The 57,671-nt window shown below is 43.4% G+C and carries 51 protein-coding genes and 4 tRNA genes (1 of these 55 running past the window's edge); 31 read left to right on the top strand and 24 right to left on the bottom strand.

Features of this window, described 5'->3' with window-relative positions; all coding sequences use genetic code 11:
* The first annotated feature begins 111 nt into the window (after positions 1-111).
* Both ybaK and ACT3S4_RS11000 read left to right on the top strand, forming a co-directional pair.
* Positions 112-600, top strand: coding sequence for a Cys-tRNA(Pro) deacylase (gene ybaK, locus ACT3S4_RS10995; RefSeq protein ID WP_055123626.1), 489 nt, complete (start codon positions 112-114; stop codon positions 598-600).
* A gap of 107 nt (positions 601-707) precedes the next feature.
* Positions 708-1,082 carry a 5-carboxymethyl-2-hydroxymuconate Delta-isomerase gene (locus tag ACT3S4_RS11000; RefSeq protein WP_198330907.1) on the top strand — a complete coding sequence of 125 codons (375 nt, stop codon included), beginning with the start codon at positions 708-710 and terminating at the stop codon, positions 1,080-1,082.
* 37 nt (positions 1,083-1,119) lie between these two features.
* Here the strand turns inward: ACT3S4_RS11000 and ACT3S4_RS11005 are convergent, their stop codons facing one another.
* Together ACT3S4_RS11005 and ACT3S4_RS11010 are read right to left on the bottom strand one after the other, a co-directional pair.
* Positions 1,120-1,602: a hypothetical protein gene (locus ACT3S4_RS11005; RefSeq protein WP_198330906.1), complete on the bottom strand. Its 483-nt coding sequence runs from the start codon at positions 1,600-1,602 to the stop codon at positions 1,120-1,122.
* 191 nt (positions 1,603-1,793) lie between these two features.
* Positions 1,794-3,614, bottom strand: a complete 1,821-nt coding sequence (locus ACT3S4_RS11010; RefSeq protein WP_444761057.1) for an acyl-CoA dehydrogenase C-terminal domain-containing protein — start codon at positions 3,612-3,614, stop codon at positions 1,794-1,796.
* A gap of 398 nt (positions 3,615-4,012) precedes the next feature.
* Between ACT3S4_RS11010 and ACT3S4_RS11015 the strand changes: the two genes are divergently transcribed.
* Positions 4,013-5,140 (top strand): FUSC family protein, encoded by a 1,128-nt coding sequence (locus ACT3S4_RS11015; RefSeq protein WP_444761058.1) that lies wholly within the window; start codon positions 4,013-4,015, stop codon positions 5,138-5,140.
* A 95-nt stretch (positions 5,141-5,235) separates the two neighbouring features.
* On the opposite strand, the gene aroE is transcribed toward ACT3S4_RS11015, so the two are convergent.
* Complete coding sequence (aroE, locus tag ACT3S4_RS11020) at positions 5,236-6,096, bottom strand: shikimate dehydrogenase (RefSeq protein WP_198330903.1); 861 nt, start codon at positions 6,094-6,096, stop codon at positions 5,236-5,238.
* A 444-nt stretch (positions 6,097-6,540) separates the two neighbouring features.
* Here aroE and ACT3S4_RS11025 point away from each other — a divergent pair, with 444 nt between their 5' ends.
* On the top strand, positions 6,541-7,209 hold the full coding sequence (locus tag ACT3S4_RS11025) for a hypothetical protein (RefSeq protein ID WP_444761059.1): 669 nt from the start codon (positions 6,541-6,543) through the stop codon (positions 7,207-7,209).
* Positions 7,210-7,212: 3 nt separating this feature from the next.
* Positions 7,213-8,172 carry an aminotransferase class IV gene (locus ACT3S4_RS11030; protein WP_372814512.1) on the top strand — a complete coding sequence of 320 codons (960 nt, stop codon included), beginning with the start codon at positions 7,213-7,215 and terminating at the stop codon, positions 8,170-8,172.
* A gap of 6 nt (positions 8,173-8,178) precedes the next feature.
* Here the strand turns inward: ACT3S4_RS11030 and ACT3S4_RS11035 are convergent, their stop codons facing one another.
* Positions 8,179-8,376, bottom strand: a complete 198-nt coding sequence (locus ACT3S4_RS11035) for a DpnD/PcfM family protein (protein ID WP_227685483.1) — start codon at positions 8,374-8,376, stop codon at positions 8,179-8,181.
* A gap of 155 nt (positions 8,377-8,531) precedes the next feature.
* On the opposite strand from ACT3S4_RS11035, the gene ACT3S4_RS11040 reads away from it, so the two are divergent.
* Positions 8,532-9,098: a hypothetical protein gene (locus ACT3S4_RS11040; RefSeq protein WP_087813851.1), complete on the top strand. Its 567-nt coding sequence runs from the start codon at positions 8,532-8,534 to the stop codon at positions 9,096-9,098.
* Between the two features lie 58 nt (positions 9,099-9,156).
* Entirely contained in the window at positions 9,157-9,651 is a 495-nt protein-coding gene (locus ACT3S4_RS11045) for a hypothetical protein (RefSeq protein ID WP_087813850.1), read from the top strand.
* Here ACT3S4_RS11045 and ACT3S4_RS11050 read toward each other — a convergent pair.
* Positions 9,648-10,412: a DpnI domain-containing protein gene (locus ACT3S4_RS11050; RefSeq protein ID WP_444761060.1), complete on the bottom strand. Its 765-nt coding sequence runs from the start codon at positions 10,410-10,412 to the stop codon at positions 9,648-9,650. The genes ACT3S4_RS11045 and ACT3S4_RS11050 overlap by 4 nt on opposite strands.
* A 167-nt stretch (positions 10,413-10,579) precedes the next feature.
* Between ACT3S4_RS11050 and mltG the strand changes: the two genes are divergently transcribed.
* Together mltG and tmk are read left to right on the top strand one after the other, a co-directional pair.
* Complete coding sequence (gene mltG / locus ACT3S4_RS11055) at positions 10,580-11,872, top strand: endolytic transglycosylase MltG (RefSeq protein WP_087813848.1); 1,293 nt, start codon at positions 10,580-10,582, stop codon at positions 11,870-11,872.
* Positions 11,873-11,979: 107 nt separating this feature from the next.
* Positions 11,980-12,705: a dTMP kinase gene (gene tmk / locus ACT3S4_RS11060; protein ID WP_087813847.1), complete on the top strand. Its 726-nt coding sequence runs from the start codon at positions 11,980-11,982 to the stop codon at positions 12,703-12,705.
* Between the two features lie 150 nt (positions 12,706-12,855).
* Here the strand turns inward: tmk and ACT3S4_RS11065 are convergent, their stop codons facing one another.
* Positions 12,856-15,228, bottom strand: coding sequence for a cation:proton antiporter (locus ACT3S4_RS11065; protein ID WP_372814514.1), 2,373 nt, complete (start codon positions 15,226-15,228; stop codon positions 12,856-12,858).
* Positions 15,229-16,200: 972 nt separating this feature from the next.
* Between ACT3S4_RS11065 and ACT3S4_RS11070 the strand changes: the two genes are divergently transcribed.
* From ACT3S4_RS11070 to ACT3S4_RS11100, 7 genes are all read left to right on the top strand, one after another.
* Positions 16,201-17,565, top strand: a complete 1,365-nt coding sequence (locus tag ACT3S4_RS11070) for a Do family serine endopeptidase (RefSeq protein WP_444761084.1) — start codon at positions 16,201-16,203, stop codon at positions 17,563-17,565.
* Positions 17,566-17,866: 301 nt separating this feature from the next.
* Positions 17,867-19,075, top strand: coding sequence for a hypothetical protein (locus ACT3S4_RS11075; RefSeq protein WP_444761061.1), 1,209 nt, complete (start codon positions 17,867-17,869; stop codon positions 19,073-19,075).
* A 438-nt stretch (positions 19,076-19,513) separates the two neighbouring features.
* Entirely contained in the window at positions 19,514-20,419 is a 906-nt protein-coding gene (dapA, locus tag ACT3S4_RS11080) for a 4-hydroxy-tetrahydrodipicolinate synthase (protein WP_444761062.1), read from the top strand.
* 35 nt (positions 20,420-20,454) lie between these two features.
* The gene (locus ACT3S4_RS11085; protein ID WP_238035624.1) at positions 20,455-20,769 is read left to right on the top strand and encodes a hypothetical protein; all 315 of its coding nucleotides are present in this window, start codon (positions 20,455-20,457) and stop codon (positions 20,767-20,769) included.
* Between the two features lie 130 nt (positions 20,770-20,899).
* Positions 20,900-21,613 (top strand): phosphoribosylaminoimidazolesuccinocarboxamide synthase, encoded by a 714-nt coding sequence (gene purC, locus ACT3S4_RS11090; RefSeq protein ID WP_045443231.1) that lies wholly within the window; start codon positions 20,900-20,902, stop codon positions 21,611-21,613.
* 165 nt (positions 21,614-21,778) lie between these two features.
* Entirely contained in the window at positions 21,779-22,432 is a 654-nt protein-coding gene (locus tag ACT3S4_RS11095; RefSeq protein ID WP_444761063.1) for a DNA-3-methyladenine glycosylase, read from the top strand.
* 53 nt (positions 22,433-22,485) lie between these two features.
* Complete coding sequence (locus tag ACT3S4_RS11100; RefSeq protein ID WP_087815870.1) at positions 22,486-22,797, top strand: NGG1p interacting factor NIF3; 312 nt, start codon at positions 22,486-22,488, stop codon at positions 22,795-22,797.
* Between the two features lie 9 nt (positions 22,798-22,806).
* Here the strand turns inward: ACT3S4_RS11100 and ACT3S4_RS11105 are convergent, their stop codons facing one another.
* The 3 genes from ACT3S4_RS11105 to ACT3S4_RS11115 all read right to left on the bottom strand — a co-directional run bounded on the left by ACT3S4_RS11105 (position 22,807) and on the right by ACT3S4_RS11115 (position 25,098).
* Positions 22,807-23,178, bottom strand: coding sequence for a hypothetical protein (locus ACT3S4_RS11105; RefSeq protein WP_087815872.1), 372 nt, complete (start codon positions 23,176-23,178; stop codon positions 22,807-22,809).
* A 295-nt stretch (positions 23,179-23,473) separates the two neighbouring features.
* A complete protein-coding gene (locus ACT3S4_RS11110) occupies positions 23,474-24,136 on the bottom strand; it encodes a hypothetical protein (protein WP_087815873.1) in 663 nt (220 codons plus the stop codon).
* A gap of 758 nt (positions 24,137-24,894) precedes the next feature.
* The gene (locus tag ACT3S4_RS11115; protein WP_045443240.1) at positions 24,895-25,098 is read right to left on the bottom strand and encodes a CsbD family protein; all 204 of its coding nucleotides are present in this window, start codon (positions 25,096-25,098) and stop codon (positions 24,895-24,897) included.
* A gap of 504 nt (positions 25,099-25,602) precedes the next feature.
* Here ACT3S4_RS11115 and ACT3S4_RS11120 point away from each other — a divergent pair.
* A complete protein-coding gene (locus ACT3S4_RS11120) occupies positions 25,603-26,292 on the top strand; it encodes a TetR/AcrR family transcriptional regulator (RefSeq protein ID WP_444761064.1) in 690 nt (229 codons plus the stop codon).
* Positions 26,293-26,429: 137 nt separating this feature from the next.
* Entirely contained in the window at positions 26,430-28,643 is a 2,214-nt protein-coding gene (locus tag ACT3S4_RS11125; protein ID WP_444761065.1) for a molybdopterin oxidoreductase family protein, read from the top strand.
* Between the two features lie 98 nt (positions 28,644-28,741).
* Here ACT3S4_RS11125 and ACT3S4_RS11130 read toward each other — a convergent pair whose 3' ends face one another.
* Both ACT3S4_RS11130 and ygfZ read right to left on the bottom strand, forming a co-directional pair.
* Positions 28,742-30,067: a D-amino acid dehydrogenase gene (locus ACT3S4_RS11130; RefSeq protein ID WP_444761066.1), complete on the bottom strand. Its 1,326-nt coding sequence runs from the start codon at positions 30,065-30,067 to the stop codon at positions 28,742-28,744.
* Positions 30,068-30,141: 74 nt separating this feature from the next.
* Positions 30,142-30,915, bottom strand: a complete 774-nt coding sequence (gene ygfZ, locus ACT3S4_RS11135; RefSeq protein WP_444761067.1) for a CAF17-like 4Fe-4S cluster assembly/insertion protein YgfZ — start codon at positions 30,913-30,915, stop codon at positions 30,142-30,144.
* A gap of 325 nt (positions 30,916-31,240) precedes the next feature.
* Here ygfZ and ACT3S4_RS11140 point away from each other — a divergent pair, with 325 nt between their 5' ends.
* From ACT3S4_RS11140 to ACT3S4_RS11150, 3 genes are all read left to right on the top strand, one after another.
* Complete coding sequence (locus ACT3S4_RS11140; RefSeq protein WP_055123598.1) at positions 31,241-31,594, top strand: zinc ribbon domain-containing protein YjdM; 354 nt, start codon at positions 31,241-31,243, stop codon at positions 31,592-31,594.
* A 111-nt stretch (positions 31,595-31,705) separates the two neighbouring features.
* Entirely contained in the window at positions 31,706-33,007 is a 1,302-nt protein-coding gene (gene hemL / locus ACT3S4_RS11145) for a glutamate-1-semialdehyde 2,1-aminomutase (RefSeq protein ID WP_444761068.1), read from the top strand.
* A gap of 265 nt (positions 33,008-33,272) precedes the next feature.
* The gene (locus ACT3S4_RS11150) at positions 33,273-35,021 is read left to right on the top strand and encodes an AMP-binding protein (RefSeq protein WP_444761069.1); all 1,749 of its coding nucleotides are present in this window, start codon (positions 33,273-33,275) and stop codon (positions 35,019-35,021) included.
* Between the two features lie 19 nt (positions 35,022-35,040).
* On the opposite strand, the gene ACT3S4_RS11155 is transcribed toward ACT3S4_RS11150, so the two are convergent.
* Positions 35,041-35,379: a DUF962 domain-containing protein gene (locus tag ACT3S4_RS11155; protein WP_227676045.1), complete on the bottom strand. Its 339-nt coding sequence runs from the start codon at positions 35,377-35,379 to the stop codon at positions 35,041-35,043.
* A gap of 472 nt (positions 35,380-35,851) precedes the next feature.
* On the opposite strand from ACT3S4_RS11155, the gene ppx reads away from it, so the two are divergent.
* The 3 genes from ppx to tilS all read left to right on the top strand — a co-directional run bounded on the left by ppx (position 35,852) and on the right by tilS (position 40,225).
* Positions 35,852-37,378: an exopolyphosphatase gene (ppx, locus tag ACT3S4_RS11160; RefSeq protein WP_087814735.1), complete on the top strand. Its 1,527-nt coding sequence runs from the start codon at positions 35,852-35,854 to the stop codon at positions 37,376-37,378.
* Between the two features lie 226 nt (positions 37,379-37,604).
* Positions 37,605-38,408, top strand: coding sequence for an acetyl-CoA carboxylase carboxyltransferase subunit alpha (locus tag ACT3S4_RS11165; RefSeq protein WP_055123593.1), 804 nt, complete (start codon positions 37,605-37,607; stop codon positions 38,406-38,408).
* 230 nt (positions 38,409-38,638) lie between these two features.
* Positions 38,639-40,225 (top strand): tRNA lysidine(34) synthetase TilS, encoded by a 1,587-nt coding sequence (gene tilS, locus ACT3S4_RS11170; RefSeq protein WP_444761070.1) that lies wholly within the window; start codon positions 38,639-38,641, stop codon positions 40,223-40,225.
* Between the two features lie 140 nt (positions 40,226-40,365).
* On the opposite strand, the gene ACT3S4_RS11175 is transcribed toward tilS, so the two are convergent.
* Positions 40,366-40,878, bottom strand: coding sequence for a GNAT family N-acetyltransferase (locus ACT3S4_RS11175; protein ID WP_444761071.1), 513 nt, complete (start codon positions 40,876-40,878; stop codon positions 40,366-40,368).
* A gap of 218 nt (positions 40,879-41,096) precedes the next feature.
* Here ACT3S4_RS11175 and proC point away from each other — a divergent pair, with 218 nt between their 5' ends.
* Entirely contained in the window at positions 41,097-41,930 is an 834-nt protein-coding gene (gene proC / locus ACT3S4_RS11180) for a pyrroline-5-carboxylate reductase (RefSeq protein ID WP_087814729.1), read from the top strand.
* Between the two features lie 139 nt (positions 41,931-42,069).
* Entirely contained in the window at positions 42,070-42,639 is a 570-nt protein-coding gene (locus ACT3S4_RS11185) for a YggT family protein (RefSeq protein WP_060490268.1), read from the top strand.
* A gap of 102 nt (positions 42,640-42,741) precedes the next feature.
* On the opposite strand, the gene ACT3S4_RS11190 is transcribed toward ACT3S4_RS11185, so the two are convergent.
* Entirely contained in the window at positions 42,742-43,548 is an 807-nt protein-coding gene (locus ACT3S4_RS11190) for a hydroxymethylpyrimidine/phosphomethylpyrimidine kinase (protein WP_087814727.1), read from the bottom strand.
* 356 nt (positions 43,549-43,904) lie between these two features.
* On the opposite strand from ACT3S4_RS11190, the gene ACT3S4_RS11195 reads away from it, so the two are divergent.
* The 3 genes from ACT3S4_RS11195 to ACT3S4_RS11205 all read left to right on the top strand — a co-directional run bounded on the left by ACT3S4_RS11195 (position 43,905) and on the right by ACT3S4_RS11205 (position 45,159).
* Positions 43,905-43,994 (top strand) — tRNA-Ser (locus tag ACT3S4_RS11195).
* Positions 43,995-44,181: 187 nt separating this feature from the next.
* A tRNA-Arg gene (locus ACT3S4_RS11200) sits at positions 44,182-44,258 on the top strand.
* 241 nt (positions 44,259-44,499) lie between these two features.
* The gene (locus tag ACT3S4_RS11205; protein ID WP_444761072.1) at positions 44,500-45,159 is read left to right on the top strand and encodes an RDD family protein; all 660 of its coding nucleotides are present in this window, start codon (positions 44,500-44,502) and stop codon (positions 45,157-45,159) included.
* Between the two features lie 62 nt (positions 45,160-45,221).
* On the opposite strand, the gene ACT3S4_RS11210 is transcribed toward ACT3S4_RS11205, so the two are convergent.
* From ACT3S4_RS11210 to ACT3S4_RS11255, 10 genes are all read right to left on the bottom strand, one after another.
* Positions 45,222-46,202, bottom strand: coding sequence for a calcium/sodium antiporter (locus ACT3S4_RS11210; RefSeq protein WP_444761073.1), 981 nt, complete (start codon positions 46,200-46,202; stop codon positions 45,222-45,224).
* Between the two features lie 293 nt (positions 46,203-46,495).
* Complete coding sequence (panD, locus tag ACT3S4_RS11215) at positions 46,496-46,876, bottom strand: aspartate 1-decarboxylase (RefSeq protein WP_045443274.1); 381 nt, start codon at positions 46,874-46,876, stop codon at positions 46,496-46,498.
* Positions 46,877-46,976: 100 nt separating this feature from the next.
* Positions 46,977-47,558, bottom strand: coding sequence for an aminoacyl-tRNA hydrolase (pth, locus tag ACT3S4_RS11220; RefSeq protein ID WP_045443276.1), 582 nt, complete (start codon positions 47,556-47,558; stop codon positions 46,977-46,979).
* Between the two features lie 196 nt (positions 47,559-47,754).
* Positions 47,755-48,429, bottom strand: a complete 675-nt coding sequence (locus ACT3S4_RS11225) for a 50S ribosomal protein L25/general stress protein Ctc (RefSeq protein ID WP_045443278.1) — start codon at positions 48,427-48,429, stop codon at positions 47,755-47,757.
* A 422-nt stretch (positions 48,430-48,851) separates the two neighbouring features.
* Positions 48,852-49,799, bottom strand: a complete 948-nt coding sequence (locus tag ACT3S4_RS11230) for a ribose-phosphate pyrophosphokinase (RefSeq protein ID WP_045452669.1) — start codon at positions 49,797-49,799, stop codon at positions 48,852-48,854.
* A gap of 110 nt (positions 49,800-49,909) precedes the next feature.
* A tRNA-Gln gene (locus tag ACT3S4_RS11235) sits at positions 49,910-49,985 on the bottom strand.
* A 243-nt stretch (positions 49,986-50,228) separates the two neighbouring features.
* Positions 50,229-50,304 (bottom strand) — tRNA-Gln (locus tag ACT3S4_RS11240).
* Positions 50,305-50,471: 167 nt separating this feature from the next.
* Positions 50,472-51,434 carry a 4-(cytidine 5'-diphospho)-2-C-methyl-D-erythritol kinase gene (gene ispE, locus ACT3S4_RS11245; RefSeq protein ID WP_444761074.1) on the bottom strand — a complete coding sequence of 321 codons (963 nt, stop codon included), beginning with the start codon at positions 51,432-51,434 and terminating at the stop codon, positions 50,472-50,474.
* Positions 51,435-51,666: 232 nt separating this feature from the next.
* Positions 51,667-52,299, bottom strand: a complete 633-nt coding sequence (gene lolB, locus ACT3S4_RS11250) for a lipoprotein insertase outer membrane protein LolB (protein WP_444761075.1) — start codon at positions 52,297-52,299, stop codon at positions 51,667-51,669.
* Between the two features lie 156 nt (positions 52,300-52,455).
* Complete coding sequence (locus ACT3S4_RS11255) at positions 52,456-54,405, bottom strand: tetratricopeptide repeat protein (protein WP_444761076.1); 1,950 nt, start codon at positions 54,403-54,405, stop codon at positions 52,456-52,458.
* Positions 54,406-54,956: 551 nt separating this feature from the next.
* Here ACT3S4_RS11255 and hemA point away from each other — a divergent pair.
* Positions 54,957-56,312: a glutamyl-tRNA reductase gene (hemA, locus tag ACT3S4_RS11260; protein WP_444761077.1), complete on the top strand. Its 1,356-nt coding sequence runs from the start codon at positions 54,957-54,959 to the stop codon at positions 56,310-56,312.
* Positions 56,313-56,979: 667 nt separating this feature from the next.
* A protein-coding gene (locus ACT3S4_RS11265; RefSeq protein WP_193216837.1) for an aminotransferase class V-fold PLP-dependent enzyme crosses the window boundary here: on the top strand, positions 56,980-57,671 show its 5' portion. Its footprint extends 442 nt past the window's final position; 692 of the gene's 1,134 nt are visible here — the first part of the coding sequence; the start codon lies at positions 56,980-56,982; its stop codon lies beyond the right edge, outside the window.

Genomic DNA, 57,671 nt, shown 5'->3' on the forward strand with positions numbered 1-57,671 from the left:
TTGAAAGTTAATGTATTTAGCGCAATAATAGTTCGGCGACAACCAAGAGTCACTATAGAGTAATTATGTTTAAATCTACCTTTTAATATCATTGATATAAGCTGAAATATTATGACACCAGCGATTAATCTTGCCAAACAACGCGCTCTGAACTATCAATTACACGACTATGTCCATGACAGTAATGCCGCCTCTTTTGGCTTAGAGGCGGCAGAAAAGCTAGGCGTGGATGTGTCACAAGTGTTCAAAACCTTGGTGGTGTCGACAGAGACTGGTGCGCTTGCCGTTGCTATCTTACCCGTGGATAAAACGTTAAACTTTAAAAAAATGGCTAAGGCGCTATCTTCGAATAAATTGCTGACCTGCAAAAAAGTGCAAATGGCGGATCCTAAGCAGGTAGAGCGTAGTACGGGCTATGTGCTAGGCGGCGTCAGCCCATTGGGACAAAAAAAGCGCTTGCCGACTATTATAGACAGCTCGGCTGCAGAGCAGACAACGATTTATGTCAGCGGTGGTCGCCGTGGTTTAGAAATTGAGCTGCCACCAGCACAATTAGCTGAGACCCTTGCTGCTTGCTTTAGTACTATTATTGATGACTAAAAAGTTACTGATGACTAAAAATCGTTGCCGCTAACGGGCTGTTTAATCAAGTCTGAAACGATGGCTAATATTTTATCCCCTCACTCATATTTTATAAGGACATATTCATGCCACATCTAACCATTCAAATGACGCCCAATGTCAGTATTGCTCATGAAGAATCATTGCTTAAAGCGTTAAATAAAGCATTATGGGACAGTGGGCACTTTGGCACGCCGACTGATATTAAAGCACGGATCGTGCCCATTGAGACATTTTTGGTAGGCGTTGAAGATGATGAGCAGGCGTATGGCTTTATTTATGCGCATCTAAAACTAATGACTGGTCGTGACATGGTTATTCGTAATCAGCTAGCAGGGCTGCTGGTGACGACGATAGAGCAGGCGATAGGCGCAGAGCAATCAGGGCGAGCAGCCTTACAGATATGTGTGGAAGTTGAAGAAATTAGCACGGTGTATCATAAAAAAATGCTGGGTAGCTAAAATGCTGATATCGTCCGAAACGACGATTCATCAATCGCTATAAGTACTCACATAGCGATTTACTGGCATATGTAGGTAATATCATTACCTCAACCTTATAACCAGCCGTTTTACCTTCAGTCGCCATCAAATTTCGGGCAATACGTAAGCGATATTCTCCGGTTGCGGGTAGGCAGCCTTGATACACGATACCGCCTTTGCTGCCATCTTGCGTACCGTTTGGCATATGTAATACGCCGACATTGGCTGTCTCAGGCGTATCAGTAAGTGGTGCAATATTAACAACGGCATATTGCCAGCTGGTGGCATCAAAGCGATACCAGCGCTCATCTTCATTGGGGCTTAATTTGCCAGTGACCGAACTACTGATCGCGCCTTTGGCAAATTTAATAGGAATGTCAGGGTTTTTAGCCAGCTCCGTAGCACTAGTTGCGCTAAAACTAATCAGTGCCGTACTGAGCAGTAGCACTCGTATAAATGATGAGGCTAAGGAAGTTTTTTGATGATCACTGGATAACATGATTGGCTCCTAAAATGGCCGTTTATCTATAATGAGTTACTCGTTAACCGTCATCTATGATGTACATTTATTATCGATAGGCTTTAATGAGAACGTCTGTACTTTTAGTTAAGCATAAAAAAGCGCCTACATGCTAGGCGCTTTTCTTATTAATTACTGCTTAATTGTGATGCTATCTTAGTCTAAAAAACTTAGTCTAGAAAAGCAAAGTTCTCAATCTTCATTGCTGTCATGCTGTCGCTTGGTGCAACCATGGCTTCGGCATGCCCCGAGGTACGTGGTAACAACTTATCAAAGTAGAATTCAGCCGTTTGGATCTTAGCTTTGTAGAATTCTGGGGATTCAGTACCACCAGTTTCAAGCTTGTCATAAGCGACTGCTGCCATACGCGCCCAATGATAACCCATCATGACATAGCCTGAGTACATCAAGAAATCGTCTGATGCAGCAGAGATGATTTCACGATCTTTACGCGCCATTAGCATCAAGCGGACAGTCAATGTATTCCACTCAGCACATAGCTTGGTGAGCGCCCAAACGAATTTACGCATGTCTTTATCAAGCGCATACTCGCCACACCATTTCATGATGCTTGAAGTGTAATCACGGATGATTTTGCCTTTAGACTGCAAGATCACTTTACGACCGAGTAAATCCAATGCTTGAATACCAGTTGTACCTTCGTACATGGTGGCGATACGAGCATCACGAGCGATTAGCTCCATGCCCCATTCTTTGATATAGCCGTGACCGCCATAGACTTGCTGACCGTGTTTAGCCGCTTCGATACCTAGCTCAGTTAAGAAGCCTTTTAGGATTGGTGTGTAGAAACCCAATTTGTCATCCCATTTTTCAAACTCTTCATCATCACCATTGATGATACCCTGTGCCATTTTATCGGCATAGCGCGCAGAATGATAAATCATCGAGCGACCGCCTTCGGCAAAGGCTTTTTGGGTCAATAGCATACGACGTACGTCAGCATGGTTGATGATGGCATCAGCAACTTTTTCAGGCTCTTTCGTGCCTGATAAGGTGCGCATAGAACGGCGATCTTTTGCATACGGCAGCGCGTTTTGGAATGACAATTCAGTATGCGCCAAACCTTGGATACCAGTGCCAATACGGGCTGTGTTCATAAAAGTGAACATGGCTTTTAGACCTTTGTTCGGCTCACCAATTAAGTAACCAACGGCATCATCAAAGTTTAGGACACAAGTAGCCGATGAGCTAATGCCCATTTTGTGTTCGATCGATCCACAAGTCACGCCATTACGCTCGCCAATTTCACCTTCAATAGTTGGCAAGAATTTCGGTACGATAAATAATGAGATACCGCGTGTGCCTTCTGGTGCATTTGGCAAACGAGCTAAAACAATATGAACGATGTTTTCCGTTAAATCATGCTCACCACTTGAGATGAAAATCTTAGTACCGCTAAGCTTATAAGAGCCGTCATCTTGTGGAATGGCTTTAGACTTAACTTGACCCAAATCCGTACCACATTGTGGTTCAGTCAAGCACATGGTACCAGCCCAAGAGCCTTCGACCAATTTATGCAGGTAGGTTTCTTTTTGCTCATCGGTACCATATTGCATAATGGTATTGATACAGCCAGTTGATAGACCAGGATACATTGCCCATGGCCAGTTCGCCGTACCGATCATTTCAGCTTTAATTAAGTTCAATGAGGTCGGTAAATTCATACCGCCGTACTCTTCAGGGTAAGAAATACCTTGCCAGCCGCCTTCTACAAATTGATCATAAGCTTCTTTAAAGCCTTTAGGGGTTGTGACAACACCATTCTCAAAATGACAACCTTCAGCATCTGCTGGCTGGTATAAAGGCGCTAAGACATTTTCAGCAAAATCTGCCATCCCTTGAAGAATCATATCAACGGTTTCAGGATCGGCATTTTCGCCATTATCCAAATCTTTATAATGAGTTTGAAAGTCGAAAACATCATTTATTAAAAACTTGATATCACGTAAAGGTGCTTTGTAAGTTAACATAGTCGCTCTCTTTAGTTATTCGCTATCATAAATGGCTAGCTCAGTAGTTGAGCCACGTTTCATGTAAAAGGGTGTTTAATTATTTGGGGTAAGAATAGACGATATCACGGCTCGTCATTCAGATTTATCAAAAACAGCTCATCCATTTTGATTGCCGTTAAGGCATCCTTGATAAAAAACAGCTGTCGCGGCGTTACTGTCAGTATAAATCTTCTATAGCGACAAATATATAACTAATAACTAATATTCATAATTAATATTTTAAATCAAAACATTAATTTATGGGTTGATGGGTTCGGTTTTTATTAGTGTCTGTGGTTAAGTACCTATTTATGATAGATGTAACCGTATCAGGAAAACATTTTTTAACTGCATTTACGATATAAGGAAAGCCAATTATGAGCGCATCCAAGCGCGAGGCAACGCGAGCATCTTGGCTGACAGCGTTATTTGCTCGCATAAAGGCTTTAATTGATGGGGAGCTGGCGCATCTGCTGACAGTGAACCGTAGTAAGAGACCGTGGCATATGCCGATTATCGCGGCGATAGCCATCAGTTTCCCTGTGTTTGTGGGCGCTTATTTTGATGCTTTATCGTCAGGTATCAAAGCGTCTTTGGGGGCGATGGTTATTTTGAACATACCTTTAGTGGGCAAGCTGCCGTATCGATTGGTGACGGTGATGGCTTGGGGTTTTGCCATGTCGCTGTGCTTTGCGCTCGATCTAATTGCTCAGCAAGTCCCGCTATTAAAGCTGCCAATATTTACGCTAATGGCGTTTGGTATTGTGATTTTTGGACGTTATTATCGTCAGCCACCGCCAGCGGGACTGTTTGTGATGATGGCAGGTGCTATTGCGCTATTTATACCGCTGCCTTTGGAAGACATCTTACGTGCAACTGGACTGGTGATGCTTGGCAGTGGCTTTGCTTTAGTGATGGCATTGCTGTATTCGTTGTTTTTATTAGCAACGCGCCCAGCGACGCCGACGCCTACTTATAGCTACGAGCCAGATACCATTACTGAAAGTTTGATTGTCGCCAGTTTTGTCAGTTTAGCCTTGCTCATCGCCGTCACTTTACAGCTGTCCAACCCCTATTGGGCAGCAGTTAGCTGCTTTTTGATTATCCAAGGTATTCATTTGCGTACCATGTGGATTAAGCAAATACATCGTTTACTTGGTACAGTATTGGGCGTGGTTTTGGCGAGTTGGATGTTGTCTTGGGGATTGTCAATATGGGGTGTCGCACTGGCGATACTGACGATGATGCTTTGTATCGAGACGTTGGTGGATCGACATTATGGTTTGGCAGTCATATTTATCACGCCGCTGACGATATTTATTGCAGAATACGGCAGTGGCCTACCGTTTTCTGAGTCCGCCTATCAAGAAGTGATTCGCACGCGCCTTTTTGATACCGTGATTGGCTGCTTGGTGGGTTTGAGCGGCGGACTAGTGATGCATTCAACCAACTTACGCATACCGCTACGGCGTATCGAAAACTGGCTACTGGCGCGCTTTGGCTAATTGATGAATGTCAAACCACCAGTACGTTTGAAATCAAGTATTAAAAAAAGTCGCATGAGCTGAGTTCATGCGACTTTTTTTATGTCAATTTTCGATTAACGACTGTGTAGCGTTTCAGTCGCTTGCACAACATCGATCGTATGACCTGTCCAACGCTCAAAACTTAGCGCTGCTTGCCCGATGAGCATGCCATAGCCGTCCGAGGTCTGTGCGCCACGCGCAGAAAAATGCTGCAAAAACGGCAGCGGGCGTCCATACATCATGTCATAAGCGTAGTCACCGTTTAGCGTGTCGCTTAGTGGTAGCGTATCTGCTGATAAACCAATAGAAGTCGCATTGATGATAATATCAAACTGTCCATTTAATTCAGTCGTGCGACAAGTTTCAATTTGCTGCTCATGAATAGCAGCGCTTGCCGCGCTAAGCTCAGTGACTAACGCTGTTGCCTTGCTCAGCGTGCGATTGGCAATCGTAAGATGTGTGATACCAGCTTCAATCAATGGCAATATCACCCCACGTGCTGCGCCGCCTGCACCAATGAGTGCCACGCGAGCACCATTCAATGGCCAACCCAAACTTACGATGTGATTGACCAGTCCTTGTCCGTCGGTATTATCGCCATACAATGCCTTGGTGATCGGCACGCCATTTTTCACCAGCGCTTTATTTAGTAACAGCGTATTGACTGCGCCTGCAACTTCGGCATGCTCTGATAAACCACCGCGCGCCACGCAGCAGTCATAAGCGATTTGTTTAAAAGGTACAGTCACGTTGGCTCCAACGCCACCACCCTGAAAAAACGCCTCAAGCACCGCGGTAAAACTGGCTACATCATCGGGGCAATATTGGCGTTGATAGCTAATCTCAATGCCCGTCTGCGCTGCAAATAACGTATGAATTTCAGGGGATTTGCTGTGGGCAATGGGATTGCCGATAACGATAAAATGCTGGGTCATAATAGGTCTGCTTGCGATAAGAGGCAAAAATTAATCAGTAGAAGGGCATCGATATACAATCATCATAAGGGATAACGCGATATTTGACAAATCGGTGGTCTAACGAGTAAACACTTGAATAGGTAGGTTTTTTGACAGATTATATCTTTAACAAATCTGTACTGTCTGAGAGCGTTATCCGTAACGTAAAGGGTGGTCAAGTGTTAAGCAGTTGGGTAAACTAGAGAGTATGAAAATTTTATATTGATATTTTGGCAGTTGCATAACCATCAGTAACTGAACTGTCAAAAATTAAGCCATAAGAAACTAACATAACAAACTGAGTCATACAATACCAAGTATAAGAACCCTTGTTTATAAAATATAATGTCCATTATCAGCGGCCTATCTGCCTGCTCGTTAATACTATTTTGAGAATCATCTAAAAGTGTGAGTAAATTGCCCATGTGGAATAATAGCCTACAGACCCTCTTGGTCGGTACGATAATGGCAGTCGGTGTGTCGCTCAGTGGTTGTGATAGCAGTAAAGACGACGCCCAAAACCAAGATGCCGATATGAGCGAGCAAACCGTCGCTGACGATGCGCTAGTACAGGACAATGCTACGCCGAACGCCGATTTAGACGGCGCTACTGCTCAGCAAGGTACACAAGTGAAATATGACGTTGCAGGATGGGGCACTAAAAATGTAGCGTCACTGACCGTCGATAATTTAGATGAGATCAAAGCGACTTTTGGTAAGGTCATGAGCACTGACGAGAACAGCCTCGACTATGCCAGTAATCCAGCCGCCAAATATCGTTTTATGGATACCGATGCGCCGTATTTGGATCTGATTGATTCTGAAAAATATCTCGAACTGGGCTGGTACTTTGCCAATCCTACTGACTCTGATAAAGAAAAAGAGATAAGTCAAAACCATGCCGAAAAAGCGCATAAGCTTGCCCGCCAACTGATGGGTGAGGAGGGCGGACAACTGATTTCTGATATGCTTAATGGTCAAATTATCAAAAATAAAGTCATCGGTGGTCAAAAAATAGAACTGGCAAAATGTGAGTTCTACAGTTGTATGTTGGTCATCAATAAATCTGCTGCCCAAACAGATAAGAAGTAAGCTGTGCTCGCTATCATGCCGCTCAATAATTGGCTATGCATACATCCATCAAGTGCTACGACGGATATCTCAGACACAGTATCGCTAGACAATCGTGGGTTGGCATATGGCGATGGATTTTTTACCACGATGGGGGTCATCGATGGGCAGATACTGTGGTTGGCTTATCATCAGCAGCGCCTTGTTTCCCATGCTGAAGCTTTACAACTTGAATTAGACAGTCATTCTGTCATGGCTTTATTGCAGACGCATGCCGAGCAACTACAACAAGGCATGCTGAAACTGATGGTGACTCGCGCCGTGCAAGATGTCCGTGGTTATGGCTATGTGCCAACCACGTCTGGTAGCGCTTGTGAGATTTGGCTAAAATCCTCTGCGATGACCGTTACTACAACTGAGCAATTACGCTTGCCTGATGGGTGCTTAATCCCGATGCAGCCTATCAGTTCTGCCATTTGCCTATCTTCGCAACTTGCCTGCTTACCGCCACCATTAGCAGGACTCAAAAGCCTCAATCGTCTCGACAATGTGCTGGCAAGTGGTGAGTTACAAGTCATCAAAGCCCAAGTATCGGAAGACAATATCAAACCAAGCATCAGTGAGGGGCTGCTACAAGATATGAGTGGTCGTTGGGTTGAAGGTACGATGAGCAATGTATTTTATCAATTATCAGAGCAGCAATCCTCAAAACCCGCAAGCCATTTAGAAATCAATAAAAATGATCCGAATTATTTAGATCAAGGTCAATGGTATACACCTTCGATGGCGAAATCTGGCGTCGCTGGCGTGATGCGGCAAGTCATTATTGATGCTTTGTCTGGTACGGAGCAGCCCGTCATTGTCAGGTCTTTGCAAGAGGAAGATCTACCGCATTTAAGCAAGCTATTCTTTTGCAATGCACTGCGAGGCATTATGCCAATGAGCCGTTTGACTTTATTATCTGGTGAAGTGGTGAGATTTTAAGCGATTCTAATCGTATTTAAAAATATTAAACTTGGTATCAATAAAGTCATCTGCGTACAAAATAACTTCCTCGTTTCGATACATATCTCGCACTTTTGATAGTGCTTCTTGCTCGTTCTCTGCGTTAACTTCTACGATGTTACTTAGCGTTTCAACAATTTCTATCTGAAAAACTATCTTCAATTTCTTATCTATTTTTATCATCACTATTTCCAATATACCCTTATTAAAATTTCTTTAGCATTCATATCCGCTAAGTTAACAAAGGCGCTTAAAAAGAAGTGATCGTCTTTTGTGACAAAGCCTTGTGCGATAAGGAAAATCGATCAATGATAGTGTTTTGATAAGGAGAGATATCCATGGACTACGTCTACGAAGATGAACGAATACCTTTACAAATCCGTCGACTATTAATTTTTGATGAGATTTGCAAATTAGCAAAAAAACAACCTGATGAAATTATTCATTTATCAAGATTCACTGAATTATCGCTCGGTGTTATGTATTTGAAAGACTTTAAAAAGTTTATTGCGTTTGGCGGTGTGTTTGAGTACGCAGAAACAAAAGAAGAAGTTATCGAGCAACGTATTAGAGTTTTCCCTAACGACGAACCAGTAAAACGTGCGCTGACAGTCAACTTAAAACAGTTTACTCAGCCCGCGCGCACAGCTATACAGCTAGTCTGGTATTGGAATAACTATGTTAAAAATAGAATGCATGCTTACGTCGATTATCGAGAAGAGCACTTTTTTAAAATCAATGATGAAATTGATGGAGAGTATCCACCGCATAAGTTTCATGGCCGTTTAGTTGCAACGGCACGTTTACCTTTATGGGACGATAGAGAGGATTTAATTGCAGACGTGTACCGTGATAATGAGGGAAAACCAAGGCCTGAGCGATTCAATGAGAAACGTTTAATATAATTTAAAATACGTAGAAATCAATCGTATCTGATTAAAGATTATTTAGCAGGAGATAAAAATGCGTACTACCTATGAAGAAAAACGAATTCCGCTACAAATCCGCCGATTAATGCTATTTAATGAGATATGTCATAAAGCAAAAAAATATCCTGATGAAGTCGTTCACTTAGCCGGTTATTCGAAGATAGCATTCAATATTGTTTATTCTAAGAAAGATAAAAAGTATACAGCATTTGGTGGGGTATTTAAGTATGCGCATATACGCCAAGAAGTCATAGAACAAGGCGTGGATAAAATACCTCATGATGAACCTGTCATGTGTGCGCTCACAGTAGAAAGTCAAGCTTTTACCAAGGCTTCTCGTACGCCACTAGGATTATTAATAGGCTGGAATAAGCACGTAAGAAATAAGTCTTCTAAATGTATTAGGGATAATATGGACACCTTTTTTAAAGTAAATGATGAGTTGGAGATGGATTATCCTCCGCACAAGTTTTATCAAAGATTGGTGGCAAGCGCCTATTTGCCACTTTGGGATGATAATCAAACTTAATATAGTTTTTGATATTGCCCACGACCAGTAAATTCAATAATACCTCTATCGCGTAATACTTGTAATTGCTGACGAATTTTATCTTTAATGTGATTATTTTCAGGATGTTTACGCTGTAATTTATCAGCAAAAGCATAAACTTGATTGAGAGAAAAGCTGTCTTCTAGTCTATCGATACATTGCCAAACATCTAACGTCCAACCACGTGAAGTCGTAGATTGCGCGCGTAAAAACAAGGTTTTTTGAAATTGCTCGGTGACATTATCGCGTGGTATGACTTGCTGGTTTTTAACCAAAAATACTTTCCCTGATTCGGGCACTTGTCGCAAATCAATATTGCAACCAACCCAACCGGCACGTTTAGCAGTGACTGATAAAGGCTTACGTTTGATAATCATATCAGGCTTAAAAAAATGCTTAGGAATAATCAGGAAGTTGTTAACGCTATATTCTTGAGAATAGGTCAAAAAGAAAAAGCTTGGATTATTGTCGCTATTGATACGCTCAATGATGGTGTCATAAGCACCATCATTGATAATGTTGCTTAACTTTGCTTGCTTACTTTTTAGCTCATATTGCTCATTACAATTTGCACAATAAAAGTCAGCGACAGGCTTATTGTTAGTAAATTCCGCCAATGGTTCAGCATCGCAATTAGGGCAGTAACTTTGCTTAGCAACCCAATCTTCACTGAGTACTCTAATGATTTGACTAGGCGACTTGTAATTTTTGGCAAGGTTTTGATTAAAATGTAGGTTCATAACCAGTTTTCGTTATTAGAGAAAAGGAAAAATACCAAAAGAAGGTAGAAATATTAGCCCATATCAGCAGGCGTAAATACCAAGATAATTCATAAGCTAAGCAAATACCATTGAAAATCGCACGGTTCAGTGCTAAATTCTAGCAAACTTCTGCCTCGCGAGTTGCCATGAGCAAGCCTACATCTGAAACGCCTCCTGAACGCCCTAATGAAACGCCATCGAATAAACCAGATAGCAGTGTTGAGGAGCGTGTCGATACCACACTACCGGACACGCAACCAGCAGTCGATGGGGTAGAGGAAACGCCAGCGACAGATGTGTCACTCATCAGTGGAGCGGCTAAGCCACGCGAATATAAAGCGGATAATCAATCGTTCTTTATGCAGCGTGGTTATCAAGTGTTGCTAGTACTGGGGCTTATCGCTGCGTTTTTCTTAGTGATGGTCTATCAGACATTGTTTGGGCGGATTGAGCAGCCAAAGCAAATGGTCACCATTGAGCAGGGTCAGAGCTATTACGGCCTACTGCCGCAGTGGCAACAGCAAATCCCGCTGTTTTCTGCCACGATTGCCAAGCTCTATATGAAAACACAAGTCGATGGCCCCTTACATGCTGGTATTTATCAATTACCAGAAAACCCTACCTTTGCTGAAACGCTACATATACTTGGGCAAGGGGTAAAAGCATCGATGGTAAAAGTGCAAATCATCGAAGGCAAAACCTCTAAAGATTTATATCAGACGTTACGGGATAATAAAGGCATCAAAAAAGAGGTGCTGACCGACGATAGTGGCAATGATAGAGACAATGCTGGTATTGCTCAAGCGTTGGATTTGGTCGGTATATTGCCAAATGAAGTGATCAATAGTAACGACCCTATCGTCAATCACAATCTTGAAGGCTGGTTTGCCCCTGATACTTATTATTATGGGGAAGGCAGCACTGATAAGCAGGTACTGACCGATTTATATAAGCGTCAACAGCAAGTATTGACTGAAGCGTGGGAAAATCGTGCGCCCAATTTGCCTTATAAGACGCCTTATGAGGCGTTAGTGATGGCCTCTATTATCGAAAAAGAAACCAGTGTGGCAGAAGAGCGTCCTTTGGTCTCTGCGGTGTTTAGAAATCGTTTAGATAAAGGCATGCGAATGCAGACCGATCCGACCATCATCTATGGTATGGGCAGTCGCTATGAAGGCAACATTCGCCGTAAAGACATTGATGAAAAAACGTCTTATAACACCTATCAAATTGATGGCCTACCGCCAACACCTATCGCGCTACCATCGTCCGCCTCTATCGAAGCGACCTTGCACCCAGCAGATAGTGATGCATTGTACTTTGTAGCGACGGGTAATGGCGGGCACAAATTTACTAATAGCTTGGCGGCGCACAATCAAGCGGTAAAAGAATATCTCGGCGTCATGCGTGAGAAAAAATCACAAACCCCGCCGCAGTAATTTAATCCTCTATCTTTTCTTAAAAACCTATCGTGAACTGAGCGTTATGCAACTGTCTACATAACGACATAACGACATAACGCTCATCAATGACATAAGGTCATATCATGTCAGCATCTATACAAGACCACGTATCTCAAACAGTCCAGTCGCAAGCAAGTCAGCCCAAAACAAGCAATGACATCAATGATATCGCACTCAATCAAGGGCGCTTTATCAGTTTTGAAGGTACTGAAGGCGTAGGCAAAACGACTGCCATTGAGCAGCTGTGCACACGCTTAGACGATAACAATATTGCATATCTGCGTACTCGTGAGCCGGGTGGTAGCCCGTTTGCAGAACGTTTGCGCGCTATATTATTGGACCCTGCGACCGACATCAATGATGATACAGAGCTATTGCTACTATTTGCGGCGCGCTGCGACCATATGCAGCAAGTGATTCTGCCAGCGTTACAACGCGGGACGTGGGTAATATGCGACCGTTTTACCGATTCTACCATTGCTTATCAGGGCTTTGGGCGGGCACATGGCGATGCGGTGGTACGAGCCAAAATTGAATCGCTTATCGAGCAGTTTGTGCCGCAACTACCTGAACTGACATTGTGGCTGGATTTGCCCGTATTAGAAGGTATGACACGCGCTAATAAACGTAGCGCCGCTGATAGATTTGAGCAGCAAGCGACCGAATTTTTTACTTGGGTGCATAAAGGCTTTAACACGCTGGCGACTCAGCACCCCGAACGGATACAGCGCATTGACGCATCAGGCACAGCCGATGAGGTGAGCGCGCGAGTATGGCAGACGGTACAAGGCAGATTTGATGTTTCGTAACGGATTTTATAAAGCCATCACCTAGCCAAATAAAAAGCCCCAACATTGCGTTGGGGCTTTCGTGTTTTATAAACTGTGATATTCTATAAAGTATCAAAACATTCATCAAGACATTGTCAAAACTGTGTTAAATCAAAGCTGTGGCAACGATTATTTATCCTGTTTATTCACAGCTTTATTATTTGAAATTTCTTGAACATTGTCTTTGTTAATGTTGTCTTTAGTGATATCGCCTTTAGTCATATCGACATCAGAGCTTGTATTGGTTGTATTATCTTGACCAGAGTCGGGTAAACGATTTGGATCAAGCGCGCCCTTCTTGGTTTTAGGTGCGTTGCCATTACCATTCGTACTACTATTGTTAGACACCTTATTTTTAGGAATTGCCTTCGAAGTCGCTGTCGAGTTGGCTGACATGACGCCTTTATTAACGACGTCAATAGACTCATCTTTTGACGCTATCACTTTGTCATTTAAGGTGTCTGGCGTGGTTTTAGTTTCAGCATTGCTGCTCGAATGGTTTGATACCTCAGTATGTGCATTTTGCTCAGTGATTGCCTGCTCAGCAATTGTTTCTTTAGCGCTGTCGCTATCAGTGGCAATGGATTGTTCTGTTGCATCAACATTATCATCGCTCAGCGCTTTTTCTTTACGCTTTTCAGGTGCTTTTGAGCTGGACTCAAAGTTAGCATCAGCTGCCAGTCGCGCCTGCTCTTGTTTAGGTGTCACGTCGACAGGTTTTGGCTGTACTTCATCTTCCACTACCAGTGAGATGAGCTTGCGATCGCGTGGCACGATGCCATCAAACTTATCGGTAATGACGTGTAGCTTGCCTTCTTTGTCGATTGTATACAGCGGCACGAATTGCTTATTGTCGGCTTTGTATTGCTCAAAGCTGTAGCTGTCAGTAATGTTGGTAATCTTGATACGGGCTTTTTTTGACAGCATACTGGCAAGCTTGGTATAAGTGACATCTTTGCCAAACAGCCACTGCGAGTGGAAGTTGCCTTGCTTATCATCGCGCTCGCTTTTGACCTTTTCGTCGCTGAACTTGAGACGGTACAATTTGCGCTCACCAAATTCATGACGATAATGAATCTCAGATAAGGTATTCATCTCTTTGTCCATACTCATTGCAAACAGCCGACCGATACCGATCAGGTCAAGATGATGATCGGCATGATCAGAGATGGGATTGCCAAAATAAGTACGCAGACCACTCATGCGTGCGCGGGCAATATTGGTATAGTTGTTGTGTGCGACGATGACATCAAAGCCCTGATCTTTTAGAGAAGTTGCTACCAAAAGGGCAATGGGATTTGAGCCGACGATAAGAATACCATTGGTCTCAGGCTCACGGACACCCAGCAAGTTGCCGATTATTTTTGAGCCCAGTCCTTGAATCATGACCGTGCCAATAATGACCATGAATACTAAGGGTACGAGCAGCTCAACACCTTGAATATCATACTCTTGCAGACGAATCGCAAACAGTGATGAGATGGCTGCAGCGACGATACCACGTGGCCCAATCCAACTAATCATCAGCTTTTCATTGGTCTTTAAGTTTGAGCCAATAGACGATGCCCAAACGGATAAGGGTCGCGCTACAAACATGACGATAGCAAGTAACACCAGACCTGCGAAACCAACGCTAAGTAAGCTTTCCAGCTCTACACGTGCTGCAAGGATAATAAACAGCACAGAGATAAGAAGGATGGTTAAAGATTCATTGAACTCTAAAATCGTATCGCGTGGGAATTTTGGCCAATTCGCCAATGCCACGCCCAATACGGTGACTGTCAATAGCCCAGACTCATGCTCTAAATGGTTCGATACTGAAAATAACACCAAGACAAAGGCAAGCGTAAAGACATTGCGTAAAAACTCAGGAATCATATGCCGGCGCATCAAGAACGCAAGCAGCCAAGCGCCTGCCATACCCATCGCTGTCGCTAATACCACGATTTTGGCAAACAATAAGATACTGCTGGCTTCGCCGCCTGAGATGATGTATTCATAGACCAAAACCACGGCAATAGCGCCGATTGGGTCAATGATGATACCTTCCCATTTGAGGATATTAGAGATGGTCTTATTGGGACGCACACTACGTAATAGCGGCATAATCACCGTTGGACCCGTGACGCACACGAGCGCACCGAACAGCAAAGCAATCAGTGGATCGACATCGAATAAGAGATAAGTCGATAACGCTACGATAGCAATGGTGATAAGTACACCGACCGATACCAGCATTTGCACCACGGTGCCATGCTGTTTAATCTCGTCAAACTCTAACGTCAGCGAGCCTTCAAATAGGATAATCGCCACGCCTAAAGAGATGAAGGGGAACATCAGCTCTCCCAGCACCAAGTCAGGATCGAAGACTCCCAGCACTGGGCCCACGATAATGCCAATCAGTAATAAAAATAAAATGGACGGTTGCTTTAAATACCAAGCCAACCATTGGGCAGCAATGCCAATCCCAACCACGCCAGATAATAATAGGGCGGTATCCATAAATTGATCCTTTTATAATCTTGTCGTATTTTATAGCTATCAACCGCTTTTTTAGAGTAGCGGCTGCCAGTAGTATAGTAATAAGTTGACGCTACTCGCTATAGAGACACATCTCTATGAAACGTAAGCGACGACAATGGTATCCATCATGAATCACAACATGAGCTAGATATGATATAACTACTATAGAGTAGTAAAGACAAAAGCATTGCTAGAAAAAATCGTCAATCTCATATAAATCGTATATGGCATCACGCTCGCTCAGTCTATTATTGATAGTACTGTCACGCGACTTTTTTTATCCATTTATCTTGAATCGACCATCGCATTATTCTAGTGATGCAAAAGATGAGCAATAAGGGTAATAATAGCCAGCTTTATAAAACAATAGTCAATAATGATTATTTATAGACTTTAGTTTGCTTAAAAAGTTATTTGGCTTGCTATCATAACATGCTTTTATTTCATGCTGAGCAAGGCCGTATATAGCACTATATTAGTAGGCAGTGGTAAAAATATACAATAACTGGGTCAAATAATTGCGCCTTGGGTTATCCTACATGATCGGAATAATGACAAAATAGCACGATGACTTATCATACAGTAGCCGTCTTTATCATGCACCTAGCGAGGATTATCATTGTTTTGGGGTGTTTATATAAGGAAAGGCGAATGGTTGATGGCATAAGGGTATAAAAAACAGTAATCTAATAAACGACTAGATAGCGACTAAAAAGGTTGGCCGCCATAACATTCAGTGCCGATGCAACGTTTGTCATATACGGATTTGATTAAAATTAAAACATTGTATTCGCCTCACTAGCGATAGTAGCCAAAACATAACCACTAAAAATAACAACGATTACTTATATGGAGGACAACATGCCTATCAATATGCTTACAGCGCAATCTAAGTTTTATGTGCCGCATTGGTTAAAACGTAGTGCGCTGGTGCTTGCTGTCAGTACCTCGATGGTTGCTGGCGTCACTGCCACCGCCATGGCGAGCGCTCAAGCTGTCGTCACCACGGCGGATTTTTCTGACTTAGTACAGCAAGTTACCCCAGCCGTTGCCCGCGTAAATGTCACCAAGACCGTCAGCGAGGCTGAGCTTGCCCAAGCCCAAACAGCCGAATTGTTGCGGCAGTTCTTTGGTGATCGTTTACGTATTCCTGATCAGGCTGCCACGCCAGCAATTGAGCATGCTTATGGCACGGCCTTTTTTGTCACCGCCGATGGTTATATGCTAACCAACCATCATGTGGTGGAGGGCGCTGATAAAATCACTGTTACTCTTAACGATAGAACGGAGCTTGATGCAACCTTGGTTGGTAGTGATGAGCGCTCTGATGTGGCTGTACTAAAAGTCTCGGGCAACCAATTTCCCGCTTTGCCTATCGGCGACTCAAATGCTCTGAAAGTAGGGGAACCAGTGCTAGCCATTGGTTCGCCATTTGGTTTTGATTACTCAGCATCGGCGGGCATTGTCAGTGCTAAATCACGCAGTTTTTCACGCGATACCAGCGTGCCATTTATCCAAACAGACGTGGCATTGAACCCGGGTAACTCAGGCGGTCCACTATTTAATCAGCGCGGTGAAGTGATTGGTATTAATTCGCGTATCTTTAGTGGTACAGGTGGTTACATGGGTCTGTCGTTTTCCATTCCGATTGATGCGGCGATGGATATTTACGAGCAGCTAAAAACCGATGGCGAAGTGGTACGTGCTTATTTAGGTATTTATCCGCAAGACATCGATCGCAATTTAGCAGAAGCTTATAACCTAGATCGTCCTCAAGGTGCACTACTGACAAGAGTATCACCAGACTCACCTGCACAAAAAGCTGGTCTAAAACCTGGCGATATCATTTTGCAATATAATGAAGTGCAAATTATGCGCGCCTCAGATTTATTAAACTTGCTCAATCGTGCCAAACCGAGCGATAGCTTCCGCGCACAGATTCAGCGTAACGGTAAGCAGATGACCATCAGCGGCAAACTCACTTATGCGCCCAATGATGTGAGAGCACAAGGCGGCGATCAGCAGAATGATGAGGTGCAGTTAGGCTTGCGTTTACGTAACTTGACCGCTGATGAGCAAGCAGAAATCGCAGTGGATAATAAGACGGGCATTTTGGTTACCACAGTTGACCCAACGGGATTGGCGGCGCGCTCAGGTCTATTGGCAGGTGATGTGATTACCAATTTCCACCAAAAGCCAATTAAAAAGGTCACGGATTTTTCAAGCGCCATCTCATCATTGCCCAAAAAAGGCGTAGTGACCATTGAAATTATCCGCCAAGGTATTCCCGCGATTATTGGTTTACGTATTGAGTAAGCCTTGATAGCTTAGTAGGGGTAATGGGTAATGGGTAATGGGTAATGGGTAATGGGTAATGGGTAATGGGTAATGGGTGTTCGGGGCAGCAATTGAGCATGGCATAACAGACGCGTCAATAATTCTACTTGTCTATTATAGAGCTCGACCCCTATAATGGCTGATTTTTTTACCCATGATTCAAAAAGCTCCAACACTGTCACTAACTTATTCATTGAGCGATTTATTTATCGCTCTATACGTTCTAATATAGGGTAAGCCAGTTGCTAGGCTCATACCCTTCCGTAACCATCAGGTAATTATGACTGACCATGCTCTTTATATCCTAAGTATCTCTACGACAGCAGTATTGCTTGCGTATATTGTACTGTGGTCAGGATTACAAACGTTCAATGCCAATCCTACCAAACGTTTTATGCGTATTTGGTTGAAGTTGGCACTATATTATGCTGCCTATACTATGCCCGTTTGGGCTTTGCTGTTGGTGATAGGTTGGTCGCAAGAAATGTTGCCGATACTGCCGCAGCTATCACTGACACTCGTGCTAGTGGCCGTATTTGCAATGGGGTTCTATTTTTATACCGTGGTGATACAACCCAATCGTTTACGTTTAGATCATCATGCAATCGACTTAGATTTATCCACACCGCTGACGGTTGCCGTATTGGCTGATTTACGCATAGGCTTGTATAGCGGCAAGCCGCGTCATATTCGTAAATTGGTTGCTACTATCAATGCGTTACCAGCAGATGCGGTGCTGATTACGGGCGACTGGTTGTATTACCCAAGTGCTGATTTAGTGGGTCAGCTCATGTTGTTTAAAGGGGTTAATAAGCCTATTTATACAGTAATGAGTACCTCAGACTTGCGTTATCAATCGATTAATACGACTAAGCAAGGACAGCCGCTATTAGAGGATACGTTGTCTAGTGCCTTTGATGTACTCGATATTAGCTATATCGGTCAGCAGTGTACGTCACTGCCACTCAAATGTACTGGGGCTACTAATGCGCTTCCAGTAATGCCCAGTGCGAGCTATTCTAAAAATAATAAAGAGGGTTTTAGACAGCAAAATTTGGAAAATAGCCCAACCGTCGCCGTGCTTTGCGGCTGGCAAGATGTTCCTAAACAGTTTGCTGATATTGAAGAGGCAAATGCGTCTGATAAAGCCGCACTTGGTGCTGAAATTGCAAATACCACGAAGCCCGTCATCATCTTGGCTTCACGATTTGATAGTATTAGCGATTTGCCAAAATCCTTACAGCCACGACCACTATTGATTACTGGTGCAGCAAAGGCGATTCAAAAAAATATATGGTTGGCACAAAAACAAAAAAATATCGCACGTAGTAGCGAGCAGTCAACCCTGTTGAATAATAGCCGCATGGGCAAGCAGCGAGGTTTATACCAACATGGCAGTGCGCAGATATTTGTCAGTAGCGGTATTGGCACACGAGGGCTACCTTTTCGCTTGTATCGCCCCACTATCGATGTGTTGACGATTCGTTAACATGACTCAAAAGACTTATCAGCGCTGATTCATTGCGCTAAACTGAGAGTTGAATAATAAGGCTGTTGGTTTATAGGTTGTAATGGCATGTCAGCAATTCAATTGATTGAACGTTAATTGATTGATAGCGGTCAAATCAAAATATGCTACACTAGCAGGCGTTTTTATTATTCTATTTTTAGTATTAAATAAGCGTTGTCGGTCATTGGCAAAAATAAGGCCAAGACGGCTTTGAGCACCTATATTGCGAACGCTTCTATCATAGAAAAAGATTGATCATAAAAAATACTTAGCATTAATATCAAGCAAGATATTGCCAATGGCGCCTATGAATGTACACAATATGAGTACAGGTGTAGACGTAATCATTGACACTTGCCAACGACCTATCATGTGACAGCTTTGAAAAAAGCTAGGATAATACAGTAAGGCACGGTTATGAGCACAGCATACGACGAGATCAAAACCCGACTACAAGGCTCAATGGTAGCCTTGGTAACGCCCATGCATCCTGACGGCACGGTTGATTATAAACGTCTGGCGGATCTCATAGATTGGCAGATTGAGCAAGGCACACATTGTCTCGTTGCCGTTGGTACTACTGGCGAGTCAGCGACATTATCTATGCAAGAGCACAGCGATGTCATTCGCTACTTTGTTCAGCATGTCAAAGGTCGTGTACCAGTGATTGCTGGAACAGGCGCCAATAATACGATGGAAGCCATTAAGCTGACCCAAGATGCTGCCGACGCTGGTGCAGATTGTGCGCTATTGGTTGCGCCTTATTATAACAAGCCGCCACAAGAAGGCTTATACCAACATTATAAGGCTATCGCGCGCGCGGTAAATATCCCGCAGATGCTTTACAATGTGCCAGGACGTACGGTCGTTGATATTGCACAAGAGACCGTAGAACGTCTGGCTGATATCGATAATATCGTCGCGATTAAAGATGCCACAGGCTCTATCACTCGCGGTGAGCAATTGATCAAAGCAGTGGGCGATAGAATCGTCGTGCTATCTGGCGATGACAGTACGGCGCTTGATTTGATGACATTCGGTGGTAAAGGTAATATCTCAGTCACTGCCAACGTCGCCCCGAAAGCGATGAGCGAGACTTTTACAGCGGCGCTTCGTGGTGATTTTGATGCGGCTCATAAAGCACATGATGTGGTCAAGCATTTACACCGTGACTTGTTTATTGAGTCAAGTCCTATCCCAGCCAAATATGCGCTTCATAAAATGGGTATGATAGATACTGGTATTCGTCTGCCTTTGGTATGGTTGGCTGAACAACATCATGCCACTATTGATGACGCCTTGGTGCGTGCGAACTTATTATAAAATGATGCGTGTAAATGCTAACTCAGAGAGATAATATGATGAAAATATCATCACCGACTGCAAAAATATTCCCTGCGCTGCTGACCTTAATATTGGGAAGTACCTTAATATTGAGCGGTTGCCAAAGTGCTAAAAACTTACTTGGTAAGCGTGACAATGGTAGCTTAGAATATCAGCAAAGCAAGAAGCTTGTGCCAATAGAGCTGCCTGCTAACAAAGAACCAGCGCCTTTTGTACCTTTGTATGCAACTCCTAATGCTGGTGCAAATACGCTAAAATTACAGAACGAATCAGGTAATCAGTACCAGCTACCGAAGCCTGAGCGCGCTGTCAGTAGTCCTTCGAATTAAAGCTATTTCCTTATTTATACCGCTGACATTTTACAGTGATTAATGTAAATATTATTCATTCTGTCATACAAAAATCAGCGGTCGCTGCGCGTTTTTACCACATAAGCTTGAACGAACAGGAACTCCCATAATGCAAAAGCAACAACTGCTGTATAAAGGCAAAGCCAAATCTGTCTATGAAACTGAAGATAATGATCTTTTGATTCTACATTTTCGTGATGATACTTCAGCGCTTGATGGCAAGCGTATTGAGCAATTAGCACGCAAAGGTGTCGTTAATAATCGTTTTAACGCTTTCATCATGCAAAAACTGGCTGATGCTGGTATCGAAACGCATTTTGAAAAGCAATTGTCTGAAGATGAAGTATTGGTCAAGCGTTTAGAGATGATTCCAGTTGAGTGCGTGGTTCGTAACTTTGCTGCGGGCAGTTTGGTGCGTCGTTTAGGCTTAGAAGAAGGGCAAGCATTGACGCCGCCTACTTATGAATTGTTTTATAAAGATGATGCGCTGGGTGATCCAATGGTCAATGAGTCACTTGCTGTGTCTCTTGGCTGGGCAACCGAAGCACAACTGGCCAGAATGGAAGAGTTGACTCATCAAGTAAATGAGGTGTTAAAGGCGCTATTCGAAGCAGGTGATTTGATACTAGTTGATTTCAAACTAGAATTTGGTGTGTTCCATGACCGTATCGTCTTAGGGGATGAATTCTCACCAGATGGCTGCCGTATTTGGGATAAGACGACTAAGAAGAAGCTGGACAAAGACCGTTTCCGTCAATCATTAGGCGATGTCATTGAAGCTTATGAAGAAGTGGCTAACCGTATTGGTGTGCCATTAAGCTAGATATTTGATTGGCACTGCATTGCAGGTCAATCTTTAGCGTAAAAAAAACTGAGCCATGTGCTCAGTTTTTTTATGCAAAAAATTACTGAAACCTTATACAATTTGCACGACTTGTGAGATTACTGTTCTTATAATAAAGATACATACAAAAATAAGGCTTATGGTATGCCGTCTTCAAAACCATCTACTACTGACACTGAGCCTACTATTTTATCGCCATCATGGTTTACTCGACCAACCTGTGTGGTTGCTGCTGACTTAATAGGTAAAGTGCTATGTAGAAAGCTGTTAGATACGGATGGCACGACTAAAATATTGCGTATGCGCATCTCAGAAACTGAAGCTTACATCGGTGCGGGCGATCCCGCTTGTCACTCACATGCTGGCAGCCGAACGCCGCGAACTGAAATCATGTATGAGCAAGGTGGTGTTTTTTATGTATATTTGACTTATGGTGTCCATCATATGCTCAATTTAATCAGTGCTGCTATCGACTCCCCTGAGTCGGTGCTGATACGCGCAGGGTTTTTAGCAGAAGATAGTGACCGCTTGCGAGATGAGCAATTATTGAGCTTAGATCAACAACTGATTCATCCCAAGCAATTTGCTGGTCCTGGTAAGCTGACCAAGCGTTTACAAATCGACCGTGACTTGTATGGCAAATCTATTCATCCAGCATCAGCCGTTTGGATAGAAGAAGACGGTTGCAAGCCGCCAGTATCGCTGCGTCCACGGATTGGCATTGATTATGCGGGCGAGGCAAAAGAATGGTTATTACGCTACATTTGGACAGATCATCCTTCGTTATCCAAAAAATAGTAAGATTGATAGTTGATGGCTGTTTTTCTAAATAGACTTGAAGGAAGTAACACATGTATAAACTGACGGTTTTTATTCCAGATACAGCATTAGAGCAGGTAAAGTCCGCTTTATTTTCGGCGGGCGCTGGGACGATTGGCAATTATGAAAAGTGCTGTTGGCAAGTGCAGGGAATAGGGCAGTTTATGCCACTGGCAGGCAGTAATCCAAATATTGGAGCACATGATCGACTGGAAACCGTTGAGGAATGGCGGGTAGAAATGGTAGTGGCTGATGCTGATATTAAAGAGGTCGTCGAGGCGTTAAAGCAGGCGCATCCTTATGAAACGCCTGCCTATGATGTGATTGAGGTATTAGACTTTTAGGGTTAGCTATCAGTCCTCTTTGATCTTAATCACGTTATAACTCGGATAGCCAAGCTCGATTTTGTAATCTTGACTGCCGCGTTTGGCTTTTACTTTTATTTTACTGTCACCTTTTTTGTATTTGACGTCTTTGACTCGATAACCCATATTGCTGACTTTATTGGCAGCCCTTTGCTCGATAGCAGGCTGATAAAGCTCTTTATCAATGGAGTTGATGGTCTTCTTGTGCTTTTTGTAGACCTTACTGTTTTTATAAACATCTTCGTAAAGGTCGCCGTAAGCATTATAACCAGGTGCGGTGACACAGCCAGTCGTTATCGTCAGCAACGCTGCAATCATACTAGCTGTAGTAGTGGTTTTTAATAAAGTATGGTGGTTCATCAAATCCTCTTATGATGTCAAAAATATTTTTGCTTCTTTTATAAAAAAGGGTCAAATAAACCAAGGGCTGGCTTATTTGACCAAAGGCATCAAGTAATCAATGATGCCAAAACTTTATTTAATAGCTTTATTTTACTTATTTCATTTTTAATGCACTTAAATATAGTCGGTTCAATATAATTTAGATTCAAGGAAGGCAAGCGAAAGCACTATAAATAGTAGACTAAGCGAGCCTGATACCGTATCTGATTTATATAGGATTGACTATAACTATCAATTGAATGGAGGACATGCCCTAGTCTTTTTCAATCTTAATCACATTTAAGTTTGGGTAACCAAGTCGTATTTCATATTCTTGCGAGCCGCGCTTGGCTTCAATCTCGAACACGCCGCGTCCGTTCTTTTCTTCCAACTCAATGTCGTTGACCCGATAGCCCATGCCTTGTATTTTATTGATTGCACGTTGCTTAATTGCTGGATAACGCGAGTCTCTTTTAATGTTATCTTCGATATCATCATTTTTATAGTGCTTATTATTCTTATGCTTGCCCTTATTTTTATATTTGTCTTTGTTGTAATGGTCTTTGTCATATCTATCGTCTTGCCAAACATTAGACCAAGCTTTTTTATTTGAGCTAATAAGTTTTAGATCAGGATACGTGTATTTTAGCTCGTATGCTTGGTTGTTCTTTTTGGCATAAGCGGTCATTATGCGATTGCCACGGTAGTTATCGGATTTGATATCCATAACCTGATAGCCTTTACGGCGTAGATCAGCGCGTAGCTTTTGACTAATGCGGTTATAGTCAGCGTTACCATAATCATCATTACCACCATATACTGGGTAATTATCATACCCTGGACCGACGACGGCACACCCAACTGTAGTACCCAATAATGCAACTGCAAGACCAGTAGATATAACGGTCTTAAATGAGAAAGGCTTTAGAGTTTTCATGATCCAATATCCTATAATATTTTTAAATTACCCGTCGCATCATTGCTGGCGATAGCCGAGCACGTACGCACTCTATAGATTGTTCATATAATCGTATTCATAGCTTACTGGCAAATTAATTGTTACCATCGTCATTACCATTATGCGCTTTGAAATATTTTCTTACATTATCTATCATAATGTACGAAGCTTGATGATTAGTGTCTTTTGCGTTAATAAGTTGTAATCAGGGTAACGAATATGAATCATGTAAGCATATGCTTACACGTAATGACGCTTACGCGACTTAACATCAGGTTAGGAATTAGGCATTATAGTCACACGGCATTAGGGAATTTGACTCAAGGATTGAGTTGACCGCATTAAGGATAATGATTCACTTATTAGCATCAGGATGATAATGATAAGTGGAGTAAGGACACATACCCTTTGCTGCTATCAGTAGTTAATGCTGGTAGTTGTAGTAAAAAGGGCAGGATGCCCAGTATCACAATATGCTGAATATTATGCAAGGATGCATGGGAAACAGTGGTGATAGGTAACATGGATGGTTAACAATAAAACCGCATAACAGTTAATTGCTATGCGGTTTTATCGTGTCTGGACTTTGAGTTTTATCTTTTAGAATTATTTGATATAAATCAAGTTGGTGATCAGTCCAGCATAAAAAAACCGCATTAGAAACTAATGCGGTTTTCGTTTAAATAATCTGCTTATAAAATTTTTATCTTAATACTTCTTACAAGCATGATTATCTACTAGTATTTATGTTCAGTACGCCATGCGTCTACTTCACGTTCAGCATCATCTTTGCTGTGACCATAACGTTCTTGAACTTTTCCGACCAATTTATCACGGCTACCTTCAACGTGTAATAAATCATCATCAGTAAGATCAGCCCATTTTTGTTTTACTGAGCCTTTTATTTGGTTCCATTCACCTTTTAGAGTATGTTCGTTCATTTTTATGTTCCTTCTTTTATTATAAAATTGGTTATTGAGACAATTATTCCATCTGTCTTTAATCGACATTTTACTCAGCTGCTATCAGTACTTATTAATCAGCTAACTGGTGATATCTAATATAAGTGCTCACCATCGTCATGTCTGTATATGCAATGTTGAGAGTGTTGCTCCATTATTGAGATCTGCACAGCTATGTTATGCATCGTCCATTTGTGTAATGAATGAAGTGTTTTATCAGTGACATACGTAAAGAGGATCAACAAGTCTGGCGATGATTTATAAAAAATGACGTCGTAACATGCTGTAAATATAGGAATAAAAAAAGTAGCTGTCATCATAAATGTGGCGGCTATTGTTTTATGATTGTTTTAGGATGGGTTAAAACGAATCATCAAGAATAAGTAAGGTTAAATATTTAGTGATAGACTTCTTGTTTAAATGGCTATAGCCTTATAGTTGAAATAACAATTGTTTTATAGATTAAGTTGGGGCAGATTGATAGTGAATGTACTTAACAGCGTAAGTGCTAAAAAACCGGAAACAAAACGCGAGCTGGCAAAGGCGAAAACGCGTCATACGTTACTAAAAAGTGCCTTGCAGCTGTATAGCGTAGAGGGCGCTCTTGGTATGAGCATGAATAAAATCGCGAAAGGTGCAGGTATTGCTCAGCCAAGTTTTTATAATCATTTTGATAGTTTAGATGCGTTGCAGCAGGTGTTAGGCGAGCAACTTAAAGGCAACTATTTATCACCAATGCGCATGGCGTGGGTAGATATGCTTAAAGACTATCCAACGCTGTCTAAAGAGGATTTCAATGAGCGTTGTCAGGAATGCCTAACATTGATTTTTGATGCCGCCTTTCAAAACATCACTTTATTTCAACGTTTGCTCGAAGACAGTCTGCGCTTTGATTCAAACATAGAACGTAACGGGTTGGGAAGTCTAATCATAGAGATAAGAGAGGAGTGGACTAAGATATTTATAGAGGGATTGCAGTCAGCCGAGTGCTCTTTTGACGAATCTGACGTTCATCTCTGTGTCGATATCGCTGCCGCCCAAGTACATGAATTGATATTTGGCTGTCATCAACAGCGTTATTCAAGGCAGCAAGCCATTGAGATATTGTGCAAAAACTTTGATGGACTTTTTAGCAGTTTTTTCGCTAAAGATAAGCACAGAGTGGAAGGTTAGTTATTGAGCTTATCAATGTTGCGTTATATTTAGCTTTGACTAACGCTCAATCTTTTTAAGATGAGTAAATTTATAAAACTTATAAAACGGAATTTAGATAGTGAAAGCGATAGTAAAAAATAACAGGGAGCGCGACCATGGCTAGTGAACAAACCAAAACGAATGAGCAAACACATTTTAGAACCTGCAATTTATGCGAAGCGATGTGCGGTATCGTCATCCAGCACGATGGTGAGAAAGTGCTATCGATTAAAGGCGATAAAAACGACCCATTCTCCAAGGGTTATATTTGTCCAAAAGCGACTGCTTTGCAAGACTTGCATGAAGACAGTGATCGCCTGCGTCATCCCGTTGAGAGAACGGCTAACGGTTGGAAAGAGATTGGCTGGGCTGAGGCGTTAGATAAGATGGCAGCTGGTATTCAGTCGGTACAGAAAAAACATGGTCAAAACGCTTTCGGTATTTATTTAGGCAATCCTAATGTCCATAATTTGGGCGGCATGTTAACCATTAAGCATCTATTAACCAGTATCAAGACGCGCAGTCGCTTTTCTGCGACTTCCATCGACCAGTTACCGCATCACATTGTTAGCATGCATCTGTTCGGGCATATGCTGCGCATCCCTGTGCCCGACGTCAATCGTACCCAATATATGCTCATCATTGGTGGCAATCCGCTAGCGTCTAACGGCAGTATTATGACCGCGCCAAATATGCGTCAAAAACTAAAAGATATCAAAGAGCGTGATGGCAAAGTAGTGGTCATCGACCCAAGGCGCACCGAAACCGCCGACATTGCTAGCGAGCATCACTTTATTCGTCCAGCGACTGATGTTTTGCTCTTGCTTGCCATGCTCAATGAAATTTATCTCCAAGGGTATGCGGATAAGGCACGTGTTAAAAATAATAGAGCGGCGGCGCTCGTGCCAGAGATTGCACGCATTGCAGACTTTGCAAAAGACTATAGCGCCGAGTCCGTCGCTGATATTACTGGCATTGCGGCAAAAGAGATTAAACGACTGGTCAAAGAGTTTTGTGAAGCCGAAAGCTCGGTCTGTTATGGGCGCATGGGCGTCTCGGTGCAAGAATTTGGCTTATTAAGCCAGTATCTCATTATGCTGATTAATATTGTCACAGGTCGTTTGGATGAAGTGGGTGGTCTGATGTTCCCCAATCCTGCGGTCGACGTGGTCAATAACTCAGGCCCAGGTTATTTAGGTAAGCGCCATAGCCGCGTGAGTAACTTGCCTGATTTTAATGGTGATTATCCCGTCGTGGCAATGGCGGATGAGATGTTGGTAGAAGGGGTAGGGCAGTTAAAAGGCTTTATGACTGTCGCGGGCAACCCTGTACTCAGCACGCCAAATGGTGAAAAGTTAGATACGGCTTTTGCCAGCTTAGACTTTATGGTCGCTATTGACTACTTTGTCACAGAAACCAGCCGTCATGCGCATATCATTTTGCCGCCGGTATCACCACTAGAGCGCGATCATTATGACGTCACCTTTAACAATTTTGCCGTCCATAACGTCGCCAAATATTCAGAGGCATTGTTTGCTAAGCAAAGAAGCGCCAAGCATGACTGGCAAATTTACTTAGAGCTGGCGAAACGCTTGGATAAAAAAGCCGCCCTTGCAACCAAAGTTGAACGCCTAATAATAAAAGTTTTGGGTCCGAAGTTTGTGCTTAATCAAGGTCTAAAACGTGGGCCTTATAAGGGTCTCAATCTAAAGCAATTGAAGAAAAATCCACATGGAATTGATTTGGGATCGCTCAAAACCATGCTGCCACAAGCGTTAAAACACAAAGACAAGCAGATTCATCTTAATGTTGATTTTTATCAAGCAGATTTAGAGCGGGTGCAGGAGATAATGCAGGACTATGATGACAAGCAAATTCTATTGATTGGTCGTCGTCATGTACGCAGCAATAATTCGTGGCTACACAACAGCTATCGTTTGGTAAAAGGTAAGCCGCGCTGTACTTTGATGCTGCATCCTGAAACGGCGAAAGAGTACGGTATTGAGGATGGTCAAAACGTAAAAGTAACGTCGCGTGTGGGTAGTGTGACGATCGTAGCAGAAGTGACGGATGAGCTGATGCCAAATGTCGTGAGTATCCCTCATGGGTGGGGTCATGGCCGTAAAGGGGTAAAACAGAAAATCGCTCAAGCGCATGCGGGCGTCAGTGTCAATGATTTGACAGACGATACCTTAATTGATCAGCTAAGTGGCAATGCGGCAGTCAATGGTGTACCAGTACAATTGGAAGCAATCGCGCCAGAAGTGGTTGATTTGGAGATGGCTGATTCTGACGTTGATTTCGATATGGAATCAGGGAGCGCTGCATAAAATAGTTCTAGAATAAAAGTCTTTCATATAAAGAAAAAAGGCGCTGACTTATATTGGTAGCGCCTTTTTTACGTTTCTAATTTTTACATTTCTTATTCTTACGTTCCTAAGCCAACAAAATCAAAATAGACTGGCGGTGTCTCACCCTGTATTAATAAACTGATCGCCTTTGCCGAACCGCAAGCATGGGTCCAACCAAGCGTACCATGACCCGTATTAAGCCATAAATTATCAAAACTAGCATCCACGTTATGACTGCCATGACGGACTTGACCCCTATGCGCACGCCCAATTAACGGCACATTAGAAGGTGTCATCGGACGTAGCCCTGTCCAATATTGCACAGAATTGGCAATGATACCTTTGGGAAACAACTGCTGCACACGGCGGGTAATGGCTGCACAGCGGGTGCTATTTAAATCCAAATTGTAGCCGTTAAATTCTGCCGTTCCAGCGACGCGTAATTTGTCGCCAAGGCGTGATGTCACCAGCTTAAACTCATCATCAATGAGACTGACAAAGGGTGCCAGATGCGGGGCGCGAGGGTTGATTTGATAAGTGGCCGAGTAGCCTTTGGCTGGAAATATCGGCCCATGTATTTCTAAAGGTCTTAGTAATGACACACTATAACTACCGAGGGCTAGTACATGGCTGTCTGCACTAAAGGTTTGCGCGTTTTCGCCCTTGGGTTTAATGGTAATACTATGGATATGCGGGCGAGCAGAATGGGCGTCAGTGTTTAAAGCCACAATCTCGGTATCGTATAAAAACTTCACGCCAGCCTCGATGCAGCGCTCGGCTAAGCGCTGGGTAAATAAATGGGCATTACCCGATTCATCACGGCTGGTATAAGTAGCACCTTTTAGCTTATGAGCAATAGGGTAAAGCGCAGGCTCTAAGTTAACGGCATTATTGATATCGATGACATGACGCTCACAGCCTAACTCTTGCATGCGCTCCGTTGGCGCAATGGCGGCATCAAATTCCGCTTGATTGGTATAAAAATGCATGATACCGCGCGTTTGCTGCTCGTAATCAATACCAATATCAGCACGCAGCTGCTGCAATGCTTCGCGTGAGTACAAGCCCAAACGCACCATCTGTACCAAATTGGCATCGGCTCGTTCTGCGCGGCATTCTTGTAAAAACTGCATTGCCCATTTCAACTGCGCTTTATCAGCTCGCAAGCGGTAGAGCAGCGGTGCATCTTCACGAAACAACCATTTAAGCGCTTTCATTGGTGTGCTCGGATTGGCCCAAGGGGTTGCGTGCGAGACAGATATTTGCCCACCATTGGCAAATGAGGTCTGCATACCGGCCGCTGGCTCACGCTCAATGACGGTCACATCGTAGCCTGCTTGGCGAAGGTACCATGCGGTGGTCACGCCCACCACGCCCGCTCCGAGTACCGCAATATGGGTCATAGATTACTCTGCTGCTTTTTCAGTAAAAATGTTTTGAAGAGTGCTGCTTATTACGCGTCACTCATCATGTCGTACTATTTTTGGCGCGCAACATCGGCTTGCAGCGCTGGCGGTAAGTCTAATATCGTAAGCTCACTATCGGCTAAATGCTCTGGACGGGCAACGACCAATGCTTTAAAACCATTAGTATTAATAGTGTCATCGGCAATCGCATTAACCACATGAATTTTTTCTAGCTTGTCACCGGCTGCTGGCACGTCACCTGCGCCGCTGACATAATGTAAAAACGCTTTTGGCGCTGCCTTAAAATAAATACGGGCAATCACTTCTTGACCAAGATAGCAGCCTTTATCATAGTCCATACCGCCGCGCTGATGCAGACGCAGCTCTTGTGGCTGAAACAGACCTTGGGTTGCAGCAACTATCCAATAGTTGCCAATGGCAAGACTCGCTTGCATCCACGCTTGGGTATCGGTTGGCGTATTGTGGTCTTCTTGATGGCTAAAGGTTGGCACGTCATCAAGCACGCAAGGATAAATGGGCGCGGGCGTACTGGTGTCAAATTTTGAAAAGGCACCGAACTTTTTTAAATGGGCTTGAAAAGCCTCAGCACAATCGGCACTGATAACCACATCATAATGCTTTTCGGCTTGTTTTTTTATCCAAAGACCAAAATCAATACGACCTTTTAAATTGCTAAGCGCCGTTGCTTGATAACTGAGTCCGAGCTTGGTGACATCAGAGGTTAGCTGACCCTGCAAGAATTTTTCTGCATCTTCACCTTGAATCGTTAGTTGAACAAATTGTGGCAATGTTGATGGGAGGGTCGATACGTTTGATTGAGTCATTATTATTATCCTATTCATAAGTAGCTATCGTTATCAGTAGCCATAGCCTCAGATATTGTGGTGAACACTGAGTTATTAAAGTAATTGCTAAAGTAAATATTGAGGTTTTACCATCTAAAGATACATGGTCATCAAACCAAATTTAGTTAAAGCAGAGTACCACAAAACACTGTGTGATAAAAAACGTCCGCTGTAAGACATGAGCGAATCTAGCAATTAGTCACAGCACAGCATTTACAAGCGAAGCGATTGGTTAAAGCTGGCGAGTTACGGTACAATGTTAGCTCTAGAATACACCCAATTTATCACGGCTGACGAGGAAATTATGAGCTTACCCAATTGCCCAAAATGCGATGCTGAATATACGTACGAAGATGGTGCGTTACTGGTATGTCCTATGTGTGCTCATGAATGGACTGCGGCTGAAACCGATGCGGCGCAAGCTGAAGAGCAAGACGCGGTCATTCGTGACGCGGTCGGTAATGAGCTGCAAGATGGCGATACCGTCACCGTGATTAAAGACTTAAAAGTCAAAGGCTCATCGATTGTTATTAAAGTTGGTACCAAAGCAAAAGGTATTCGCCTGCTGCCCGATGCCTCTGATGGTCATGATATTGACTGTAAACTTGATGGCTTTGGGCCAATGAAGCTTAAATCATCTGTTGTTAAAAAAGCATAAATTATTAAATGTGCTTTAAAAATCTGCTAAGCATTAACAACAAGCCGCAAGGTTATTTTTAATAAAATAAGACAGAACCAATATTAAAGAAATAATAAGTAGAGAATAATTATGAGCACTAAAAACGAACAACTATTTGCGCAAGCCCGCAAACATATTCCTGGCGGCGTAAACTCGCCCGTCCGTGCCTTTGCTGGTGTTGGTGGCACGCCTATTTTTATGCACCGTGCTAACGGTAGCAAAATTTATGATACCGAAGACAATGCGTATATCGATTATGTCGGCTCTTGGGGGCCGATGATTTTGGGACACGCACACCCTAAAGTAATCGATGCGGTCAAAAAAGCAGCTGATGATGGTTTAAGTTTTGGTACACCAACGCCGTTTGAAACGACTGTTGCCGATAAAATTTGCGAAATTGTCCCAAGCGTTGAGATGATTCGCATGACCAGCTCAGGTACAGAAGCGACCATGAGTGCGATTCGTTTGGCTCGTGGCTATACGCAACGTGACAAAATCATTAAATTTGAAGGCTGTTATCATGGTCATTCAGATAGCCTGTTAGTAAAAGCAGGTTCGGGCATGCTTGATATTGGTGAGCCAACCTCAAAAGGTGTGCCAGCGGATTTTGCTAAGCACACCATTACCATTCCTTATAATGATCCGCAAGCGATTAAAGATTGCTTTGAGAAATGGGGCGAAGAAGTCGCCTGCGTTATCTTAGAGCCGATCGCTGGCAACATGAATATGGTCATTCCAACCCAAGAATTCCATGATACCTTGCGTGCAGAATGTACTGCCAACGGTTCAGTGCTGATCTTTGATGAAGTGATGACGGGTTTCCGTGTCGGTCTGGGCGGCGCACAAGCGCATTTCGGCATTGATCCTGATTTGACGTGCTTTGGTAAAATCATCGGTGCAGGTTTGCCAGTTGGTGCTTTCGGTGGTAAAAAAGAAGTGATGTCTTGCATTGCGCCACTCGGCGGCGTCTACCAAGCCGGCACATTGTCAGGTAATCCACTGGCTATGCGTGCTGGTATCGCGATGTTTGAAGACTTAACCGTAGGTGGCTTTTATGATGAGTTGGCAGCGAAAGTTGATCGTCTGGTAGAGGGTTTTCAAGCGGCGGCTGACAAACACGGCATCAACATGCGTACCAATAAATTGGGCGGCATGTTTGGCATGTTCTTTGTAAAAGACAATGAAACTGACACGCCAAAGAACTTCGATGACGTGACAGAGTGCGATATGACGGTGTTTAACACGTTCTTCCATGGCATGCTCGATCGCGGAATTTATCTGGCACCGTCTGCTTATGAAGCAGGCTTTATGTCAATTAAACACAGCAATGAAGATATTGATGCGTCGATTAAAGCTGCTGACGAGATTTTTGCAGAAATGGCAAAAGCGTAACTGTTTATTCAGGACCTTGTTTATTTAAGACCTGTTTAAAATGTATGTACTTATAAGAGCCAGTATGAGAGATCATGCTGGTTTTTTTGTGCCCAATATTTATCCTTTTGTGATTTTCACTATAAAAGATAAAGATTTTCTGACGATGACTGCATAAATTAAAAAACTAAGACTAAGACAATTCCTTCTTTGGGCGATTGCAAAATAAACGATAAATTATGGTATTCTGAGATGAATCAAGACAATTGAGCAAGGACGCCAACTGATGACTACAAGCACTAATAATATGCCTAGCAGTAATACGCCACCGTTATGGCAAGCCTCATATGAGAAATATGGAATAAGAAATAATTTAGATGTATTAGAGGACAAGCACAACCTGCTAGATTTATTGCAACCCAAGATAGATCAGCATAGTGATTCTGTAGCTTTTAGTATGGGGCCCGCCACCCTTACCTTTGCACAATTGGATATTGCCAGCCGCCGTTTTGCTGCTTTTGTACAAGCACAAGGAATCAATAAAGGCGACCGTGTCGCTGTGCAGTTACCCAATATATTGCAGTATGCCGTGGTGTTACTTGGTTGTCTGCGAGCAGGCGCGGTATTGGTGAATATCAATCCGATGTATACCCATTATGAATTGGCGCATCAGCTGACGGATGCTCAAGCTAGTGTGCTGATTGTCCTCGATGGTATGACCTCTGCTTACGATCAGTTAGATGATGCAGTCAAAGCGCAACTGTCATTCGTCGTATATTGTTCCGTCAATCCGAATGCTGCACCTGCTGATAACGATATTGCTTTGCTTACCCAACTTGAACCGTCGACCGATACTACTCGTCAATTCAATCAAACCAACCAAACCACAGCCGATAATGCTGCAAACAATATCTCAGAGCATAATATAAGCTTTGCCCATATTATGAGTGCATACCACGCTGAGCAATATCTGCCTGTTACTATCGAGCGTGAAGATTTAGCTTTATTGCAATATACGGGTGGCACGACTGGCAAGCCAAAAGGTGCGATGCTCACGCATTACAATGTCATGGCTAATGTCTGTCAGTGTTATGCGATGTTTGGTCATGCGATTGAAGCAGGTCGTAGCGAGCAGATCAAAATACTCAATCCGTTGCCGCTCTATCATATATTCTCATTTACCGTTTGCGGCTTACTAGGCATCTATGGCGGCTGGGAAGACATACTGGTCACCAATCCGCGTGATATCGATGGACTAGTAAATACCATCGAGCAGCATCGTCCGCATGTTATTCCTTCGGTTAATACCTTATTTATTGGTATGCTGCATCATCCAAAGTTTGCCAACCTTGATTTTAGTCGCTTGGCACTATCTATAGGTGGCGGCACCGCCATCATCAAAGCCGTATCTGATCAGTGGCAACAAGTCACTGGTATGATTATCAATGAAGGTTACGGCATGTCCGAAACTGCACCAGTTATCTCTTTTAATCCACCTGGTATAGATCGTTTCAACGGTAGCGTTGGTCTGCCACTTGCGATGATGGATATTAAAATCATTGATGAACAGGGTGCAACTTGTGCAATAGGTACACGGGGCGAGGTTTGTATTAAAGGCCCGCAGGTCATGCGTGGTTACTGGCAACGAGACAATGAAGATACTTTTACAAAGGATGGCTACTTTAAATCAGGTGATATTGGTGTGCTAGATGAACATGGATTTTTGACGCTGGTGGATCGCAAAAAAGACATGATACTGGTTTCAGGATTTAACGTCTATCCAAACGAAGTGGAAGCGGCATTGACAGAGCATCCGAAAGTACTTGAAGTCGCGGTGGTTGGTATTGCAGATGAGCACAGCGGAGAGGTACCCAAAGCGTTTGTGGTTAAAAAGGAGTTTAGCCTAACGGTAGAAGAGCTACAAAGCTTCGCAAGCGAGCGTTTAACAGGTTATAAACGCCCGCAGTCATACGAGTTTATAGATGAATTACCCAAAACTGCAGTAGGAAAAATATTACGTAAGTCTTTACGTTAGTTGGGCTAGTGGCGAGTTATTATCGTCCGATTTTATCAAATTTACGGTCTTTTAAGCTGAGTCTACCGCGTAGGACATCACTGTACATACGAAAGTCGCTAGCAAAGCTTTTTAGCGGGAATTTAAAAGAAGCCGGTTTGTTTTTTTCAAAGAAAAAATGACCGACCCAAGCGCAAGCATATCCAGCAGCGATGCCTTTAAGTAATGGTTTTGGCGAAGCGGTTTTGACCGACTTTGCGAGTCCCAATAAGCCAAAGCTACTACCAGCAAAATGTAAGCGGCGGCAAGCCATGTTTTGATGTTCAGCTAAATAGAAGTCATAAAATTTTTGCTTTGTTGGGCTGACGGTTGTCATCATGTTTTTTTTAGTATTGCTGATCGCTTGAGCATCGGCGTTTTTGGTAGTATTTTGTGTGGTCGTTTGATTCATTTGTTTAGCTTCCTTGCCAATCGTTTATTGAGTATAGACATTAGGGCGAGTCATTAGGGGGCTTTCTGTTTTACTAAAACGGCTAGGCGGTCATTAAGTAACTGTTATTTATTATAATATTGGTCGTTTTTAATGTAGCAAAACGCTATCCTTAATACAAGCAATGGATGTTTATGGCGCATTTGTTATTTTGTTGATGATGCGCTTGCTGCTTAATTAGCATTTGGGTCACTTGCCAGTGTTTGGCATAAATGCTTTAATGGCGAAAATTACGTCAAATACGTAAGCCGCTTTGCGTAAATGGCACTATTTGGTGCAGCTACGATGTTTATATGACTCAATCGTCTGATTTTTAACCCATATCCTCTCCCTTTTATCCAACACGGTAACGATTCCTCTTATGCCTATTGACTACCTTACAAATCCGCCGCTTGCTGATGATGAAATGATGGCAGCCATTGATATCGGTTCCAATAGTTTTCATCTGGCCATTGCGCGTCTTGACCATGGTGAGGTGCGAAAAGTCGTTTCTATGTCTGAAAAAGTCCAGCTTGCTGCAGGCTTGGACGAAAATAATATCTTAAGTGCGGCAGCTGCACAGCGAGGTCTCGACTGTTTGAGCCGATTTGTGGCGCGTTTGGATTCAGTACCACCCGAACGCATTCGCGTGGTCGCGACCAACGCTTTACGCCAAGCCAAAAATGCCAATGACTTTATTGCCCGTGCCAATAAAATATTGCCGAAACCCATTGAGATTATCGCGGGACGAGAAGAGGCGCGCTTGATTTATTTGGGCGTCTCACACACCAATGCCAGTAGTGACAAGCGTTTGGTCATCGATATTGGTGGCGGTTCGACAGAGTTTATCATTGGTCAAGAGTTCGATCCGCTATTGACCGAGAGTTTGCAGATGGGCTGTGTCGCCTTTACCCAGAAGTACTTTGCCGATGGTCAAATCACGAAAGAAGCCTTTAATAATGCGATATCAGCCGCTCGCAAAGAAGTGTTAGCGATTCAGGGTCGTTATCAAAAATTGGGCTGGAGTAGTGTGGTTGGCTCAAGTGGGACGATTAAAGCAGTACGTAATGTGCTGGTATCTAAGGGCTGGGCTGATGAGCAAGAGCGCATCACTTATAAAGGTGTCAAAAAGTTAGAGAAACTGTTGCTTAAAATTGGCAATGTCGATGACATCGATTTAGAAGGCGTTAAGGAACATCGCAAAGCCGTCTTCCCAGCAGGCGTTGCGGTACTGCGTGCAGTCATGAAAGTGCTGGGTGTAGATACCATTACTTACTCAGATGGTGCATTACGTGAAGGTGTGATGTACGACATGCTTGGACGCTTTGCTAGCGAAGATGTTCGTGACCGCAGTGTGCTGGCGCTGATTAAGCGTTATTCGGGGGACAAAAAACAAGCCAAACAAGTGGTGAAAACCAGTCGTCATTTATTTGAGCAAGTGAAGAGTCAGCTTGCCCTTACCAACGATGATTGTGATTTACTCAGACGTGCGGCTTTCTTGCATGAGATAGGATTGGCCATCAGTCATAGTAGTTATCATAAGCACAGCGCGTATTTGCTTGAGTATTCTGATATTCCAGGATTCTCGCAAGTCGATCAAAAGCGTATGGCACAGCTGATGCTCAATCATCGTCGTAAGCTCAAGGCCGATATGTTAGAGCAGACCTGTACTATCGGTGGTAATCAGCTCGTTTATCTTTGTCTGCTGCTACGTTTGGCTGTACTGGCGCATCACAGCCGCAGCGATCATGAATTACCAGAATTACAGTTACAAGCCATGGATGATCATTGCTGGCAAATCACCGTTGCCGATAACAGTGAGCATTATGCTTTCTTATTGCCCGATTTGCATACTGAGATTGAGCAGTTTGCCAAATGGGGCGTGACGCTGAGCGTGGTTGAGGGCTAGGCAGCGCTGCTTTGCACTGACGATCAACATGATGCCGTTACTATTGTAATGAGTATGCTATAGATTAACGTAACAAAAGCGGCTTTGTCAGTAATGTCATGCCATTTAAGATGTGCTACTATAGCTTCTATTGAGTTTACAACTGTACTTTCATTATCTGAAAATCGATAACGATATTATTCTTAAACATAAATACATTAAGTATAATTATTAAAGGGAAGCGTCTATGAGCACTGTCTGGGATAGTGTGCAGCTTGCACGGCACGCCAAGCGTCCATTATTTATGGACTATGTTAATCAGCTGTTTACCGAATTCGATGAGCTGCACGGTGACCGTGCTTTTGCCGATGACAAAGCCATTCTTGGTGGTCTGGCACGTTTTGATGGTCAGCCTGTGATGGTGATTGGTCAACATCGCGGTCGCAGTACCCGTGAGCGTATTGCCCATAACTTTGGCATGGCCAATCCTGAAGGGTACCGCAAAGTGATTCGTTTGGTCAAAATGGCTGAGCGCTTTAATATTCCTGTGATGACCTTTGTCGATACCCAAGGCGCTTATCCGGGTATCGGTGCTGAAGAGCGCGGACAAGCGCAAGCCATTGCCGAAAGTATCGCCGTTTTTTCTAGCCTAAAAGTGCCTATTATCGTGACTATCATCGGTGAAGGCGGCTCAGGTGGGGCGTTGGCAATTGGTGTTGGTGACAAAGTCAATATGCTACAAAATAGTATTTATTCGGTTATCTCTCCGGAAGGCTGTGCCTCTATCCTGTGGAAAACAGCTGAAAAAGCACAAGACGCTAGTGAAGCCTTGAAATTAAATGCGATTAATTTATATCAGATGGGGCTGATTGATGCCGTCATTGAAGAAGGTGAAGGCGCACATATCAAGCCGCAACCAGTCATGATTGCCTTGAAAGCACTTATTGCTGAGCAGTTAGATGAGATTAAAGATTTAGACGCACACGCGCGTTGTGAGCTACGTTATGAGAAGCTGAAAACCTTTAATTCAGAAGTGATGTTGCCTGCTTAATTGGTCGCTATGACACCTCTGTTACAAAGCCTCTATTCATGGACACAAAGCTTTTTGTATTAGAGACTCAGTCTTAATGCTAAAATAAAAACGTGTCATTTTATGGCGCGTTTTTTTGTGGCTGTTAATATAGGTGCTAACTGACGCTGTAACTGATGTCGTAGCTGACGTATAAGCTGATTCATTTATATGTCAATTCATGTATGCATGCTAAATAAATAAGGCTGATTATGACCAGCAGTGCAATCCTCCCGCATCCTATGAAGCCAATCGCAGACTTGCCTGTCGATGCCGATCTGGCACAAGCATTATTGAGCAGTATGGTTGAATATGGTGAACAGCTGCACGGTCGACGGCTTTGGCTGGCGTGTAGTGGTGGTCGTGATTCATTAGCATTGGCTGCGCTGTGTTTGCAGCTCTATCGCCAAGGTAAGTTGCCATTTTTGCCGCAATTGCTGCATGTCAACCATGGTTTGCAAGCAGATAGTGACACTTGGGCGATGCATGTCGCTCATTGGGCAGCAGTGCAGCAGATACCGTGTCGGATTTTACGTGCGCAAGTGAATGGTCATGATGAGCAAGCCGCAAGGCAAGCTCGTTATGATGTCATGCGAGCGCAACTCAATCAAGATGATGTATTGCTCTTAGCACATCATGCCGATGACCAAGCAGAGACGGTGCTGATGCGGCTGATACAAGGCGCTGGGGTGAATGGTCTGTCGGGTATGCAGCCGTGGCGTATCCAAACGCAGGGCGCACAGCGTATGGCATTATGGCGACCTTGGCTGATGGTCAAACGCGGCAATATCAGCAATTACGCTCAGCGCCTAAAGCTCCCTTATATCGATGACCCAACCAATGATGCTGGCGATAATGTACGTAGTGGGCTACGCCTCGACATCATGCCAGTATTGGCGACCTATAATTCTAATGTCATTGACAATATCGCCCGTAGCGCACAGCTATTGCGTGATGCCCAATTAATAATCAATGCACAAGCGGCAGAAGATTTACAGCAGATAGAGGTAGCATCATTACAGCTATCGTCTGCCCAGCGTGTGCTAAGTATAGACAAGCTACAAGCATTACCCATTTATCGTCAGCGGCAACTATTGCATCATTGGCTCGGTCAAGATGAACCGTTACCGCCTGCTAAGCAGCTGGTCGATGATGTATTTATGCTAAGCCAACGTGGAGATGCTGATCACCAAACGGCGCTTTTTTGGCAAGCTCGTAAGCAGTCCTATACGATTTGCCGCTACCGTCAGCAGCTTTATCGTTTAAGCAGTGAGTGGAGCAAGTGGTTAGCATTGCCGCTTACCAAACAGATTCAACCCTTATCTAATCTTGTGGTAGCTGATTCTGATTCAGCGGCTGCCCAGCCTGTATCGGTTACCTTACGCAGGGATAATAACTTTATTTGGCAAGTGCAAATGATGCCAAATGCCTTAGCAGAGCTATTAGACAGCGATCAAGATGATGAGAGGTTTGAGATTACCTTTGCACCATTAGGTCGTCAGCAGCGTGTGCAAACTGCATTGGCATCACGTCCACAAGCGGGCAAGAAACTATATCAAACGCTTGGTGTACCTGTATGGTTGCGCGAGAGTTTGGTGGTGGTCAGTGCCGTATCCGTACAGCAGGATAAAGAGTGTCCATTATTACTGGTTTCACCTTTTGAGAGCTGGATACTAGGGACGAGTAGATCGCTAACAGACACGACAGAAAATATTGGCGTTTTAGACAGTGCTATTAGAAGCAATGTTATGAGAAATAGTGCTATTAGAAACAGTCTAAGCATCAATAACGCTTTTTAATATTTATAACTTAAACCTTTAATGAGGTCAGGTTATCTAGGTCATCAAGTCATCAAGTCATCAAGTCATCAAGTCATCAGGGTATCAGGGTATCAGGGTATCAGGGTATCAGGGTATCAGGGTATCAGGGTATCAGGGTATCAGGGTATCAGGTCATCAAGTTTTCTAACCATTTTGATATTTATTATTTGCGTGCTTTTGTAGCATTCTTCACTCTTTTCGCCATTACCTACAAAGCCAAATTTTTGATAGAAATCAATAGCAGCCACATTATTTTCTAATACCCATAAATAAAAATGGGCATGGATATGAGATTCTAAAAGGGCTTGTAATGATACTGTCATTAATTGAGTGCCTATACCCAATCCTTGATAGTCGGGCAAAACATACAACGTGGTAATTTCATAATTTTTATTATTAATGAAGTAGCCAATAAACCCCAAATTATTATTATGAGCATCATATGCTATCCAGACAATAACATCAGGATGCGCTATTAACTCCTGCCACATTTTTGTTTTATTACATAAGTTGTTTTTATCATTGATATAGGACGCTGGTAGCAAATCTAAATAGGCGGCATGCCAACTTTTGAAGTGAATGTTAGCAATGTTTGCATAATCCTTTGGGTTAGCTTTACGAATGAAAAACATATTACTCTCCGTCACTGATTTTATATAATGCCCTTGTTAATTTAACCGTTTGGTTGAGCAATAGTCCATGGCAATTAAGTGGTTCAACGGAGCTTACAACCGGGTTAGATGCCGTCAATTTATCAAACGATGCCAGTAGCAGTATGGTAAACTGAGTGTCATTTTACCTATCATTATGTTAGTTTGAATACCTTTGGATTTTTGAATAGGAGACATGTATGTCAGTATTAGATAATAAGAAAATCAGCTTTATCGGTGGCGGAAATATGGCGCAGGCTTTGATTAGCGGGCTTGTCAGCTGCGGTGTCAAACCGAGTTTAATTACCGTTGCTGATCCTAGCAGTGAAGCGCGCGAGCAATTGGCTGCTAAAGGATTGAACACGGTTGATCCAACTGCTGATGCAAAAGCTGCCGTTATCGATGCTGACATTGTGGTGCTGGCGGTCAAACCGCAAGTGATGAAAGCGGTAGTCAGTAGCTTTGCGGATATCTTAGACAAGCAGCTGGTGATTTCAGTGGCAGCAGGTTTGTCGACTGAGCTTTTATCTGACATGTTGGGTGGCTATGACAATATCGTCCGTGCGATGCCAAATACCCCTGCAATGATTCAAATGGGCGCAACGGGTCTGTACGGTACTGATAATATTTCTGCTGAACAAAAGCAGTTAGCAACGGCGGTGATGGAAGCATCAGGATTGGTCATGTGGGTGGATAATGAAGAACACATGCATGCGGTAACCGCCGTATCAGGGTCAGCACCAGCGTATATGTTTTACTTCATTGAATCCATGATTGACGGGGCAGTGGCTTTAGGTTTGGATAAAGAGCAGGCTTCAGCGCTCGCTATGCAAACCATGCTAGGCGCGGCAAAAATGGCGATGAATAGTGAAGATGCACCTGCTGAATTGCGTCGCAAGGTCACCTCGCCAAATGGGACAACCCAAGCCGCCGTTGAGTCCATGCAAGCCAATGATATCGGTGGTCAAATCGTTGAGGCTATGCAGGCTTGCTATGACCGTAGCCAAGCCTTGAGTGAAGAGATGAGTAAATAATCATCCATATATCAGGCGCGTTATTTGCTAAAAGCGAATGACGCGCCTGAGCTGTAATACTAAGCACCAATACCAAGCACCTAGCAATGACAGTCGTCATCCCAAAACCTGTTAATAATGTCACATTGAGTAGCACTTCATGAACAACATGTTATTTCAAATCTTTGATTTGGTCACCACCTTCGCCATGATGTTGGTGTTTATTCGCTTTATGCTGCAATTTGCAGGGATGGATGCCAGCAACCCCATGATTGCGCCTGCTTATAAAGCGACGCACATTGTCGACGTGTTTGGGCGTATTTTTCCAACCGTTGGGCAAGGGCGTATCAGTATTGCGGCTATCGTCCTGATGTTTTTGATTCGTTTGATCGATATCTCTGGAAAAGCAGCACTGACACATAAAGGTATCGCTCCTGTACCGTTATTTTTTACTGGTACTATCAGCTTGGTATTAGACTTTTTACGTATGTGTCGCTATCTCGTCATTGGTTCCATCATTGTCAGCTGGATTGTGGTATTTACCCAATCTCAGCATCCGATTATTGGTATCATTGTCAATCTAGCGGAGCCAATCTTGGCACCATTTCGTCGAATCACACCAAACTTGGGTATGATTGATTTATCACCAATGGTCGCCTTCATTGCTTTTATTTTGCTTGAGATGTTTATTGGTGGCTTTGCCGCGAGCTTCATGCCGATGTTGGGTTGAGCTGGATTAATGGTCACTTGAAAGCCGCTATCTAAAATTACCAATAGCTATCTAAAAAAGGGCGTTCTATGAGATATAGAGCGCCCTTTTTTTATTAATTATTTAGAGGTTATGCTGAAAGTCTATAAAACGATTGGGTATTAATTGGGCTTGCTCATTATTAGGGTGCGGTGCATCAGCGGCTCGCAGCGTCTGGGTAATCCAGCTGTCTGCTGCTCTTACTGCATCGATAAGCGCATCACCCATTGCTAAGCGCCCAGCGATAAAGCTGGCAAGTGAACAGCCAGAGCCATGAAACTCGCCCGTTAAGCGCGGCAAGGTGCTTTTATGTACCATCTCACCCTTTATGTACAAATACTGCTCTATATCGCCACTATCAAAGTCGTGTGAGGTCTTTACCAATACAGCATAGGTGCCTTGGGCGCATAGTTTTTGCGCGCCAATATGTAAGTCTTGCTCACCGCTTAATGCGCGTAGCTCATGAGTATTCGGTGTGATGAGGGTCGCGTATGGTAACAGTTCCCTAAATGCGCTAACGAGCGTCTTTTCATCGCCCAAACTGCCACCACTATTGGCAACCAATACGGGATCTAATACAAATGGCGTATCAGCGGTGATAAGGCGCTCGGCAAAAAACTGAGTCAGCATAGCGATATTATCAGTCGTACCCAACATACCTGACTTAATAACTGCAACAGGCAAATCATCGAGCACTGCGGTGGCCTGATCCTTTACCAAATTTGCTGCACAAGCTTCAAAACCAAAGACTTGCTGCGAGTTTTGTATGGTAATAGCTGTACAAGCAATGGCAGCATGCGCACCTGCTTGACCGATGGCTTCTATATCCGCTTGTAATCCAGCGCCGCCTGAGGGGTCTAATCCTGAAAAACACAGTACCACTGGTCGCATAAAAATTCCTTTGACGTAATCTACAATGAGTAACAAATACTATAGACACCCACTGCTAAAAAAGCCATAGTAGGTGAGAGATGATACATAGACAATCCATCCATTAATCCATCAATTAACAACAACCCAGAGCGTGCTGACTAACTTAAACATCGTTTTTACTGGTTTTTATTGATATTTGAGCTGCTCAAGAGGCTATGAAACCCCATAAATAAATAAATATGATAAAAACTGCATTAAATTTGTAGACAGTGCTTGCAATTCGTTTTGGCTTTGCTATAATAATCGCCCACGGGATAAGACGTATTATCAGCAATAATACTATTTTTTAGAACTTAAAAAGTCTTACGTCGTTTGGTGAAGTGGGTGAGTGGCTGAAACCAGTTCCCTGCTAAGGAACCATACGTTTGCGCGTATCGAGGGTTCGAATCCCTCCTTCACCTCCATTTATTCGGTTTTTAGTAGAGTAGTGACGCGATATAAAAGCGTTAATAATCTTCTGTTTTATTAAAGCAAAAAATAATTTGATTTTAATAAAAAAAGATATTGACACAAGCGAAATTATCTATATAATAACCAACCTAATTTGCTGCAATTGTTTCTTAACAACGCAGTAAATGATGTGCAAAGTACGCGCTTGTAGCTCAGTTGGATAGAGCACTTGGCTACGAACTAAGGGGTCGGGAGTTCGAATCTCTCCAAGCGCACCATTTGCATCATCACTTCTTTAACCCAGTTAAAGAAACCTTAAAATAATCGCCTGTCTTATGACAATTTGGCGATTTTTTTATGTCTGCAATTTCTGTGTGATAGTCTTATGAGCTGATGAGTCATACGACATGGTTATACCACATTGTTATATGACTTACGGCATCTTAGGATAATGTACGATAAGACAGTGAATTACGGTACAATAGAGTCATTATTCACTGCTTGCTATGAGCTTGTACCATGTCAAAGAGTTTACCTAAACGACCTACCAAATCTGCTGCTCAAACTAAAACTAAAGCATCAGCATATCATGCCGCTGAAAGTGAAGAGCTAACGATTGCTAAACCTGGCACCCGTATGGCAGCCATTCTCTATGATGGTATGTTAATTTTAGCGTTGTTGTTTTTGGTCGGTACCCTGCTAACCGTGATTGGTACACTTATCACGATGGAGACGGGTAGCGAGTCGTCACAAGCGCAGTCGCTGCCAACGTGGTATCAAAACGTGATTATGACGCCGTCTTTTATACTGACGTTAGTAGGATTCTATGGGATATTTTGGCGTCGCGGTGGACAGACATTAGGTATGCAGACTTGGCGGTTAAAGACGGTCAATAGTAATGGTCATTTGCTAACGTGGGGACAGTCATTTAAGCGGATTGTAGCGGCCAGTATTATGCCACTTATATTTGGTATCATTGGTAGTGTCATCGATGGCTCACGTGCTGTTCTGTTGACCAGTGCCTTTTTGGGCTTTGTCTTTAACTATGCTTTTTGCCTCTTTAACCCACGTGGTCTCGCAGTGCAAGATATGCTATCGAATACCATTACCTTAAAAATGCCAAAAACAGAGAATGAAGGACTATGGCGGGTGATTAGAAATCGCAAGCAAGGAAAATAAACCACATTATCATCGCCATAGTCTGTTCATGCATTTTTAGGTCTGTTAATACACTCTAAGCGTTACAGGTTGACGGTTTGTATCAGCCATAAAGTATAGCCGACAAAGAACAGCATCAATGTCGCGCCAGAGGTACGTCCGAATGGACGCTTACTCATAAAGGCAAAACCGCACAATACCACAAGTAACAAGGTGACCAATCCCATCGCCACTATATCGCGTGATAAGATAATTGGACTGACTGTGATTGGCGCTATAAGCGCTGCGAGACCAACGACGCCTAAGGTGTTAAATATATTAGAGCCAATAATATTACCCAGTGCCATGTCGTGTTCGCCTTTACGGGCGGCAGATAAGCTCGATACCAGCTCAGGTAACGAGGTCCCCACAGCAACGATCGTCAATCCAATCACCAGTTCGCTCACGCCCCACAGCGTTGCCAATTCTACTGCACCCCAAACTATAGCTCGCGAGCTAATGACCAGTAAAACCATGCCGATAACTAAGCTGATGAGCCCCCGTGTTAGGGTTTGCTCGATATGTTCAGCATCGATGCTTTCTGCTATGGGTTCTCCTTCGTGCTCATGGTTGCCTTCACGTAAGCTTAGTACAATCTGAATGCCTAAAGTCACGACCAGCAGCGCTATCAACACAATCGCATCTGCTTGGTCTAATTGCCCATCACGCAGCTGCCATGCGGCGACCATAGTAATCAATACCAATAGAGGTAAATCACGCTTGATAATGCCCTTACGAATGATAATAGGGCTAATCAATACGGTTGCACCCAATACCAGCGCAATATTGATGATGTTTGAGCCATAAGCGTTGCCTAATGCCAAATCAGGGCTGCCTTCTAGTGCCGCCAATACTGACACGACCATCTCAGGGGCGGATGTACCGACACCCAAAATCAACACACCTATTAAGAAACTAGGGACGTTGAATTTTTTTGCTAAGGCAGTGGCGCCATCAACAAAAAGGTCTGCACTCCAAACAAGAATAGCTAGTCCGATCAATACTGCAATAACTGCCAACCACATCAGTTTGTTTCCTTTTAGTGTTAATACCAAACCTAAAAATACGCTTAGCCGTGCCAAATTCATTTAGCTTAAAAACATAGCGCTGACATTTATTTTTCTGACGACTTCATCTTTTAAGAGTGGTATAAAATGTGAATTTGCCATATAAAAATGGCATAAAAAAAGCTGAATCAGAATGGAGATTCAGCTCTCATATTAGCATAGCGGTTTTGGTTGGATAATAAGAATAACTTCAACAGCTTAGTCGATTGTTTATCCTTGCTTTATCCAAAAATCTTCGGTGTTCTGGTGCTTTAAGCCACTTGTACCGGAATGATGTTTGCTGTGTCTTTTACGGTGTTGTCTTCGTTGCAATACACCAGTTTTGGCTGGTAGGTTGCCGCTTCTACTTCATCAAAATGAGCATAGGCACAGATGATAACGATGTCGCCTAAATCTGCCATGTGAGCCGCCGCACCATTTAGCGAGATGATACCAGAACCCGCTTCAGCGCGGATAGCGTAGGTGCGAAAGCGCTTGCCATTGGTCACATTGTAGATATCGATAGACTCATTTTCGCGCAGACCAGCAAGATCCAATAAATCACCATCGATACCGCATGAGCCTTCGTAATGAAGTTCGGCATGGGTGACGCGAGCACGGTGTAATTTGCATTTAAGCATATTAAGTAGCATAGGTTGCTTCCTTAGCGTAACTGAGATTAATGATTCAAATCAAAAGGTTAATGGGGGATAATTTGCTAAAATAAAAGGCTGTTATGGTTACAGCATGATTTTATTCTGGCAATTTGAAGCCATTAATTTGTGAACGTGCTTTTTCAATATCGCCATTTAGTAATAATGGTAGCGCCTCAAACGCTGCTGTCAGAGCGCTATCAATGGCAATTTGCTCATCGGGCGCAGCTTTTGAGAGCACATGACCACTAACTTTAGACTTATGACCAGGATGACCAATACCAATACGCAAACGATGGAAGTCGTTGCCGATATGAGGGGTGATATCACGCAGACCATTATGACCGCCATGACCGCCATTCGTCTTAAGTTTGATGCTGCCAGCTGGAATATCGAGCTCATCATGAGCAATCAGTAACTCATCATTTTCAATGCCATAAAACTTCACCATCGGCACCACTGACTGACCAGACTTATTCATAAAGGTGAGCGGCATCAATAGACGTACGTCATGCCCATGAATCTGCCCACGTCCTGTGATTCCATGAAACTTTTTATCATGAGAGAGGGTAATGTTGAACTGCTGAGCCAAGTGATGGACAAACCAAAACCCTGCATTATGACGTGTAAACATATACTGCTGACCAGGATTACCAAGACCGACAATAAGCTTTATGGCCATAAAAACACCCTGCTTAAATTGAATAAATGAGGCATAAGGTTTGCGATTATGCTATTTATTCATAGCATATCTGTTATTTTTCAAACCTTACTTACAAAAACAGCAGGAGATATTTATCACCTGCTGTTTTTTGACTAAACAAACCTTGTATTACATAGCAGACGCTAGATTGCGTGCTCTATGTAACTGTGGTTTATTATTCGCCGTCTTTGTCTTCAGTACCTTGCTCAGTCGCAGGTACGTCGGCAGCATCAACTTCTTCAGCGTCTGCGTCAACTTCTTCAACCGTTGGTGGCTGCATGTTAACGATAGTACGGTCGTGAGCATCTTCCATGTCAAGATCAAAGATGATAACGCCTTCAGGCAGTTTGATGTCTGATAGACGGAATAGATCACCGATTTCCATGCCTGATACGTCAATTTCTAGGTATTCAGGTAATTGTGATGGTAGGCAAACGATTTCGATATCAGATACTAGCGTTGATAGAACACCACCAGCTTTAGTACCAGGCGCTTCTTCACGACCAGCAAAATGCACAGGAACGTTCATGTTGATTTTCTGACCTTTCACAACGCGCTGGAAATCAGCATGCATTGGGAAGCCTTTAGCTGGATGGCGTTGCAAGTCTTTGATAACCGCTTGATGCTCTACGCCATCAACATTGATTGTCAAAATGTGTGAGAAGAACGCTTCGAATTCAAGTGACTTTACTAGCTCGTTGATCTTGATAGAGATAGACGTTGGCTCTTCGTTACCACCATAGATGATAGCAGGAACTAGGTTCTGCTTACGTAGGCGGCGGCTCGCACCTTTACCTTGTTGCTCAGCAGAACGATCAACAGCGTTTAGTTCAAAATGATTAATGCTCATGGATATAATCCTATAAAAAGAATGATGAAGTGTCTGGTCATAAAAAAGTGGATTTGCGACCAATCCACTAATACGTGATGATAGCTAACATTTATGATTACTAATAAAATTCACAATTGATAAATGTAGCCATTTGCTCATCATAACGATTTTTTGGATAGTCATTATCATGACAATCGTTACTTTTGGGCATGATCAGCACTTTTGAGAATGCCAACCTAATTAAATCGAACAAATGGTTGGCACAGGCGCGCATTATACGTGATTTTGTAGTAATAATAAAGACCTACGCAAAATGACTGTGCAGCACCAATAGGCAAAAAAAGCGTCAAGTAAAGATACTTGACGCTTTTTTTTAAACTTAAGCAGTGTTTTATAACGAGCATTGCTAACAGAAAGTAGAGCGAGTGCTCATTAAAAGTCTAAGCGTCAAACATGGCGCTGATAGATTCTTCGTTATTGATACGGCGTAAGCTTTCAGCAAGCATCGGTGCGATACTCACTTGGCGGATTTTGCTACAGGCTTTTGCCGCTTCAGACAATGGAATCGTATCGGTAACAACGACTTCGTCTAGTGCAGATTCGCTGATATTTTGTAGTGCGTTGCCTGATAGGACAGGGTGCGTAATATAAGCCAATACGCGACGTGCACCGTTTGCTTTCAATGCTTCAGCTGCTTTACATAGCGTACCTGCGGTATCAACCATGTCATCAACGATGACGCAATCACGGTCACGAACATCGCCGATGATGTGCATGACTTGCGACTCATTGGCACGGGCACGGCGTTTATCGATAATCGCCATGTCAGTATCGCCCAACTGTTTAGCCATAGCACGCGCACGCACCACGCCGCCCACATCAGGTGAAACAACCATGATGTTGTCGTAATCTTGTTTTTGTAGGTCGTTAAGCAATACAGGCGTGCCGTAGATATTGTCTACAGGAATGTCAAAGAAGCCTTGAATCTGATCTGAGTGCAAATCAACCGTCATCACGCGATCGATACTCACGATGTTTAGCATGTCAGCGACGACTTTAGCAGAGATAGGCACACGAGCTGAACGAGGGCGACGGTCTTGACGGGCATAACCGAAGTAGGGCATGACTGCTGTGATGCGACCCGCACTAGAGCGACGCAGCGCATCGGCCATCATCATGATTTCCATCAAATTGTCATTGGTTGGTGCACAAGTTGGCTGCATGATAAACACGTCTTTACCGCGCACGTGTTCTTTGATTTCTACGGCGATTTCGCCATCAGAAAAACGCGTGATGTCAGCTTTACCAAGAGGTATATGGAGATGATCGGCTACGGTTTTTGCTAATTCAGGGTGGGCATTACCCGTAAAAATCGCCAAATAAGGCATGACAGAAGTCCTATTGATTGACTCAAGCAGCGACCGCTAAGCAGTGTCAAACTGCTCAAATTCAGAAAAGAGTGGTGAAAAGTTTTGATGACTACTATTACAGTAAAAAATGGCAGGGGTAGCTGGACTCGAACCAACGGATGTCAGGATCAAAACCTGATGCCTTACCAACTTGGCTATACCCCTGTAATGTCTAAGCTGTGTACGTCGATATCTAATAGTAACTTTTAATAAAAGCCATTGTTAGAATAGCGTCACGACCTGTTCGCTATATTATAAACGGATAAACCATTTAAAACATAACTTTCCCTAGCGGTGTTCATTGCGAACTATACCGAAACTGGGATGACGTTGTCAATGTCAATAAGATAAGCGGCTATTTATAAACCACCTATGATCACTGCATATCAAACGCTTCGTACTAAAAAATGGCAGGGGTAGCTGGACTCGAACCAACGGATGTCAGGATCAAAACCTGATGCCTTACCAACTTGGCTATACCCCTATTGAGGCGACCTATTATAATTAAATTTTCAGAATTTGCAAGTCATTTGCGGCTTTTTATGGCGTTTATTGAAAAATAGGTTAAAAACAAAACGAATATTGGGTCAATAAAACGCTTTACGTTGTATCTATAATCATTTTATCTTCGCACTACAGCTCAAATCTAACTCATAGATTACGAACTAAATAGGCAGAACAAGGCGCCTCTTCAATCCACTTTTCTAAAAGTGCTTTGTCAGTAACCACGCTCGCATCCAAAGGTAAAAACACTGCGCTACCAGAGCCGGTCATTCGTGCTGTGCCGAGTGCTTGCGCCTCTAATCCTTGTAAGTAACGTAATGCTGCGCTGACGGCAGGAGCAAGACTGGTCACCACTGGCGTAAAGACATTTTGATAGGGCGTGGTCAGAGTTTGTACATAGTCAGCTTGTTTATTTTTAATTGTCTCAACCGATAGCACAGCGATATCTCGTTGTAGCTTGGGATGCGCGAACAGCTTGGCAGTATTAACGTGAGCATTGGGCGTCAATACTAAATATTGCTGGTCGGGCAACTTGATTGCAGTTAACTGATCTCCAATACCCATCGCAATCGCATCTTGCCCAAAGATAAAAATCGGCACATCTGCGCCAATAGTGGCAGCAATTTTTATCAGCTCATCTTGAGTCAATTTTAGCTGCCAAATCTCGTTAAGTGCAAGTAAAGTCGTCGCAGCATTGGATGAGCCGCCACCCAAGCCTGCACCCATCGGTAAATGCTTATCTAAAGCGATATGCACTTGTGCTAACTGCTCAGGTAGAGTGTTTGACTGTATGGCAGACGCTAGCAATACACGCGCTGCTTTAAAAATTAAGTTGTCTTCTATATCGGCAGTTATAGTCTCTGCACCAGCCAATATTACAAGTTGGTGACAGAGCTCATTGGCATCTAAGGCATTATCTACCGTAGAAATCACCACATCATCCGTGACTGAAAAATGCAAATAATCGCCCCAATCGAGCAAGCGAAAAACGGTTTGTAAATTATGATAGCCGTCAGCCCGTTTGCCAGTAATGTGCAAAAACAGATTAATCTTTGCCGGTGATAAGCGGGTGATGGTGGAAGTAGGCGTAGCGGCTAGGTTTTTAATCATAGTTCTTAATGATTGTTCTCAGTGATAGTTTTTAATTATAACTTTTCGCCATAATGATCAGCCATAGACAGCTATTTTAATAAATATTGACGATCTGATAGTTATAGTCAAGTTCATACAAATCCGCTACATCGTCAGCTTCGCTAACCATACCTATGTATAGCTTGCACTAGGCTTCCTTGTATCGGAATCATTTGAATTCAACTATATTTATTCATCATTCAATGACGTCTTAATGATTGATCGTCATTACTACCTTATTGCCTTGTGGCAGCACAGCACTGATTTTATTTGGTAATTTATCAGACCCTTTATAGGTGAAGCTTGCGGTCCATTCACCATTGACTGAGCTGATTAAACGATTCTGATCATCGAGCTGTGGTGCGCTATCGGAAGGCGCCGGGCGACCAGATATCCAATAGGGCATTTGTGAAATAGGCGCTTGCCATCCTGTGGCCTTTTTGAGCAAAGTCTCAGGATCATCAGCAGTTAAGGTACCTGTTTTTTCGCTGACTAAAGTGGCGGTTTGACCATTATACTCGATGTTGGTTTTACCAATACCGAGCGCACCGATCAGCTCAATGGCAAAGCGATCATTCTGCTGCCCCCATGCATAGAACGCACTACCACCTTGAGTGCCTGTGGTGTCATTGGCGGGCATCGTTACACCGATTTTGCCAGTGATATTAAAGTTCTCAAGCTTTTGCGGTGGCTCAGCGTTTTGACCTTGTAAAGTCGTGCTGGGTTGGTTAGTAGCGTTGGCTGTTTTTAGTGATTGACAACCAGACATGATGACGAGCGCGGTTGTCACGGCAGCGAATAGCGCCAATTTATTAGGCTTATTAGCATGGACCAATACTGACATGATGTTTCCTCAAAGATAGACAAATTTACGAAATCATTGTTTCGAAAATAGATTAGCTTAATGGTTGTATGTTACTCAGTTATGCGTGGCTGTTAGTATCTTATGAGTGCCTTGTAATCATAGCACGCAACGATTTGTCCACTGTAAAACGGCGGGTCAGTAAAGCTGTATGCGGTCATTGATATTGTGTTGCCCAAATGAGAAGCGCTGCTGCAAGTCTGCGAGTAATGCCTCGACTTTTTCATTGTTACCTAAACCTTGATAAGCGCGCAGCAGTAAGCTGCCAGAGCGCAAGGTAGGAAACACATCGTAAGGGGTTTGCAGGTAGTCGATGACTTGTTGGTAGTTTTCATTGGCCAATGCATTGCCAGCCAGCACATTCAGCGCTTGCAGGTGCAGCTCATTGTCATAACGTGGGTCATCATAGCGAATTTGAATGATGGCGGTAGCCAATGCCAATCCTTGTTCAGAGCTGCGTTCATTGGCTAGCAATAACTGCGCGTAACTGAGCTGGTAGGAGAGGTTGGTTGGGTCAAGTGCTTGCAGATGATTGAGCAAGGTACGCTTAACGATATAGTCGTCTTTGTCGTCAAGGAGCTGGGCGCGTGCAAACAAGAGCATCTCATTATCAGGATACTTGCGAGCAGCTTTGGTTAGTAGGCGCAGGGCTTCTTCGGACTCATTTTGCTGCCATAAAATATCGGCTTGTAGCACAAAGGTATCTGGCGCAAAGACGTTAAAGTCTTTACGCAATTTTTCTAAAGTAGCAATCGCCGCATCTACATCGCCGTTGAGCAATTCAAAAGCCACTACTTTTCTACGAGCCTCTAATACCAAGTCTTCTTGCATGACACCGTTGAGATAGTATTTGGCTTGGTCAAAGTGCTGCTGACGCTCGGCACTGATACCAAGATAATAATAAGCTTGATCGAGGTAAGCGGGGTTTTTTGCGAGCATGTTGAGTAGCTCATCGGCACTGTTATATTCTTCGATGTCTAAGCTCACCAACGCAGCCAACAGAGTAATCTCGGCATCATCAGCAAAGCGACTATGGGCATCCAGCAATAACTGCCACGCTTCTTGGCTTTGCTTTAAGTCAAGTAAGTAGCGAATCTCGTACAGATAGAGACTTTTACTATCGGGATTACGCAGGCGTGCTTGGCTCACATAATTGACGACGGTTTCAGCCGTGACGATTTTGCGCAGTATGTCTGCCTTTAGCGTAATAAAAGGTACATAGTCAGGCTGGCGTTCTAGCGCCCGATTGATATGGACAATGGCAATCTCAGGCTCGTTAAATTGGTAAAGCAACCCTGCTTTCAATACCGACAATGAGGCATTCTGCTCGCTATCTAGTGGTTGCAAAGCGGCAAGTAATTCACGTTTGTCTTCATCATTGTTTGGATAGATACCGATAAGGATTTCGCTTAAGTCCGCTCGAGGATCATAAAGCAAAATACGATTCAAGGTTTCACCAGCTAACAGATAATCGTGTGCTCGCAGGGCCAAATGCGCCACATAAAACCAAGCAGGCACGTGATCCGGATTTTGGTCTTGCCATGACTTGGCAAATTGTAACGATTTCTCAACCCTTTCAGTGCGTAAAGAAAGGCTGAGCGCTCTTTCAAATACGGCAGTTGCATCTTCTTTAAATGCTTGCTGTTTATAGATGGTAATCGCTCGTTGTCTATCACCGCGATCTGCTGCGAATTCTGCATCAAGCAGCGCATACAGGCTAGGCTCTTTGAGTTCAGGTTGCCACAAGGTAGTTGGCGCTAGCCCATTAATATTGGCGACATTTCCTATTGGTTGTGTATTGGCAGGAGCAATTGCTGGTAGCGTTGAGCGGCTATTATCAATGCCGTCGCTACTGAATGCCTTGTCGTTCTTATCAGCAATGGATATTTTGGGTACGTTGGTTTCTAGCGAGATATCAGGACGACTGGCATGAACGGAAGATGATCCTAAGCATAAGCAAAAGGCTAACGACAAGGTTAGCTTATAACGTTGGCACAGACGTTCGATAACCGCATGCAATAGCGCGCGCAGATTAGATTGGTCGTCATGTGCAAGTTGTGATCGAAATAATGACCCAAAAAAAATCATAGATAACCGTATTCGCCCATTGTTCATCTATATCGATAAGACAATTTTATTTTAATCATTTTAAACTAATTATTGGTAACGAGTACCCATGTCTGACATTATAAAAGCAGACTGATGGGATAAACAATAGTGCCCGTGTTACTCCGTTATTAATAGCAGCCGCTCTACCAAATCTTTGCTAACAAAGTAGGACTGGCCAATAACCTGTATCAACGGGGTCTTTCATTGGTTGTAAATATTAGCCTAAATATTGTGAAAATATAACAAGTTAACGTCAAGTAAGCGAATGATTTCTATCCATTTCTATAAGCGCTCGTTAAAACATAGATATTGGTTTTAACAATCGTATCGGTAGTTGATTTGTTACTCATGTGCCCAGATACAAGCAAATAGCTATCATCGATAGCTGAGTGTTAATTAAAGCTGGCAATAATGATATAATAAGCGGCTTTTAGAGTCTTCCTTCCAGCGCTGTCGTCTACAACTGTCTTTTAAAAATAATGAGATAGCGTGGGCTGGCAGGTGAGCGTCATGTTTATGGTCTATCAATAATGAGATTAGTGGTCATTGGGGTCAATCACAAAACTGCACCAGTCGTTCTAAGAGAGCGCTTGGCGCTTGTGGGTGACGATGTGAATATCGCGCTCAAACAATTAGAGGCCTTTACTGATGGCAGTGTGATTGTTTCTACTTGCAATCGTACGGAAATCTATGCGCTTGTGCCGCAGCTAGTAGAATCGCAAGATGTTCCCTCTATGTCTGCCAATGGCGCGGTCGGTGCTCAGACATCTTCGGCGGCCATTAGTGATCATATCTTAAAAATTAAAGCGTGGCTTGCTGACTTTAAGCAGTTGTCACTGTCTGAGATTGATCCCTATCTTTATGTGCACCGTGATACTCATGCGCTGACCCATTGGCTTAGGGTCGCCGCAGGGCTTGACTCTATGATATTGGGTGAGCCGCAGATACTCGGTCAAATCAAGCGCTCAGTACAGCTCGCGCAAGAACAAAAAGCCCTGAGTAATCAGCTTGGCTGGATTATCGATCAAGTATTTGCTGCTGCCAAACGCGTACGTAACGAGACCCAAGTGGGTGCTCAAGCAGTATCGCTTAGTTATGCGGCCGCCAAATTGGTGACGCAAATATTCGATGATTTGCCCAGTCGCACATTGCTGGTGGTCGCGGCAGGCGAGATGAACCGTTTGGTTGCCACCCACATTGCTGGGCTTGGTGTAGGTCGCGTGATTATTTGCAACCGCAACCCTGAGCGCGCTGAAGCGCTGGCAGTGGAGCTGCGCCGCGCAGGTCACTTGGTAGAAGTCAGACCTTTGCAAGAGTTACCACAAGTTTTAGCAGAAGCAGACATCGTTAGTAGCTGTAGCGGTAGTATGGATGTGTTGATCGATAAAACCATGACTTTGCGGGCGCTGAAACATCGTCGTTATCAGCCCATGTTGATGATTGACTTAGCCGTACCGCGCGATATTGACTCGACCATTAGTCGTATCGATGATGTTTATCTCTACTCTGTCGATGATTTACAACACGTGATCGCTGGAAATATCGAACAGCGTAGGCAAGCAGCAGTCGATGCCGAACTGCTCGTTAGCCAATTAGTCGTTGAGATGGATCGCAGCTTTCAAGTACGCCAAGTCGGTAAAGACATTCAGCAGTATCGCGCGCATACGCAGGACCAAGTAGATAAACTCCTGCATGAATCCATTGCCAAGCTACAACAGGATAATGCCAGCCCTGAAGATATTATCATTGAGCTGTCACGCCGTTTGACGCAGACGCTAACCCACGCACCATCGAAGCTTATGCGCAAGGCTGCCCGTGAAGGGGATAGTGAACTGCTAGACTTTGTAGTATCTGGGCTGCAAGAGGCTCATCGCGGACGTCGATAGTTATTATTGACTGATCAAAAAAACGTAAGTGGCGCAAACCTTATTATTGCGCAAACATATCGTTGTCAACCTGCATTATCAGTGCTAATATCAAGCTGTTATGAATATATTAAGTGATGATAATCTTTTGTTATACGCGAGCGGTTATTCTCCAAAACCTTAGTGTATATGTTCTCGCTTGATGCCTATTCATCTCATCAGTTGTTAGTGACCATTATTAGCCTACCACCGCGTAGCCCCTATAAATGGCGCACCTGTTCTGTACGGATTTGTCTAAAATCAATAAAAACACGGCGTGCAAAACACAATCACCAACGGCAATAGCGCTAGGATAAAGTGCTATATCGTCAACCCTGCGTCATGCTCTCGACTATTACCCCATATTAATATTCAGTTAATACTACCCATAGTAGTATCTAGCTGCTATGCAATCTAACGACTATGCTATTGGTCAGCAATGCTATTTGATAGCCATATTATTTAACAAAAACGTTATTTCACACCCATGTTATCTAATTAGAAGCATTATTTGGCTAAGTTGGCGAACAGTAGGTGTCTAGATTGGTTAGCGTTATTAAGGCAGGTTGGTTTAAGAGAGTATCTGGATTTTGCTATAGCCAATGCTTGAGAAAAATTAAACTATCTAACTATAAACTAGGAGCTTCCTATGACTGCATTACGTCAAGATATTGATCCAAACGGCTTATTAGAATACTCAGTGGTCTATACTGACCGCGCCTTAAACCACATGTCAAAAGTCTTTCAACAAGTGATGAATGACCTATCTAGCGACCTAAAATCCGTGTATAACGCCGAAGCAGTGGTCATTGTACCCGGTGCTGGTACTTATGGAATGGAAGCCGTTGCGCGCCAATTGGCCAATGATGAAGATTGTCTCATTATTCGTAACGGTTGGTTTAGCTATCGCTGGACGCAAATTTTGGAAAAAGGCAAAATCGCCAAGTCGTCTACGGTATTGACGGCACATCGTGAAGAGGGTGAGTCACCAAAACCATTTGCCCCCGTTGATATCGATGAAGCCGTTGCTAAAATTAAAGCAGAGAAGCCAGCAGTGGTCTTTGCGCCGCACGTCGAAACCTCATCGGGTATTATTTTATCATCAGACTATATCAAAGCGCTAAGCGCGGCTGTACATAGCGTTGGCGGTTTATTGGTCATTGATTGTATCGCTTCAGGTTGTGTGTGGTTGGATATGAAAGACTTGGGTATTGACGTTCTCATCAGCGCCCCGCAAAAAGGGTGGAGCAGCACTCCGTGTGCAGGCTTAGTCATGCTAAGCGCTGCGGCAATCGAAAAAGTAGACAATACAGAATCAGATAGCTTTAGCTTAGACTTAAA

Source organism: Psychrobacter sp. AOP30-A2-5 (genome assembly GCF_052378115.1).
Taxonomy (GTDB): Bacteria; Pseudomonadota; Gammaproteobacteria; order Pseudomonadales; family Moraxellaceae; genus Psychrobacter.

Excerpts from the sequence above, each read along its gene's own strand:
- ACT3S4_RS11210 (WP_444761073.1), bottom strand. The coding sequence starts at position 46,202 with ATGTGGTTGGCAGTTATTGCAGTATTGATCGGACTAGCTATTCTTGTT.
- ACT3S4_RS11105 (WP_087815872.1), bottom strand. The coding sequence starts at position 23,178 with ATGAACCACCATACTTTATTAAAAACCACTACTACAGCTAGTATGATT.
- ygfZ (WP_444761067.1), bottom strand. The coding sequence starts at position 30,915 with ATGACTCAATCAAACGTATCGACCCTCCCATCAACATTGCCACAATTT.
- ispE (WP_444761074.1), bottom strand. The coding sequence starts at position 51,434 with ATGATTAAAAACCTAGCCGCTACGCCTACTTCCACCATCACCCGCTTA.
- ACT3S4_RS11045 (WP_087813850.1), top strand. The coding sequence starts at position 9,157 with ATGCGTACTACCTATGAAGAAAAACGAATTCCGCTACAAATCCGCCGA.
- ACT3S4_RS11230 (WP_045452669.1), bottom strand. The coding sequence starts at position 49,799 with ATGCCTTATTTGGCGATTTTTACGGGTAATGCCCACCCTGAATTAGCA.
- ACT3S4_RS11050 (WP_444761060.1), bottom strand. The coding sequence starts at position 10,412 with ATGAACCTACATTTTAATCAAAACCTTGCCAAAAATTACAAGTCGCCT.
- pth (WP_045443276.1), bottom strand. The coding sequence starts at position 47,558 with ATGGCCATAAAGCTTATTGTCGGTCTTGGTAATCCTGGTCAGCAGTAT.
- ACT3S4_RS11125 (WP_444761065.1), top strand. The coding sequence starts at position 26,430 with ATGGCTAGTGAACAAACCAAAACGAATGAGCAAACACATTTTAGAACC.
- ACT3S4_RS11065 (WP_372814514.1), bottom strand. The coding sequence starts at position 15,228 with ATGGATACCGCCCTATTATTATCTGGCGTGGTTGGGATTGGCATTGCT.
- ACT3S4_RS11000 (WP_198330907.1), top strand. The coding sequence starts at position 708 with ATGCCACATCTAACCATTCAAATGACGCCCAATGTCAGTATTGCTCAT.
- ACT3S4_RS11185 (WP_060490268.1), top strand. The coding sequence starts at position 42,070 with ATGAACAACATGTTATTTCAAATCTTTGATTTGGTCACCACCTTCGCC.
- ACT3S4_RS11150 (WP_444761069.1), top strand. The coding sequence starts at position 33,273 with ATGACTACAAGCACTAATAATATGCCTAGCAGTAATACGCCACCGTTA.
- ACT3S4_RS11255 (WP_444761076.1), bottom strand. The coding sequence starts at position 54,405 with ATGATTTTTTTTGGGTCATTATTTCGATCACAACTTGCACATGACGAC.
- ACT3S4_RS11095 (WP_444761063.1), top strand. The coding sequence starts at position 21,779 with ATGCCGTCTTCAAAACCATCTACTACTGACACTGAGCCTACTATTTTA.
- ACT3S4_RS11175 (WP_444761071.1), bottom strand. The coding sequence starts at position 40,878 with ATGTTTTTCATTCGTAAAGCTAACCCAAAGGATTATGCAAACATTGCT.
- ACT3S4_RS11140 (WP_055123598.1), top strand. The coding sequence starts at position 31,241 with ATGAGCTTACCCAATTGCCCAAAATGCGATGCTGAATATACGTACGAA.
- ACT3S4_RS11225 (WP_045443278.1), bottom strand. The coding sequence starts at position 48,429 with ATGAGCATTAATCATTTTGAACTAAACGCTGTTGATCGTTCTGCTGAG.
- ACT3S4_RS11085 (WP_238035624.1), top strand. The coding sequence starts at position 20,455 with ATGATGAAAATATCATCACCGACTGCAAAAATATTCCCTGCGCTGCTG.
- tmk (WP_087813847.1), top strand. The coding sequence starts at position 11,980 with ATGTCAGCATCTATACAAGACCACGTATCTCAAACAGTCCAGTCGCAA.
- mltG (WP_087813848.1), top strand. The coding sequence starts at position 10,580 with ATGAGCAAGCCTACATCTGAAACGCCTCCTGAACGCCCTAATGAAACG.
- purC (WP_045443231.1), top strand. The coding sequence starts at position 20,900 with ATGCAAAAGCAACAACTGCTGTATAAAGGCAAAGCCAAATCTGTCTAT.
- ACT3S4_RS11010 (WP_444761057.1), bottom strand. The coding sequence starts at position 3,614 with ATGTTAACTTACAAAGCACCTTTACGTGATATCAAGTTTTTAATAAAT.
- ACT3S4_RS11205 (WP_444761072.1), top strand. The coding sequence starts at position 44,500 with ATGTCAAAGAGTTTACCTAAACGACCTACCAAATCTGCTGCTCAAACT.
- panD (WP_045443274.1), bottom strand. The coding sequence starts at position 46,876 with ATGCTACTTAATATGCTTAAATGCAAATTACACCGTGCTCGCGTCACC.
- dapA (WP_444761062.1), top strand. The coding sequence starts at position 19,514 with ATGAGCACAGCATACGACGAGATCAAAACCCGACTACAAGGCTCAATG.
- proC (WP_087814729.1), top strand. The coding sequence starts at position 41,097 with ATGTCAGTATTAGATAATAAGAAAATCAGCTTTATCGGTGGCGGAAAT.
- aroE (WP_198330903.1), bottom strand. The coding sequence starts at position 6,096 with ATGACCCAGCATTTTATCGTTATCGGCAATCCCATTGCCCACAGCAAA.
- ACT3S4_RS11070 (WP_444761084.1), top strand. The coding sequence starts at position 16,201 with ATGGTTGCTGGCGTCACTGCCACCGCCATGGCGAGCGCTCAAGCTGTC.
- ACT3S4_RS11005 (WP_198330906.1), bottom strand. The coding sequence starts at position 1,602 with ATGTTATCCAGTGATCATCAAAAAACTTCCTTAGCCTCATCATTTATA.
- ACT3S4_RS11075 (WP_444761061.1), top strand. The coding sequence starts at position 17,867 with ATGACTGACCATGCTCTTTATATCCTAAGTATCTCTACGACAGCAGTA.
- ppx (WP_087814735.1), top strand. The coding sequence starts at position 35,852 with ATGCCTATTGACTACCTTACAAATCCGCCGCTTGCTGATGATGAAATG.
- ACT3S4_RS11035 (WP_227685483.1), bottom strand. The coding sequence starts at position 8,376 with ATGATAAAAATAGATAAGAAATTGAAGATAGTTTTTCAGATAGAAATT.
- ACT3S4_RS11015 (WP_444761058.1), top strand. The coding sequence starts at position 4,013 with ATGAGCGCATCCAAGCGCGAGGCAACGCGAGCATCTTGGCTGACAGCG.
- ACT3S4_RS11100 (WP_087815870.1), top strand. The coding sequence starts at position 22,486 with ATGTATAAACTGACGGTTTTTATTCCAGATACAGCATTAGAGCAGGTA.
- ybaK (WP_055123626.1), top strand. The coding sequence starts at position 112 with ATGACACCAGCGATTAATCTTGCCAAACAACGCGCTCTGAACTATCAA.
- hemL (WP_444761068.1), top strand. The coding sequence starts at position 31,706 with ATGAGCACTAAAAACGAACAACTATTTGCGCAAGCCCGCAAACATATT.
- ACT3S4_RS11040 (WP_087813851.1), top strand. The coding sequence starts at position 8,532 with ATGGACTACGTCTACGAAGATGAACGAATACCTTTACAAATCCGTCGA.
- ACT3S4_RS11190 (WP_087814727.1), bottom strand. The coding sequence starts at position 43,548 with ATGCGACCAGTGGTACTGTGTTTTTCAGGATTAGACCCCTCAGGCGGC.
- tilS (WP_444761070.1), top strand. The coding sequence starts at position 38,639 with ATGACCAGCAGTGCAATCCTCCCGCATCCTATGAAGCCAATCGCAGAC.
- ACT3S4_RS11155 (WP_227676045.1), bottom strand. The coding sequence starts at position 35,379 with ATGATGACAACCGTCAGCCCAACAAAGCAAAAATTTTATGACTTCTAT.
- hemA (WP_444761077.1), top strand. The coding sequence starts at position 54,957 with ATGAGATTAGTGGTCATTGGGGTCAATCACAAAACTGCACCAGTCGTT.
- ACT3S4_RS11165 (WP_055123593.1), top strand. The coding sequence starts at position 37,605 with ATGAGCACTGTCTGGGATAGTGTGCAGCTTGCACGGCACGCCAAGCGT.
- lolB (WP_444761075.1), bottom strand. The coding sequence starts at position 52,299 with ATGTCAGTATTGGTCCATGCTAATAAGCCTAATAAATTGGCGCTATTC.
- ACT3S4_RS11025 (WP_444761059.1), top strand. The coding sequence starts at position 6,541 with ATGTGGAATAATAGCCTACAGACCCTCTTGGTCGGTACGATAATGGCA.
- ACT3S4_RS11115 (WP_045443240.1), bottom strand. The coding sequence starts at position 25,098 with ATGAACGAACATACTCTAAAAGGTGAATGGAACCAAATAAAAGGCTCA.
- ACT3S4_RS11110 (WP_087815873.1), bottom strand. The coding sequence starts at position 24,136 with ATGAAAACTCTAAAGCCTTTCTCATTTAAGACCGTTATATCTACTGGT.
- ACT3S4_RS11130 (WP_444761066.1), bottom strand. The coding sequence starts at position 30,067 with ATGACCCATATTGCGGTACTCGGAGCGGGCGTGGTGGGCGTGACCACC.